This window comes from Rhizobium mongolense USDA 1844, from assembly GCF_000419765.1.
In the GTDB taxonomy this organism is placed as follows: Bacteria; Pseudomonadota; Alphaproteobacteria; order Rhizobiales; family Rhizobiaceae; genus Rhizobium; species Rhizobium mongolense.
Genome location: NZ_ATTQ01000012.1, coordinates 171,701 through 227,147, shown reverse-complemented (window position 1 = coordinate 227,147; position 55,447 = coordinate 171,701). Strand labels below are relative to the sequence as shown.

The following is a 55,447-nucleotide window of genomic DNA, read 5'->3' as shown; positions in this document are numbered from 1 at the left end:
CTCGGCGATATCGAGCGACGGCAGGACCGGCAGAACCTCGATTCGGGCCGGATCGCTGCTCATATACCGTCCACGACGTTGAAACCTTCGAATACCGGCGGCCCCTTGTACATGACCTTATGGTCACCCGCGTTGCGGTGCGCCGCGCGGAAGTTCTCGGATTTCGTCCAGTTCTGGAAATCCTCTTCGCTTTGCCAGACCGTGTGGGACGAGAACAGCGTATAGCCGTCCTCCGCATCCGTCTTACCGCGCAGCAGGCGGAACTCGACGAAGCCGGGCACCTGCGCCAAACTGGAGTCGCGGTTGCGCCAGACATTCTCGAAATCCGCCTCGGCGCCAGTTGCGACCTTGAAGCGGTTCATCGCAATGTACATCGGGAGCTCCTTACACCTACGTGCCGTCCGCGCGGGCCTGCGGGAAGGCAACGACATTATTGCCGTTTGCCGCCTCGCGGCCAAGCGCGGCATCGGTCTTTTCTCCCGGCATGCGCGCTTCCCAGACGGGAAATTCCGTCACGTTCGGATAAAGCTGCTGGCGCTCGGCGTTTTTCACCAAGAGATCGTAGAGCTCGGGCACGAGGCCGTCGCCATTCTGCTCGGCGAGCTTATGCAGGCCGATCATCATGAACCCGTCAGGGCGCTGGTCTTTCATCGGGAATTGTCTCGTTCGTTCATGGTCTGCAGCGCACGCTCGAGGCTCGATTTGCTGCCATTGCGCAGCGGAATGAAGGCCTTGCCGAACTTCTTGCAGCCGGTCTTCACCCGCAGGCAGGCATCGTGGCTGATACAGTCGATCGGGCAGAACACGCAGTCGACGGAGGGAAGAACCGTATCGATCCGCGAGACCGCCTCGCGCAGCCCGCCGTCATGATGGATCAGTTCGGCACCGAAGCTGCTCGCGATCTGGCGAAGATGCGCCACCTGGCAATCGCGGCCGCCGACATAGAGGAAACTGCGGCCATCCAGTTTCGATCCGCCGGAAGATTGCTGCGCCGTCTGCGCTGCCACATCCGCGCTGACGCGGATTTCCCGGTTAGATCGCTTCTTCGCCTTCCGAGCCATTCATCACCCGTTCGCTCGTTGATCGTCACACGATTCTAACGTGTGCGAACGGACCTTATTAAACTTGAATTTTGGAGTAAAGAATAAAGTTGACTATTATTATCATATTTTATCGCCGACCCGAGATCTGCACGTCCTGCGTGAAGGTCCAGCTCGGCTTGCCCCACTCGGAAGGCAGCGGCGGGAACGGCGAGGCGCGGCGCACGCCGGCCACAACCGCCTGATCCAACTCGGGAATTCCGGAGCTGCGCGCGACGGAAAGAGACGCCAGCGAACCGTCGCCGCCGATCGTCAGGCGCACGCGGACACTCATCGAAGCGCTCATCCGCTTATATTCCGTGGGCACCTTGAAGGCGCGGCGGATGCGCGACTGCACCTTGCCGGGATAATTCGCAACGGCTGCGCTTCCAGCTCCGCCGGAGCTCCCGGCGCTGCGCGAGTTCTGGTCGGAATTTGCCGTCTCGCTTCCATCGCTGGCCCCTCGCCTGGAATCCTGCTTGTTCTCGCCTTGGGAGCCAGCAACCTTCTTTTCCGTCTTCTTCGGCGGCTGCTTCTTTTCCACCGGCTTCGGCTTAGCCGTCGGCGTCGGCGTCTCTTGCGGCTGCACCGGCTCCGGCAGCGACGCTTCGGCGGTCTCGACCGGCTCGACAGGCTTCAATTCGTCCGGTGCCTCCGTGGCCATCGGCTGCACGACCGAGGTCTCAGCAGGAACATTCGACGTCAGCACCTCAGGCTCCGCCGCCGTCACCGTCTCGGGGGAGACGCGCGTAACCTGCTGCATTGGCGGTATGGCCTCCGCCTGCGTCGGCTGCACCGTTTCTGGTGGAACCTCCGTCGGTTGGACATCCGTCGGCTGAACAGTCTGCGGCTGCACCGTTTCGGCGACTACTTCTTCCGGCTGCGGCTCGACCTGCAGATCCGGATCGCCGGCAGAGGCCTGGTCGGCTTCGGAATCGCCAAGGATGACGACGCTCACGGCTTCGCCCGCTTCCTCCTCCGGGCCGTGCGGCGTGACGACGAAGCCGATCGCCAGGACAGTGAAGAGAATGGCGTGAAAGGCAAAGGACGTCAGGCAGGCAGCGGCGACGCGTTGCTTGTTCGGCTTCGGCTCGCTTGCCTGCTTTTCAAGGGCACCATGGTCCATCGGCGGCGCGTCTGCCGCCGCTGTCTTCTGCGCTTGGGGGTGCTCCGGGAAAGATCCGATCAACGAGAGGCGCGCATAGTGGATCACGGCTTCTGCGGCGGGCTGGCGCTGCGCACTGCGCAGCTCAGGCATTTCATGACCCGGATGGATCCCCGGCATATTGTCGTTCAAACCGTCAGCATCCTGCTCCACGATGAAATCGCGTCGCGACCTGGATTTCGCTGAAACTGCCATGTGCCCTGCCCCGGCCGGTTTGAAACTGAAGCCCGCCGGAGATCATCCCCAGCGTGAATTGCTCACCCCTCGAAGGGAACGGAAGTCTGCGAACGGGTAACGAGACCTTTCATGCATTCGCCCGCTGCCGGGCCGTCGCAGACCGGCGTATCGTTGATGAGAATGCGGGTCACGGCCTCGCACTTCACATTCGGCATGTCGAACTGCCGCACGCGCTTCTTGCCCTGCGGCAGATCGCGGAAATCAAGCACGGTGATCTTGTCGACGGTGTTCTTGTCGTTGAAGAAGGCAAGCTCGAAAGAGATCTTGTTGACGGGTGCTGCAAGCTTGTTGAGCGCCACGAAGGTCATCATGCAGCCCTTCTGCGAGGGCGTCAGCGCATTCAACTCGACTTCGAGGGCATTTGCCGGGGTGGCCGCGGCGGCGTCCTGCGCATAAGCAGAGCAAACACTTCCGGCCGCCATCAATCCGCCTGCCACAAGTGCCGCAAATCTGCCCGCCGCCATCACCGCTTCTCCATGTAATTTCTAAAACTTGAGTTGATAAGTCTTCTATTGCGTCTTTAAAAAATGGTGACTATGAAAGTCAAGATAATTGTATCAAGGCCGGAGGAAAACACCCCGGCGCTAGCGGAAATTGCCAACCGAAATGATGGTTGAGAAGCCAGACACCTTTAAGCATGCACCTGTCCCGCGGGAGGCGGCCGAAATTCGCACCATCGAAAGCGCGGACATTTTCCGCGGCGCGAACGAGATCATGATCCGGCATGACGGCGTGGTCTACCGCATGAAAATTACCCGGCAGGGCAAACTCATTCTCAATAAGTAAGGGTAGCAGATGACTGATGAGACCAGACCGGCACCGGCCGAAATTCGCGCGTTCCGCGCCGAAAATCCGCAGATGCGCGAGCGCGATATCGCAGCGCGGCTGAACATTTCCGAAGCGGCCCTCCTCGCCGCCGAAGCCGGCATTTCCGCGATCCGCATCGACGCCAGCGCGCTGAAGCTTCTGGAGCGCGTGGCCGAACTCGGCGAAGTCATGGCGCTGTCGCGCAATGAAAGTGCGGTCCACGAAAAGATCGGCGTCTTCGAAAACATCAAAATGGGCATGCAGAGCGCAATTGTGCTCGGCGAAAACATCGACCTTCGCATCTTCCCGAGCCGCTGGGCATGTGGCTTTGCCGTCACGAAGAAGAATGGCGACGAGGAACGCCTCAGCCTGCAGTATTTCGACAAGACGGGCAACGCGGTCCACAAGGTGCATCTGCGCCCGAATTCGAACGTCGAGGCCTACCGCTCGATCGTCGCTGATCTGAAGCTCGACGACCAGTCACAGGAATTCGTCGAAGCCGAAATCTCCGCTTCAGAGGATGAGAGCGGCGACGTCGGCCGCGACGAGCTGCGCGACAACTGGAGCAAGCTCACAGACACGCATGAATTCTTCGGCATGCTGAAGCGCCTGAAAATCGGCCGCCAGGCAGCGCTGCGCGCGGTCGGCGACGATTACGCCTGGAAGCTCGACACCACGGCGACGGCCGAGATGATGCACGCCTCCGTCAAAGCCGGTCTGCCGATCATGTGCTTTGTCGCAAACAACGGCATCGTGCAGATCCATTCTGGCCCGATCTTCAACGTTCAGGCGATGGGACCTTGGATCAACATCATGGATCCGACCTTCCACCTGCACCTTCGCCAGGACCACATCGCCGAGACATGGGCGGTGCGCAAGCCCACCAAGGATGGCCACGTCACTTCGCTGGAAGCCTATGACGCCAAGGGCGAAATGATCATCCAGTTCTTCGGCAAGCGGAAGGAAGGTTTCGACGAGCGTACCGATTGGCGTGAGATCATCGAAAGCCTGCCGAAGGCCGGAACGAGCATCGCAGCATAAGGAGCGCAACGATGAAAATACCTTCGAACTTGCGCCGCCTCCGGCTTTGCGAACTGGCGCTGACGGCGGCCGTCATGGCGCTGCCCTTGCTGCCCGCTGCAACGGCGGAGAATGGTTTCATTCGGGCGGCGCAGGCCGAGGAACCGAAAAAGATCGACACCTCGCGCCTCGTCGCCGTCGGCGGCGACGTGACGGAAATCGTCTATGCGCTCGGCGAAGAAAGCCGCCTCATCGCCCGCGATTCCACCAGCACCTATCCCGAAGCGGCCATGAAGCTGCCGGACGTGGGCTATATGCGGGCTCTCTCGCCGGAAGGCATCCTTGCCGTCAACCCGACCGCGATCATCGCTGTCGAAGGATCGGGTCCGCCGGAAGCGCTGACCGTCCTGAAGAATGCCAGTGTGCCGTTCGAGACGGTTCCGAATACCTACGATCGCGAAGGCATTCTGACGAAGATCGACAAGATCGGCGCACTGCTCGCCGTGCCCGACAAGGCCAGGGCGCTGGAAACCAAGGTCGGCGCCGATCTGGATGCTGCAATCGCCGATGCCGGCAAGCGGCCGGAAGCGGAGCGCAAGCGCGTGCTTTTCATCCTCAGTACGCAGGGCGGCAAGATCATGGCCTCCGGCACGGAAACGGCGGCTGATGGCATCATCAAGCTCGCGGGCGCCATCAATGCCGTCGGCAGCTTCTCTGGCTACAAGCCGGTGACCGATGAGGCGATCGTCGAGGCAAAGCCCGATGTGATCCTGATGATGAACCGTCAGGGCAGTCACGCGGCCGCCAACGATGACCTCTTCAAGCAGCCGGCGCTCGCACTGACCCCCGCGGCCCAGAAGAAGGCCGTCATCCGCATGGATGGCCTGCACCTGCTCGGCTTTGGCCCGCGCACCGCAGGCGCCGTCCGCGAATTGAACGCGGCCATCTACGGGGGCTAAGATGGCTCTGCTGAACGCCATGACGGGGCAGAAACGGTCACTTTTTTCGATAGCCGCGCTTCGCGAGCATCGCGAGGCAGGCGATCGGGGGCGGCTGGCGCTCCTCGTGATCGGTCTGCTCGTCGTGGGTTCCGTCTTCTCGCTGCTGTTTTCGGTGACGACCGGCGCCTCGGACGCCTCGATCGTCGACGTAATTGCAAACGTGGCGGGTTCTGAGGCGGCGCTCAACATGCGCGACCAGATCATCATCTTCGACATCCGGATGCCGCGGGCGATCCTCGGCTTTCTCGTCGGCGCCTCGCTCGCCGTCTCCGGCGCTGTGATGCAGGGACTGTTCCGCAATCCGCTTGCCGATCCCGGCCTCGTCGGCGTGTCGTCCGGAGCGAGCTTCGGCGCCGTCGTGATGATCGTGCTCGGCGGAACGATCGCCATGCCGTTCCTTGGGCTGCTCGGCATATATGCCCTGCCGGTTGCAGCTTTTAGCGGTGGCCTTGTTACGACGGTGCTGCTTTACCGGATCGCAACGACCAATGGCCAGACCTCGGTCGCCACGATGCTGCTGGCGGGAATCGCGCTCGCAGCGCTGACCGGTGCAATGACAGGTCTGCTGACCTATATCGCCAACGACCAGCAGCTTCGCGACCTCACTTTCTGGTCCATGGGCTCGCTCGCAGGCGCAACCTGGATGAAGATCGCCGCCGCCGGCCCGATCATTCTGGCATCCTTCGCAGTCCTGCCCTTCATGGCGCGCGGACTGAATGCCATAACCCTTGGCGAAGCGGCGGCGTTTCATATGGGAGTCCCGGTTCAGCGGCTGAAGAATATCGCGATCGTAACCGTTGCCGCCGCAACCGGCGCGTCGGTCGCCGTCAGCGGTGGTATCGGTTTTGTCGGCATTGTCGTACCGCATCTGTTGCGCATGATCATCGGCCCCGACCATCGCTATTTGCTGCCAGCCTCCGCTCTCCTCGGCGGCTCGCTCTTGATCTTCGCCGACGTTCTGGCGCGCACCATCGTCGCGCCCGCCGAATTGCCGATCGGCATCATCACGGCTGCAGTCGGCGGACCCTTCTTCCTCTGGATATTGTTGCGGCAGCGCTCGCTGCTTGCGCTCTAAAAGTGAATTCCGATGATCGAACTTTCCTGCATCTCGGTCCGCCTGTCGGGCAAGACAATCGTGCATGACGTCAGCTTTACGGCGATGGCCGGCCAGTTGACGGCGATCGCCGGACCGAACGGCTCCGGCAAGACGACCACAATGAAGGCGATCTCCGGTGAGCTTTCCTGCGACGGCTCCGTGCGCATCAACGGCGAAGAGGTCAAGACAATGCAACCCTGGCAGCTCGCCGCCATTCGCGGCGTACTTCCGCAGGCAAGCGCCATCTCCTTTCCGTTCACAGTGCGCGAGGTCGTGCGCATGGGACTGACGACAGGGCTGAACCTGCACTCCGAACAGGCGGAGCAGATCGCGGCACGGGCGCTCGCCGCCGTTGACCTCGGAGGCTTCGAAGGCCGTTTTTACCAGGAGCTTTCGGGCGGCGAGCAGCAGCGCGTCCAGCTCGCGCGCGTACTGTGCCAGATCTGCGAGCCCGTCGTGGACGGAAAACCCTGCTGGCTGTTGCTCGATGAGCCGGTCTCCAGCCTCGACATAAGCCATCAGCTGACGATCATGAGCCTTGCGCGGAAATTCTGCGACGCAGGCGGCGGCGTGATCGCGGTCATGCACGATCTCAACCTGACCGCTCTTTTCGCGGACCAGATCGTACTCATGAAAGGTGGGGGACTGGCCGCTGCCGGCAGCGTCAGCGACGTGCTCACCGACGAGCGCATGCAATCTGTATTCGGATGTCGGCTGCGCATCAATCAGGTTCCGAAGGACGGAACACCCTTTGTCCTGGCTCACAGCGCGCTTGCCGGCCGCTAAAGGCCGGAACTTTTGATTGGCCAGCGCGTTGACGTGTCGATGATTTGGATCAATGCCGGGCGATACTATTTATTGCAATGATCGGTGCTGACCTCGTTTGAAACCGGCCCGCGACTTTGCGCGCGCCCATGCCAAGGAGAGCATCATGGCTTCCATCCTCCCGTCCATTCGCGGCCGGCGCCATGGCAACGGTACGCTTCACGACATCGAGTCCACGATCGAGGATCAGATTGAGAGCCTGCGCGACGAAATCGGGACCCTGACGAAGCTGGTTGCCAAGAATTCGCGACGGCGCGGTGAAAAGCTCCGCTATCAGGCGGCTGCCGGTTATGACGAACTTCTTGGCCGCAGCGAAGACCTCCTGCACGATCTGCAGGAGAGCTATCTGCGCGGCGCAAATGAAGTTCGCCATACGGTACGCAGGCATCCGATCGCAACGATCGGTGCGGCTGCCGCCCTCGGCCTCGTGCTCGCGCTCCTCGCACGCCGCTAAGGGGGATCGATGCTCTTTCCGATCCTCAGCCTTTTGATAGGAAACAGTTTTCACAGGACCGTTGCGCGAACCAAGCGCAACGGTATTTTCATTGCGCTCGCCGCAATCTTCCTTCTGACCGCCTATGTGCTTGCGGTGACAGCCGGGACAATCTGGCTCGCGGGCGTCTACGGCGCAGTGGGTGCTGCCCTCTTTCTTGCAGCATGCGCGCTGCTGATCGGCATCGTCGTGCTGATCGTCATGAAGATCATGAACGCACAGGATGCGCGTCGCGCGCAGGAGCGCCGCCTGGCGGTCGAGTCGCTGGCAGCCGTCGGCATCGGCCTTGTCCGTTCACAGCCGCTCCTGACGGCCGGCGTGCTTGCCGCGCTCGTTGCAACAAACCTGATGGGCTCCAAAAACCGCGACTAGGGATCCTGACCTCTAGCCAGTTTCGCTCGCACTTTTCCGGATGCGGTCCGGAAGTCCGTCATGGGGACCAAGTGGCCGCTTCGGCCAATCGTCCCACCAGTCGTCAATAAGCGCCTTCCTTTCCGGGTTGCGAGGATAGTGAATACGGTTCTCCGGCTTGTGCCTCTCTCCAACCACGAGCAGGCGGACCTCCTCCTCCTCACTGTTATTGATGAAATTATGGGCTATGCCGGTGCCCGCCGGGAACCCCACGCCGTCGCCTGGTGCGAGCCGATGCAGATGGCCATCGATCCACACGTCGGGATACCCTTCGATAACGAAGACGAATTCCTCCTCCGCGCTTTCGGCGTGTGGAAGCGATGTGCGCCGACCGGCCGGCAACCGCTCATGATGAATGCCGAGTTTGGATAGGCTGAACGCCCGGCCAAAAGGCGCGCCAATGCTCATGCGTTCATCGCGTTCTGAGTAATGCAGCTCATCGGGTCGCTCGATATTGCGCCAGTGGGTGATAAATGGTGGACGTTCGTTGCTGTTCATGAGTTGCTCCTCGGGTAGCCCATGCCCGCAAGCCACGCTCAAATCCGCAACGAGCACCGGTCATGAAAACAGCTAGTGACCGCACCTCGATCGTCAAGCATCCTGCGCAGCGTCGCCACCGGCATGTTTGCTGCCGAGTTTTCAGGGCTAGTTTTCATCTCTTGCCCAACAAAAAAGCCGGCGCCTTTGGCAGCCGGCCTTTTCCTCCCATTCAACGCGTGGATCAGAAGGCGAAGGCCTTCGACGTCAGCGGCGCGGACGTCGAATCCGGGCCGAAATCGGCTTCGCCGGAAATCTGCAGCAGTTCCTGGAGGCGCTGGCGCGCACGATTGACGCGGCTCTTGATGGTGCCGACGGCGCATCCGCAGATCTCAGCGGCTTCTTCGTAAGAGAAGCCCGATGCGCCGACGAGAATGATCGCCTCGCGCTGATCCGGCGGCAGTTGGTCAAGCGCCTTCTTGAAGTCCTGCAGGTCGAGCGCGCCGTATTGCGCCGGATGCATCGCCATGGATTCGGTGAAAAGGCCGTCGCTGTCCTGGATCTCCCGGCCGCTCTTACGCATCTGGCTATAGAGTTCGTTGCGCAGGATCGTGAAAAGCCAGGCTTTCATGTTGGTGCCCATCTCGAAGTGATCCTGCTTTGCCCAGGCCTTCATGATGGTGTCCTGCACCAAGTCGTCGGCGCGATCGTGCCGGCCGATCAGCGAAATCGCGAATGCACGCAGACTCGGCAATGCCGCCAACAGTTCGCGTTTGAAGCTTGGTTTAGCCTTATCCATCAGCTCGCCCTTACTCGGCCAGTTTGGCCGAAGCCATCATCTCAGCCTGGTCCAGCTTCTCGAGCAGATCGAGAAAACGATCGGGGATCGCCTCGTCCTGTGCGGCTGCATAAAGGGACCGCAGTTTGACACCGATCTGGTTGTTTGGATCAAGGATATCGCTTGCGCGCATTTCGAGCCGCCGCTCATTCTGTTCTTCTGTCTGCTGTTTTTTCATAAACTCGTCGCTTCTCGCCGTTGTCTTTGTCTGAATGGACGATACGTTTGCGCTGCGGCTTGATATGCCAACACCACCCCCCGCCGCTCTAGGCGGTTGGTGCTGAAATACTTGCCGTTTATCGAGGCTCAAAATCGCGGTACGCCCTTCATTCGTCGCCAGCATAATGCAAGGCTGTGAAAAAAGTTCCGCATATACTGGAACTTTTTTAATAGCGCGACGTTTCCACTGCATTAGAGCCAGTTATGGCCTACGGACGGGAGTTTTTAATGACACTTTCTACTCGAATCGCGCCGCATCTTCCTTATTTGCGTCGCTATTCCCGCGCGCTTACCGGCACCCAGACTTCGGGTGATGCTTACGTTGCCGCAGTTTTGGAAGCGATCATCGCCGATATATCCATTTTCCCGGATACCGAGAATGACCGTGTCGCACTCTACAAACTGTTCACGAAACTGTTTGGTTCCACTGCCATCCAGATTCCCGAGCCGGCGTCGCCTTACGCTTGGGAACAGCGTGCGACCGTAAACCTCGCCAAGGTCTCGCCGCTTGCCCGCCAGGCCTTCATCCTCGCGTCGGTCGAGAATTTCCGCGTCGGCGAAATCGCCGACATCCTCGAAACCGATGACCAGGAAGTGATGAGCCTGCTCGACAAGGCCTCGCAGGAAATCTCGCGGCAGGTGGCCACCGATATCATGATCATCGAAGACGAACCGCTGATCGCGATGGATATCGAGCAGATGGTCGAAAGCCTCGGCCACAAGGTTACCGGAATCGCACGCACGCATTCCGAAGCCGTGGCTCTTTACAACAAGACCAAGCCGAACATGGTCCTTGCGGATATCCAGCTTGCCGACGGCAGTTCCGGCATCGATGCCGTGAACGACATTTTGAAGACATCAAGCGTGCCCGTGATTTTCATCACCGCTTTTCCAGAGCGCCTTTTGACAGGTGAGCGACCGGAACCGACGTTTTTGGTCACCAAGCCCTTCAATCCAGACATGGTCAAGGCTTTGATCAGCCAGGCGCTATTCTTCAATGAATCCACCAAGGTTGCGGCATGAAGCTGAACCGTCAAAGCGACGGAACAAAGCCAATAGCGAGGCGTTCCCAGCTAGCTGGGGCGCTCCGGCAACAGCTTTAACGGTTTCTCCAACGCTTGGTCATAATATGACCAGCGGGGTTCCTGAAATGGCAACCTCTTTCCAGCTGCGCAAGAAGGATCGAAGGAAAGGCGGCCTGGTGAATACGACAGAACCATTAACCGGCAAGCCTTTCGCGCTGGAGGGCAAGTCCGCGATGATGGAGCGGGCGCTGAGCAGCGCCGGAATTTCGATTCTCTTCCAGGATTCCACACTGACACTTTCCTACGCCGAAAATCTTCCGCGCCATTTCGCCGAACTGTTTTTCGCCGGCGGCAGCGACAGCGACCTCTTCGGCGAGGCGCACGGCGATTATCTGAGGACCCTCAAGTTCAAGGTGCTCGAAACCGGGACGGCGACGAATGCCGAGATCGATATGGACGTCGATGGCGAGGTCCGGACCTACGAACTCAAAGTACAGCGCATCAATAACGGCGGCTCGCTCGGCATTCTTTCGGTCATCTCCGAAGTCACCGAGATGCGACACCGTGAAAAAGTGCTGAAATCACTGCTGCGCGAACTGTCGCACCGCTCGAAGAACCTGCTTGCGATCATTCAGGGCATCGCCACGCAAACGGCCCGCAATACGCTGTCGCTCGACAGCTTCCTTGCAAAATTCCGCGGTCGCCTTCAATCGCTTTCCAACTCGCAGGATCTGATTACGGATTCGAGCTGGCGCGGCGCCTATCTCTTCGACCTTGCTGAAAAGCAGTTCGCACCCTATTGGCCGGAAACGGCAGGCTCCATGCCGATCTTCGGCATCAATGCGCATATGACGCCGAATGCCGCCGTCCATCTCGGATTGGCGCTTCATGAGCTCATCGTCAATTCGGCCTCCTATGGCGCAATTGCCGGCGGCGCGTCGTCGATCACCCTGAACTGCAAGGAAGCGAAGCACAACGGCAAGAAGGCGATCGAGATCGCCTGGGTGGAAATCCTCCCGAACCGGACCGAGATTCACGAGTTCAGCGAAAACAGCTTCGGCAAGACCGTGCTGGAACGCGTCGTTCCCTCGTCCATGAGTGGCAAGGCGGAGCTCCGGCTCGTCCCTGGCCGTATCGAATATTACCTGCAGATCCCAGAGACCGAATTCGAAATCCTGAAGCGGCCCTGAGTTTCGCAGTATTGGGCCACAACAAGAAACAGCCAGTGCGAGGGCGGCGCACTGGCTGTTTTCACTCATCGGGAGGGGACCGTGAGTAGTCCGGATGATGGGTTGGGGGCGCGCATGTTGGGTCGATGCGATCATCATCCGGATGCCGCAATAACGACCGCGTTGACCTTTGGTTCCGCCGAATCCGAAAAAAATTGAATTTTTATGAATCTTTTTTGCAAGGTGGCGAATGCCTGGCTTCATGGATGGTGGGCGCACGGGCTCCATGCCGCGAGCTAAAATAACAAAAACAGGCACTTACACGAATATAAGTTTCAAAATTTTACCGTTTGATAAATTTTTTATCCTGAGTTACGCTTCCCTCACTAGCCGTTTACCAATAATGAGGGAACTTCAATGGAACGACTGGAAACTGGGATTCATTCCGGCCGGCTCTCGACCGCCGAGTATGAAACTAATTTTTCCGATCTGCATCCGCGCCTCGACAAGCATGAGGCGCTGGTCGCCGCCGACCGCTGCTATTTTTGCTATGACGCGCCGTGTATGACGGCCTGTCCCACCTCAATCGACATCCCGCTCTTCATCCGTCAGATCGCAACCGGGAACCCTATCGGCTCGGCCAAGACGATCTTCGACCAGAACATCCTGGGCGGCATGTGCGCTCGCGTCTGTCCCACCGAAGAGCTCTGCGAACAGGCCTGCGTGCGCAATACCGCAGAGGAGAAGCCCGTGGAGATCGGCCGCCTGCAGCGTTATGCGACTGATATCGCCATTCAGGCAGGCAAACAGTTTTATGAACGCGCTGCCTCGACCGGTAAGAAGATCGCCGTTGTCGGCGCCGGCCCGGCCGGCCTTGCCGCCGCTCACCGCCTTGCGGTGAAGGGCCACGATGTCGCCATCTACGACAGCAAGTCGAAATCCGGCGGCCTGAATGAATATGGCATCGCCACTTATAAGGCCGTCGACGACTTTGCCCAGAAGGAAGTGGATTACGTGCTTTCGATCGGCGGCATCGAAGTCCGCCACGGCCAGCAGCTTGGCCGTGATATCCAGCTTGCCGATCTGCAGTCTAGGTACGACGCCGTCTTCCTCGGCATCGGCCTTGCCGGTGTCAATGCGTTGCGCGTCGATGGTGAGAACCTGCCAGGTGTCGATGACGCGGTCGATTTCATCGCCGCTCTCCGTCAAGCGACGAACAAGGCGGACGTTGCCATCGGCCGCCGCGTCGTCGTTCTCGGCGGCGGCATGACCGCCATCGATGCGGCAGTTCAGGCAAAGCTGCTTGGCGCCGAAGAAGTGACGATTTGCTACCGCCGCGGCAAGGAGCATATGAACGCCTCGGAGTTCGAGCAGGACCTCGCGACGTCCAAGGGTGTCATCATTCGCCACTGGCTGGCGCCGAAGTCCATCCTGTCGCAGGACGGCAAGGTCGCCGCGATCGAGGTGGAATATACCAAGCTCGCCAACGGCCGTCTCGTCACGACCGGCGAAACCGGGGTCATCGCCGCCGATCAGATTTTCAAGGCGATCGGCCAGACCCTTGAAACATCCGGTCTCGGTTCGCTGCGTATGGAATCCGGCCGGATCGCTGTCGACGGCGAAGGCCGCACCTCGCTCGACGGCGTCTGGGCAGGCGGCGACTGCGTCTTCGGCGGCGATGACCTGACCGTATCTGCCGTCGCGCAAGGCCGCGATGCTGCCGAATCCATCAACCGTACGCTTGCTGCCGGTGCGCAGCCAGCCGTCGCCGTCGCTTGAGGAGAATGAACAATGGCTGATCTCCGCAACAATTTCGTCGGCATCAAGTCGCCCAACCCGTTCTGGCTCGCCTCTGCGCCGCCGACCGACAAGGCCTATAACGTCGAGCGCGCCTTTAAAGCGGGCTGGGGCGGCGTCGTCTGGAAGACGCTCGGCGAGGAAGGTCCGCCCGTCGTCAACGTCAACGGCCCGCGCTACGGCGCGATCTGGGGCGCCGACCGCCGCCTCTTGGGTCTCAACAATATCGAGCTCATTACCGATCGCGACCTTTACACCAACCTGCGCGAAATGAAGCAGGTGAAGATGAACTGGCCGGACCGCGCGCTGATCGCCTCGATCATGGTTCCCTGCGAGGAAGAGGCCTGGAAGGCGATCCTGCCGCTCGTGGAGGAAACCGGCGCCGACGGCATCGAACTCAATTTCGGCTGTCCTCACGGCATGTCCGAGCGCGGCATGGGCTCCGCGGTCGGGCAGGTGCCGGAATATATCGAGATGGTCGTGCGCTGGTGCAAGCAGTACACGCGCATGCCGGTCATCACCAAGCTGACGCCGAACATCACCGACATCCGCAAGCCGGCACGCGCCGCCAAGGCCGGCGGTACGGACGCCGTCTCGCTGATCAACACGATCAACTCGATCACCGCGGTCAATCTCGACACGTTCTCTCCTGAACCGTCGATCGATGGCCGCGGCAGCCATGGCGGTTATTGCGGCCCTGCGGTGAAGCCGATCGCGCTCAACATGGTGGCCGAGATCGCCCGCGATCCGGAAACCTACGGCCTGCCGATCTCCGGTATCGGCGGCGTGACCACCTGGCGCGATGCTGCCGAGTTCCTTGCGCTCGGCGCTGGCAACGTGCAGGTCTGCACCGCGGCCATGACCTACGGCTTCAAGATCGTGCAGGAGATGATCACCGGGCTCTCCGACTGGATGGACGCCAGGGGCCACAGGTCGCTCGACGATATCACCGGCCGCGCCGTTCCGAACGTCTCCGACTGGCAGTATCTGAACCTCAACTATGTCGCCAAGGCGAAAATTGACCAAGACGCCTGCATCAAATGCGGCCGCTGTCACATCGCCTGCGAGGACACCTCGCATCAGGCGATCACGCAGTTCGTCAACGGCATGCGCCATTTCGAGGTGATGGAAGAGGAATGCGTCGGCTGCAATCTTTGCGTTAACGTCTGCCCGGTCGAAAACTGCATCACCCTGGAAGCCCTGCCCGCCGGCGCGCTTGACAAGCGCACGGGCCGCCCCGTCGACCCGAACTACGCCAACTGGACGACCCACCCGAACAATCCGATGGCAAGACAGGCGGCAGAGTAGAAGACGGTCGCGACCCCGCAAACTGCGGCGATGCCCTCATGCGGCTGACGCCACCTTCTCCCCGCAGGCGGGGAGAAGGAACTATGCCGCGCCGTTTGGGCTCGACCTTGAGCATGGTACGTTCCCTCTCCCCGCATGCGAGGGTGAGGGGCAGCAACATGGCGGCGCGCCCCGCAACTATACCCCGAACGACTTCCTGTAGGCACTCGGGCTTGTCGCGAGCCGCTTACGGAAATGATGCCGCATCGTCGCCAGTGTGCCGAAGCCGCTGGCGGCGGCGATGTCGTCAAGCGATGCGGCGAGTTCCCTTTCCAGGAGATCGCGGGCGTGGCGAAGCCGCTCTTTGAGCAGCCATTCGCCGACGCTGAGGCCCGTCGTCTTTTCGAAGCGGCGCTGGAAGGTGCGCAGGCTCATGCCCGCCTTTTGCGCCAGCAGGCTGATCGACTGCTCCTCGTCCAGCCGCTCCCGCATCCATTCGAGCAGCGGCCCGAGCCGCATTCCCTCCCGCTCTTCGAGCACGGGCGCGCTGATGAATTGCGCCTGCCCGCCTTCGCGATGCGGCGGAAGCACCAGACGGCGCGCGACACTGTTTGCGGCTTCTGCGCCAAAATCACCGCGCACGACGTGCAAAGAGAGATCAATGCCGGCCGCACTGCCCGCGGCTGTCAGGATACTGCCTTCGTCCATGTAAAGAACGGTCGCATCGAAGGCGATCTCCGGATAGCGCGCTGCGAGCGCCGCAACATAGCGCCAATGCGTGGTCGCACGCCGGCCGCTCAAAAGACCGGACGCGGCAAGCACGGCAACGCCGGAGCAGAGCGACATTATACGGGCACCGCGCTCATGAGCCTGACGCAGCGCATCGATCAACGGCTCCGGCACCGGCGCATCGATCGACCGCCAGCCCGGCACGACGATGAGATCGGCTTCGGCCAGAGCCTCCAGGCCGCGATCGACTGAGACACTCAATCCGCCCGCAGCACGCAGCGGCCCCGGTTCGACGCCGCAGACCGAATAATGATACCAGCCCTCGCCCATTTCCGGGCGCGGAAGACCGAAGACTTCGTAAGCAATACCGAATTCGAAAGTGCATAGCCCGTCATAGGCAAGCACGACGACATGCGGGCGTCTGAGCGAATTTGGCATGATATTTACGCTAACCGTCATTAAAGCCAATTTCGCCATGCCATAACATCAGCGATGGTCGGCGGCAACTCGAACCGTGAAAGGAAAACCGATGCCGAGCCCCGTCAGCGAAACACCCGCCGCCGCTCCGGAGGAAACCGCCGCCTACTACGCCCGCAAGCTCGCCTTCGAGACGGACTGCTGGGACGTCCAGGCCTCCATTTCCTCGGGCAAGGCTGACTTCGTCCTTATCGACGTTCGATCCCCGGCGCTCTTTTCCCACTCGCATGTGCCGGGCGCGATCAACCTTCCGCATGGCAAGATGACCGCCCACCGCATGTCGGAGTGGCCGGCCGATACGCTCTTCGTCGTCTATTGCGCCGGGCCCCATTGCAACGGCACCGACAAGGCGGCGCTGCGCCTGGCGCGGCTCGGCCTCTCCGTCAAGGTCATGATCGGCGGCATGACCGGCTGGGCTGACGAGGGCTTCGCCTTTACGAACGGTGAAGCCCCAATGGCCGCGCAGTGACTGACCTCCTCCAACGCTATTGCGGATGCGTATTCCGAAAAATGGGGCTATGGTTCTCTTCGTTTGAGCATCATCGGCCGCGGACGCCTCAGCGGGAGGAATAGACGGTTTTGGAACGAACCAAAAATCTGAACAGCACTTCCGCTCGCGCCGAAACCGGCGCGGTTGCGCCGGCATCGTCACCCCCTGCTCGTCCGGGGGTCGTGGCAGCTGCCGTCTACCAGCAGGGACAGCGCATCCGCGATATCCGGATAGAAGAGGCCAGCGAATGGCGAACGCACGAGAATGCAGTCGTCTGGATCGGCTTGCACGAGCCGGACGAGATGCTGCTGCACCAGGTACAGGCCGAGTTCAATCTCCACCCGCTGGCGATCGAGGATGCTGCCCAGCCGCATCAGCGCCCGAAGCTGGAGATTTATGGCGACGCCATGTTCATTGTTGCCCGTACCGCCCACATGAAGGACGGCGAAATCGTCTTCGGCGAAACCCATCTTTTCGTCGGCCGGGGCTATGTCGTTTCCGTGCGCCATGGCGCATCGTCATCGTACCTGGCGGTGCGGCAGCGGTGCGAGGCGACGCCGGCGGCGCTCGCCCATGGGGAGAACTACATTCTCTATTCCATCCTCGATTTCATCGTCGACAACTACATGCCGGTGATCGAAGTCGTGCAGGAAGAAGTCGAGACGCTCGAAGATCTGATGCTGCGCGAACAGCTTACAAAGGTCGACATCGAGCGCCTCTACCTGCTGCGGCGCAAGCTGCTGCGGCTGCGCAATGCCGTCGTGCCGCTCGTGGACGTCTGTCGCCGCTATGAGCATATCGACCTTCCGGGGATGGACTTGACGCTTCAATCGCTGTTTCGCGACGTCACAGACCATGTGCGCCGGGTCCAGGAAGATATCGACGCGCTGCGTGAAGTCCTCGCCTTCGCCTTCGAAGCCAGCGTGATGATCGGCCAGACCGAACAGACGGCGATTGCCCGCAAGCTCGCCTCATGGGCGGCGATCCTTGCTGTTCCGACGGCGATCGCCGGTATCTACGGGATGAATTTCAACGATATGCCGGAACTGAAATTCCAGTACGGCTATTTCGTGGTGCTGGGCGTGATCGCAACCCTGTGCGTAACGCTCTTCGCCTTGTTCCGCCGGGCGAAGTGGCTGTAGCCGGGGCTCCCGCCAGAATGCTCTGACGGGAGCGGAGAACCCGGCTCAAAACTCGATGACGATCTTTCCGAAGGGGCCGCGATCGAGGTGCTGAAGCGCCATTGGCAGTTCGTCGAAGGCGTAGCGCTTGTCGATCACCGGCTTCAGGCCGGTGCGATCGACGGCGCGGACCAGGTCCTCCAGCGCGCGGCGGTGTCCCACACTAAGGCCCTGTACCGTCGGCGACTTCAATAGCAGCGATTGCACCGGCGCAGACAGATCGATGCCATCCATGACGCCGATCACGGAAATCCGGCCGTTGACCGCCACGGCCTTTAGGGACTCGCCGAAATTGGCGCCGGCTGCGATTTCGAAGATATGGTCGGCGCCGTAATCTTCCGTCAGCTCGAGGACGCTTTCGGCCCAATTCTCCCTGCCGATCCCATGATCGGCGCCGAGGGCACGGGCACGCTCGAGCTTCTCGGCATTTGCCGAGGTGATGATGACTTCGGCACCGTGCATCTTGGCAAGTTGAAGACCGAAGAGCGCAACCCCTCCGGTTCCCTGAATGACTACCTTGTCGCCCGCCTTCAGCCTGCCGAGTTCGATGAGCGCGAACCACGCCGTCAGACCTGCGCACGGCAGCGTGCTCGCCTCAACGGCATCGAGCGTCTTGGGCGCGTGAACGAACCAGTCCTCGGAAAACGTCACATATTCGGAAAGCACGCCCGGATAATATCCGCCGAGCGTCTTGTAGGGCGGGTGGCGGGCATCGCCGAGGCCTGGCCCGTTGATGCGCCCGGGAAGAAAGGTCGTGATGACGCGGTCGCCCGGCTTGAAGCGCGTGACGCCGGGGCCGACAGCTTCGACCACGCCGGCAAGGTCCGATGCCGGAACGAACGGAAACTGTAGCGGCAGACCCATGCCGGTTTCCAGCACCAGCTTGTCGCGATAGTTCAGCGATACCGCCTCGGCACGGACCAGCACCTTGTTGCCGCTCGCCTCTTCGACCGCCGCCTCACGCACCATCAGATTCGTCGGTCCAATATTGTCGATCGACCATTGCTTTGCCAACATTCTTCTCACTCCATTCGGTTGACGGAGCCGAAGCATATCGTTGAAATTTGATCGACAGTTGCGTTATTAATTCCACAAAATGTTTCCCTAAAGGATACAATGATGGAACAGCTCAAAGGCATATCGGTGTTTGTCGAGGTCGCGGAAGCAGGCGGCTTTTCCGCAGCCGCCGAGCGCCTTCATTTGACGCGCTCAGCCGTCGGAAAGACGATCGCACGCCTGGAACAAAGGCTTGGCGTGCGTCTTTTTCACCGCACGACCAGAGCGCAAAGCCTGACGGAGGAAGGCCAGTTCTTTTACGAGCACTGCCTGCGCGCGGTCGAGGAGATCACGCGTGGCGAAGCGCTTCTCGAAAGCGGCAAGCAGGAGGTGCGCGGGCGCCTGCGGGTCACAATGCCGGTTCTTTTCGGCCGTCAGTGTGCAGCACCGATACTCATCAAGCTGCTCGACGAACATCCGCATCTCGAACTTGATCTTTCCTTCAACGACCGGATCGTCGATCTAGTCGACGACGGCTTCGATATTGCCGTGCGCAACGGCCCTCTCGGGGACTATCCCGGCCTGATGGTGCGCGTCATCGCCCAGCAGCGCATGACGGTTTGCGCCTCTCCGGGCTACCTCGAACGCCGCGGCATTCCAGCCAAGCTCGAAGACCTCGAAATGCATGACGGCATCGTCTATGGGAGGCGGGATCGAAACCGCACCTGGATATTCCCGACAAACGCCGAACCCTTCCGGCAGGTGTTGCCGCGATCGCGGCTGCGGCTCGACGATCTTGCAACCATCGCCGACGCCGCGGCACAAGGCGTCGGCCTTGCCTGGCTACCGTGCTGGCTCGTGCGGGACCGCGTTGCATCCGGCGAGCTTCGCCGGGTCTTGACGGATATTCCGGCTGTCGCCTTTGACGCCAACGTCGTCTGGGTAAAGTCGCCTGCAATGCAGCCGAAGGTTCGGCTCGTGATCGACACCTTGGCTGCGAAGCTCCCGGCTCTCATGAGTTAGCGAAGAGAATCTCGGAACCCACTGAATTTTTTGGTGTATTCACTGGAAATACTGCATTTCCGCCGTATATCTCTTTCCTTGTTACGCCGAAATGGGGTAACTGAAACGGAACCGGAGTCTCCTGTCTCGTGAGCAAAGCCTGCAATGGTGCGGACCTGACGAATTGCGACGGGGGAGCTACCCTTCAGCGCGCCGCCATCCAGCCCTTCGGCTTCCTGCTTGCGGCTTCCCCCGACTGGAGAATCGTGCGCGCGTCGGCCAATCTCGAAGAGTTTCTGGGCGTCGGCTGCGAACACGTGCTTCGGCAGCCACTCTCCGGCATCATCATGTCCAGGACGCTGCACACGATCCGCAACCGGCTGACCGTCATCCGAGGTCCGGTCATGATCGAGCGGCTGTCCGGCATCGCCTTTGCGGAGGGCGGCCCCATTTTCGACGTGGCTCTGCACTGCAGCGAGGGTGAGATCGTCATCGAGGCCGAACCGTCGCAGCGCGAGGGCCAAGGTGGCTCGACGCTGTCGATGCCCGCCATGATGGCGCGCATCGACCAGGCGCAGACCCTGGAAGCGTTTTTCCGCGAGAGCGCCCGGCAAGCGCGCGGCATTACCGGCTTCGACCGCGTGATGGTCTACCGCTTTGATGACGAAGGGTCCGGCGAAATCGTGGCGGAAGCCGCAAGATCCGGCATAGGATCCTTGCTTGGCCTTCACTTTCCGGCCGCCGACATTGCGGCCGAGGAACGCGCCTTGTATGCCCGCAGTCTCTTCCGCATCATCGCCGATGTCGATGCCGCGCCGGTTCCGGTCGTGCCGGAACTCGACGAGCACGGCCGGGCGATCGATCTCTCCCTGTCGAGCCTGCATGCGACCACGTCGGGCCATATCGACTATCTGAAGGACATGGGCGTCGCTGCCTCGTTTTCGATTCCGATCGTCGTGGATGGCAGGCTCTGGGGCCTGTTTGCCTGCCATCATTATGCTGCCCGCCTGCTCCCCGTCGAACGGCGCTTGACGGCGGAACACTTCGCCCAGATGGTCGCCTCGCGGCTCGAAACCCGGGAGTGCCGGCTGGCGCTGGAATTCGAAACCGGGGCACGAAAGATCGTCGAGCGGCTGTTGACCGCCGTTGCGGACAATACTGGCCTGCCCGATGATCCGGCCTGGCTGGCCGAAGTGCTCGCCGGCGCTATTCCCGCAGACGGCATCGGCGTCTGGATCGGTGGCCGCACGGCGCTGACAGGGCTCGCTCCCTCCCAGCAGCAATTCTCTGCGCTGATCGATAGGCTGAACGGCATGATAGCCGGGCATGTGTTCGCGACCGATCGTGTTGCCGAACTCTGGCCCGAGGCGGAATTGAATGGCGACGTCGCCGGACTGATGGCCATTCCGACCTCGCAGCCGGCGCGCGATTACATCGTATTCTTCCGCCAGGAAATCCTAGGAACGGTGCATTGGGCTGGCGCTTCGTCAAGGCCAGCAGAACACGACGCCGGCAGCCATGCCCTCACCTTCCACAAGAGCTTCCGGGCCTGGTCTGAACTGATGCGCGGACGATCGCTGCCGTTTTCCGGGGCGCAACGCCATGTCGCGGAGACGATTCGCGTGACACTTGGAGCCGTTCGCCGCCTGAACGGGTGAGGCAGCACCACTGAGGAGGGCGGTCAGGCCGGGCGAACCATCAGCCCGCCGATGAAGAGCTGCTCGAGGAAGCGCGCCGCATCCTCGAAGCGCCCTGCCCCGGCATGCTCCTGTCCGAGCACGGCGCGCACCTGGACGTCGAAGTCGGCATAATGCTGCGTTGTCGACCAGATCGAAAAGATCAGATGGTAGGGATCGCATTTGGCGATCTTGCCGGCCTTCGCCCAGGCGCGGATAACCTCGGCCTTCTCATCGACGAGTTGCTTCAGCGGCCCCTTCAGCTCGTCTTCGATATGCGGCGCTCCCTGCAGCACCTCGTTTGCAAAGAGCCGGCTTTCGCGGGGAAAGTCGCGCGCCAATTCCAGCTTGCGGCGAATGTAGCTGCGGATTTCGTTCTCCGGATTGCCCTCGGCATCGAAGGCGCGAAGCGGCTCAAGCCACGTATAAAGCACACGGTCGATCAGCGCCCGGTGCATCGCCTCCTTGGTACGGAAGTAATAGAGCAGGTTCGGCTTCGACATGCCGGCCACCTCTGCGATCTGGTCGATCGTAGAGCCGCGAAAACCCCTGGCGGAAAACACATCGAGCGCAGCTTCCAGAATCTGCTCTTCCTTCTCCTCCTGGATCCGCGTGCGCCGCTGGGTCTTCGCTGCTCTCGGAATTGCCATCTGGCTCTCGTTTCCCTTGAAATTCAACTGCTTCAGACGAACGGCTCGCCCTGCCGTCCTTTTGAGCAACTCCCTGCAATTTTGTCTGAATTTTTCCTGATTTTCGTCTTGAGCCCGGCGCGGGAAGCTGTAATGTTTACCAATCGGTCAAATTATCTGTCAGATGCCAAACAAAGGCAACTGGCGATTTTCCGGCGTAACAAAACAAACAAGCGCGCCGACAATTGACGATGGGAACAGACGGCGCATGTTCTTTGCATGACCGTAAAAAACAGGTGAGGATTTCAGACATGGTGGCAGCACCAGGCGAGAATATGCGCGTCAACGGAGACCGTCTCTGGGACAGTCTCATGGACATGGCAAAGATCGGCCCCGGAATTGCCGGCGGCAATAACCGCCAGACGCTGACGGACTCCGATGCCGAAGGCCGCAGCCTCTTCCGCACATGGTGCGAAGCCGCAGGCCTGACCGTCGGCGTCGACAAGATGGGCACGATGTTCGCAACCCGTCCTGGCACGGATCCCGATGCGCTCCCCGTTTATGTCGGATCGCATCTCGACACCCAGCCGACCGGCGGCAAATATGATGGCGTGCTCGGCGTGCTCGGTGCGCTCGAAGTCGTCCGTACGATGAACGACCTCGGCATCAGGACGAAGCACCCGATCGTCGTCACCAACTGGACCAATGAGGAAGGCGCCCGTTTTGCCCCGGCCATGCTTGCCTCCGGCGTTTTCGCCGGCGTTCACACGCTGGACTATGCCTATGGCCGCAAGGATCCCGAGGGCAAGACGTTTGGCGACGAGCTGAAGCGCATTGGCTGGCTCGGCGACGAAGAAGTCGGCGCCCGCAAGATGCACGCCTATTTCGAGTATCACATCGAGCAGGGTCCGATCCTCGAAGCCGAGGAGAAGCAGATCGGCGTCGTCACCCACTGTCAGGGCCTCTGGTGGCTCGAATTCACGCTGACCGGCAGGGAGGCACATACCGGCTCGACGCCGATGAACATGCGCGTCAATGCCGGGCTTGCCATGGCGCGCATCTTCGAGATGGTCCAAGAGGTCGCCATGAGCGAGCAGCCGGGTGCTGTCGGCGGCGTCGGCCAGGTGTTCTTCTCGCCGAACTCCCGCAACGTGCTGCCCGGCAAGGTGATCTTTACCGTCGACATCCGCTCGCCTGACAAGGAAAAGCTCGACCGCATGCGCGCCAAGATCGAAGCCGAAGCGCCGAAGATCACCGATGCACTGGGCGTCGGCTGTTCGATCGAGGCGATCGGCCATTTCGAACCGGTGACCTTCGATCCGAAGCTCGTCAAATCCGTGCGCGATGCCGCCGAAAGGCTCGGCTACAGCCACATGAACCTCATCTCCGGCGCCGGCCACGACGCATGCTGGGCTGCCAAGGTCGCGCCGACGACGATGATCATGTGCCCCTGCGTCGGCGGCCTGTCGCACAACGAGGCGGAGGAAATTTCCAAGGAATGGGCGAGCGCCGGTGCGGACGTGCTGTTTCATGCCGTGGCCGAGACGGCGGAGATCGTCAGATGACGGGCGATGCGGATGCCGATCTGAATACCATGACGCGTGCGCAATTGCTTTCCACAGCCCGCGCCATGCGCCATGCGATCCGCACCCACCGGGATACGTCCATGCACGAGCTCTGTTGGCATCACCCCGGCATGTGGGCGCTTCTGCCGGATTCACCGACGGGCGGCCAGATCGTGCCGGATTGGCCCCAGTTCATGCGCGGCTGCATCCGCTACCGCCAGTCATTGGATAAACAGCTTGCGCAGGCACCGCGCAGCGCCAGGGAGTTCGGAGAATGAGCACAGTCATCAAGGGCGGAACCATCGTCACGGCCGACCTCACCTACACGGCCGATGTGAAGATCGAAGGCGGCAAGATCGTCGAGATCGGGCCGAACCTTTCGGGCAATGAGACGCTGGATGCGTCCGGTTGCTACGTCATGCCGGGCGGCATCGACCCTCATACGCATCTCGAAATGCCGTTCATGGGCACCTACTCCTCCGACGATTTCGAGAGCGGCACGCGCGCGGCCCTTTCCGGCGGCACGACGATGGTGGTCGATTTCGCCCTGCCCTCGCCCGGCCAGTCGTTACTCGAAGCGCTGACGATGTGGGATAACAAATCGACCCGCGCCAACTGCGACTATTCCTTCCATATGGCGATCACCTGGTGGAGTGAGCAGGTCTTCAATGAGATGAAGACCGTCGTCCAGGATAAGGGCATCAACACCTTCAAGCATTTCATGGCCTACAAGGGTGCGCTGATGGTGGACGACGACGAGATGTATTCCTCCTTCCGGCGCTGCGCCGAACTCGGCGCGCTGCCGCTGGTCCACGCCGAAAACGGCGACGTCGTCGCGCAATTGCAGGCAAAGCTCATGGCCGAAGGCAACAACGGCCCGGAAGCGCACGCCTATTCCCGGCCGCCGGAAGTGGAAGGCGAGGCGACCAACCGCGCGATCATGATTGCCGACATGGCCGGCTGCCCCGTCTATATCGTCCACACGTCCTGCGAACAGGCGCACGAAGCGATCCGCCGCGCCCGCCAGAAAGGCATCCGCGCCTATGGCGAGCCGCTCATCCAGCACCTGACGCTCGACGAGACGGAGTATTTCAACAAGGACTGGGATCACGCCGCCCGCCGCGTCATGTCACCGCCCTTCCGCAACAAGCAGCATCAAGATAGCCTCTGGGCCGGCCTTGCCTCCGGCTCGCTGCAGGTCGTCGCGACCGACCATTGCGCTTTCACCACTGAGCAGAAGCGTTTCGGCGTCGGCGATTTCACCAAGATCCCGAACGGCACCGGCGGTCTTGAAGACCGCATGCCGATGCTCTGGACTTATGGCATCAATACCGGCCGCCTGACGATGAACGAATTCGTCGCCGTGACCTCGACGAACATCGCGAAGATCCTCAATATCTATCCGAAGAAGGGCGCGATCCTCGTCGGTGCCGATGCAGATCTCGTCGTCTGGGACCCGAAGCGCGCAAAGATCATCACCTCGAAAAACCAGCAGTCGGCCATCGACTACAACGTCTTCGAAGGCAAGCAGGTCACCGGCCTGCCGCGCTACACGCTGACGCGCGGCGTCGTCGCCATTGAAGAGGACACGATCAAGACCCGCGAGGGCCATGGCGAATTCGTCAAGCGCGAACCGGTCACCGCCGTCAGCAAGGCGCTGTCGACCTGGAAGGAAGTCACCGCGCCGCGCAAGGTCGAGCGCACTGGCATTCCGGCAAGCGGCGTGTGATCGGAAGGGATGTCGAGCGTGCGGGATACCCCCCTCTGCCCCTTCGTGACATCTCCCCCACAAAAAGGGAGAGCGGGAACATGCGGCTACCACATCACCGTAGTTGAACGGCACAATACGCCTGGCGCCTTCATGGGGATCGACGAGCATCCTCCATCCGTTCCCCCTTGCGTGGGGGATGCCCGGACGGGCCGAGGTTGGTATTTTTCAACCCTCCACCAACCCATCCAGTTCCGGCAGCAGCACGACACTTTCCTGCTCGTTGGGATCTGTCCGCGCGATGATCGCGGTGCACGGCGTGCTGCTGAGGTTCGCCGGCAGGTGCGGGACACCCGCCGGAATGTAAAACAGCTCGCCGGCATGAACGACGACATGATGCTCCAGCTCGTCGCCGTACCAGGTGTGCGCTTCGCCCGAGAGCATGTAAATCGCCGTTTCATGCGCCTCGTGCAGATGCGCCTTGGCGCGCACGCCCGGTGGGATCGTCAGAAGATGCATGCAGATGCCCTTCGCGCCAACCGTTTCCGCGGCGATGCCTTCGAAGTAGCTCAGCCCCTGCTTGCCGCTATAGGCGTGGCTGGGGCGAATGATGTGGCAGGTGGGCTTTGACTTCGCGTCCATCGTCATTCTCCATGAATTTTGCCGCGGCAAAGAAAACCGGCGGTCATCATAGCACGCAAACCGCGGCGACGCGGGGAAAACAGGACTGGTAAAGCATCGATGCAAGCATCCGTCGTATCCGCAAAGGATCTCTGTCTCACCTACCAGACGAATGACGGGCCGGTGCATGCGCTGAGCGATGTCAATCTCGATGTCCGCAAGGGCGATTTCGTTTCCTTCATCGGTCCATCCGGCTGTGGCAAGACGACATTCCTGCGCGTCATCGCCGATCTGGAGAAGAAGACCTCAGGCGAGATCACCGTCAACGGCATGACGCCGGACGACGCCCGCAAGGCGCGCGCCTATGGCTACGTCTTCCAGGCGCCGGCGCTCTATCCTTGGCGGACGATCGAGAAGAACATCGCGCTGCCCCTGGAAATCATGAGTTATGCCGCCGACGACCAGAAAAAGCGCATCGCCGAGGCATTGGATCTCGTCAACCTCTCCGGCTTCGAGAAGAAATTTCCCTGGCAGCTTTCCGGCGGCATGCAGCAGCGTGCCTCGATCGCCCGCGCACTCGCTTTCGACGCCGACCTGCTGTTGATGGACGAACCTTTCGGCGCACTCGACGAAATCGTCCGCGACCACCTGAACGAAGAGCTTCTGAAGCTTTGGGCGCGCACCAACAAGACGATCTGCTTCGTCACCCACTCGATCCCCGAAGCCGTCTACCTCTCCACGAAGATCGTCGTCATGTCCCCGCGCCCCGGTCGCGTCACCGACGTCATCGACTCCACGCTCCCGGCGGAGCGCCCCCTCGGTATCCGCGAAACCCCGGAATTCCTGAAAATCGCCCACCGCGTGCGTGAGGGGCTAAGGGCGGGGCATAGCTATGAGGAGTAGGAGGGCAGGCCCATGAAACCCGACACCCTCAAGGACAAATTCATCCCCGTCCTGACGATCCTGCTGGCGCTCATCGTCGTCTGGTATGTCGCGGCGATCTTCATGAACGCGCCCTTCCAGCGAGACATGGATCAGCGCGGCAACGTCACCTCCACCGCGATGGAATTCGTCGAAAAGACGCTCTCGCAGCCGAAGCCGATCCTGCCGGCGCCGCATCAGGTGGCGAGCAATGTCTTCGAGAACACCTTCCTCAGAAAACTCTCCAGCAATCGCAGCCTCGTCTACCACGCCGGCGTGACATTGTCCTCGACGGTTCTCGGCTTTGCGCTCGGGACCCTGCTCGGCATCGCGATCGCCGTCGGCATCGTGCATATCAAGACGCTCGACCGTAGCCTGATGCCGTGGATCATCGCATCGCAGACGGTGCCTATCCTGGCGATCGCGCCGATGGTCATCGTGGTGCTCGGAGCGATCAACATCACCGGCCTGATCCCGAAGGCGCTGATCTCGACCTATCTCTCCTTCTTTCCCGTCGCGGTCGGAATGGTGAAGGGTCTGCGCTCGCCGGAGATCATGCATCTCGACCTGATGCGCACCTATAACGCGACCGCATTGCAAACCTTCTGGAAGCTGCGCGTCCCGGCCTCGATCCCTTTCCTCTTCACGTCGATGAAGGTGGCGATTGCCGCGAGCCTCGTCGGCGCAATCGTCGGCGAACTCCCGACAGGCGCCGTCGCCGGCATCGGTTCGAAGCTGCTGGCGGGCTCCTATTACAGCCAGACGATCGATATCTGGGCGGCACTCGTGGCAGGTTCCGTGCTGGCGGCCATGCTCGTTGCGATCGTCGGCCTCGTGTCGAAGATCGTCGATCGCGCCATGGGAGGCAGGCCGGCATGAAGAAGCTGAATATCTCCTGGCAGGCCTTGATCGCCCTAATTCTGTGCGCCGCAGCGCTGCTCTCGCTGCCGCTCCTCAGCGAAGCCGCCCCCCGCCCCTTCAGCGATCAAACGGTGACACTTGTCGTCGTCATCGTCGCGGCATCCGCCCTCATTTCGGTAGCGCCTCTGCCGAGGCTCTATTGCGCGACCGTTCTGCTGATCGGCACTCATGAAGCCGCCTGGATGCTACTTTCCGGCATTGCCGGCAACGAAGGCATGGCGGCGAAATCCTTTTTCTTCCTGATCGCCGCCTGCTGGCTGCTTGCCTGGCGCTGCGTCACCGTGCTTTGCGAGATCAAGCCCGCCTCGAATTTCGAAAGCTCGTTCCTGCGCCTGCTGATCCCAGCGATCTTTGGCGCCTGGATCCTGATCCTTTGGGAAACGGCGACCCGGGGCGCGGGCATTCCCTTCGTGCTCCTACCGCCGCCAAGCGCTATCGGCGCACGTATCGCCGGCTCGCTGCCGATCCTCGGCGAAGACGTTAGGCAGACGATCTTCAAGGCCGTGCTGATCGGCTACGCCGTTGGCTGTGCCAGCGGCTTTATCGTCGCGATCCTGGCCGATCGCGTGGCGTTCCTGCGCCGCGGCCTGCTGCCGATCGGCAATATGGTCTCGGCGCTGCCGATCATCGGCGTGGCGCCGATCATGGTCATGTGGTTCGGCTTCGACTGGCCGTCGAAGGCCGCCGTCGTCATCATCATGACCTTCTTCCCGATGCTGGTGAACACCGTCGCGGGCCTGGCCGCGTCCGGCAGCATGGAGCGCGACCTGATGCGCACCTATGCCTCGAACTACTGGCAGACGCTGCTGAAGCTACGGCTTCCGGCAGCCATGCCCTTCATTTTCAATGCGCTGAAGATCAACTCGACGCTGGCGCTGATTGGTGCCATCGTTGCGGAATTCTTCGGGACGCCGATCGTCGGAATGGGCTTCCGCATCTCCACCGAGATCGGGCGCATGAATGTCGACATGGTCTGGGCCGAAATCGCCGTTGCGGCGCTGGCAGGCTCGATCTTCTACGGGGCCGTCGCCCTCGCCGAAAGGGCGGTGACTTTCTGGCATCCGTCTATCCGTGGTGGCTAGACGTCGCTTTATTCTCGCAAATGGGATTGGGCATAACTTCAGAGGGAAAAGAAAATGAAAAAACTGATGGTTGCAATGATGGCAAGCGCAATGTCGCTCGCGGCTGCCCATGCAATGGCTGCCGACAAGGTGACGCTGCAGCTGAAATGGGTCACGCAGAGCCAGTTCGCCGGCTATTACGTCGCCAAGGAGAAAGGCTATTACGAGGAAGAGGGCCTCGACGTCGACATCAAGCCGGGCGGTCCGGACATCGCACCCGAACAGGTCATTGCCGGTGGCGGCGCCGATGTGATCGTCGACTGGATGGGTGGCGCGCTGGTTGCCCGCGAAAAGGGCGTGCCGCTCGTCAACATCGCCCAGCCCTTCCAGAAGTCGGGTATGGAGCTCATCTGCCGCAAGGACGGCCCGATCAAGTCCGAAGCCGACTTCAAGGGCCGCACCCTCGGCGTCTGGTTCTTCGGCAACGAATATCCGTTCTTCGCCTGGATGAACAAGCTCGGCCTCAAGACCGACGGCGGCGCGGATGGCGTGACCGTCTTGAAGCAGAGCTTCGACGTGCAGCCGCTCCTGCAGAAGCAGGCGGACTGCATCTCGGTCATGACCTACAATGAATACTGGCAGGCGATCGATGCGGGCTTCAAGCCGGAAGAGCTGATCGTCTTCAACTATACGGAAATGGGCAACGACCTTCTCGAAGACGGTCTCTACGCGATGGAAGACAAGCTCAAGGACCCAGCCTTCAAGGAAAAGATGATCAAGTTCGTCAAGGCTTCGATGAAGGGCTGGAAATACTCGACCGAAAACCCGGATGAAGCAGCCGAGATCGTCGTCGATGCCGGCGGCCAGGACGAGAACCACCAGAAGCGCATGATGGGCGAAGTCGCCAAGCTGATCGGCGACGGCACTGGCAAGCTCGACCCGGCGCTCTACGATCGCACGGCCAAGGCTCTTCTTGACCAGAAGATCATCAACAAGGAGCCGGCCGGCGCCTGGACGCACGAGATCACGGACGCGGCTGCGAAGTAATTCCAGCCGATCCGAAAACGGAAACGCGCGGCGAAACCCGCGCGTTTTCGGTTTTAACGTCGCTTAAAAAAATCAGGGACGATGTCGCATCGGCAGGCTTTCGCACGTCATTAAGAATATACGGCTGCGATCAATCATCGGAATGACCACATAACGATGCGGTGATTGATCTGGACGTAAACGGCAACTAGTATGTTCGGATAGGGGAATTATTTTCTGCCGGTCTTGCGCATCGAGCAAATCGATACCAAGTACAAGCCGGATTTGCCGGAGGAGTGACTTCTCTGTAATGGAGACGGCAAATAATGCGGGAATGCCTCTGGGAACACAGAGACGAAATGGCCTGTTCGCGAGCTGAGGGACAACGCGCGATTTTGGCTGACTATGTCATATAATTTGGATCATGACGCATGGCACGCACGCTGACTATACTACGCGCCTCCACCCTTTTGATCGCCGCGCTCGCGCAAACTCCCGCTTTCGCGCAGGAAACCGCAACCACGAAACCGCAGCAGAACCTGCCGGCGATCGTCGTGACCACCGCCAAGATGCGCACGCTCGTTGACCGTGTCGTTGCGACCGGCACCGTGAAGCCGGTCGAGGAAGTCTATATCCAGCCGCAGGTCGAGGGCCTTTCGATCCGCGCGTTGAATGCCGATGTCGGCGACAAGGTTGCAGCAGACAGCACGCTTGCGACGCTGAACGACGACGCGCTGCTCTTGCAAAAAAGCCAGATGGTGGCAACCAAGGCGAAGGGCGAAGCAACGCTCGCGCAGTTGCGGGCACAACTGGTCGAAGCAGAGGCGAATGCCGAGCAGGCCCGCCAGCAGCAGGCCCGCGCGCAGGAAATGGGCAAGAAGGGCACGGTGTCCACTGCGACGGTGGAACAGGCAGATGCCGCTGCCGCTTCTGCCAACGCCCGTGTGAACTCCGCCGAGCAGGCGATCGAAGTTGCCCAGGCGGACCTCAAGGTCGTCGACAGCCAGATCGCCGACACGGATTTGAGGCTTGCCCGCACCGATGTGAGGACGCCAGTCGCAGGCACGGTTTCGGCAAAGAACGCCAAGGTCGGCGCGATCGCCCTGGGTTCGGGCGAACCACTCTTCACCGTCATCCGCGACAACGATATCGAACTGGTCGCCGAAGTCGGCGAGAGCGATATCATCAAGATCGAGCCGGGCCAGAAGGCGACGATCTCGCTTGCCGGCAGCCGCGACAAGCTAACGGGTTCGGTGCGCCTGGTTTCGCCGACGGTCGACCCGACGACGCGCCTCGGCTTCGTCCATATCCTGATCGATGATGACAGCAAGGCGCGTTCGGGCATGTACGGCAGCGCCGAGATCATCATGAAGACGGCCCAGAACGTGGCTTTGCCGCTTTCGGCTGTCCTGACGAGCAGTGAAGGCTCGTCCGCCCGCAAGGTCGAAGACGGAGTCGTGAAATTCGCTGAAGTGGAAACCGGTATCCAGGACGGCGCCTATATTGAGATTGTCAAGGGCCTGAAGGACGGCGAGGAAGTCGTTGCCAAGGCCGGTGCTTATGTCCGCGACGGCGACCGCATTACGCCGGTTCGCGAAAAGCCCGCTGCTTCCAACTGAGAGACGGCCCGATGAACTTTTCAGCCTGGTCCATCCGAAATCCCGTAGCGCCGCTGCTGCTTTTCGCGCTGTTGCTTTTTGTCGGCATTCAGTCCTTCAACAAGCTGCCGATCACGCGCTTCCCGAACATCGACGTGCCGCTCGTCTCGATCACCGTGACGCAGAGCGGCGCTTCGCCTGCCGAACTCGAAATGCAGGTGACCAAGGAGATCGAAGACGCCGTCGCCTCGATCAACGGCATCGACGAAATCCAGTCCACGGTCACCGACGGTCAGTCGCAAACCAACGTGATGTTCCGCATGGAAGTGCCGACGGAGCAGGCGGTTCAGGACACCAAAGACGCGATCGACCGCATCCGCAGCGATCTTCCGGCCAATGTCGAGGAACCGATCGTCGCCAAGGTCGATGTCGAAGGCCAGGCGATCCAGACCTTTGCCGTCTCCTCGCCGGACATGACGCTCGAGGAACTCTCCTGGTTCGTCGACGATACGATCAAGCGCGCCCTCCAAGGTCAGGCCGGCATCGGCCGCGTGGACCGCTATGGCGGTGCCGAACGTGAAGTACGCATCGAGCTCAACCCCGACAAGCTGAACGCCTACGGCATCACTGCCGCCAGCGTGAACAAGCAGCTGCACGGAACCAACGTCGACCTCGGCTCCGGACGCGGCCAGGTCGCGGGCAGCGAGCAGGCGATCCGCGTTCTCGGCGACGCCCGTAACGTGGCGGAACTCGCCAATACGACGATCGCCCTGCCGAACGGCCGTTTCGTCAAGCTCGCCGAACTCGGCGCCATCAAAGACACCTATCAGGAACCGAAATCCTTCTCGCGTTTCGACGATACGCCCGTCGTTACCTTCGGCGTCTTCCGCTCCAAGGGCGCCAGCGAAGTCAGCGTCGCCGAAACGGTGGCGCAAAGCCTCGACAAGGTGCGTGCGGAAAATCCAAATGTCGGCATCGAGCTGATCAACGACTCCGTCTACTTCACCTACGGCAACTATGAAGCTGCTCTCCACACCTTGATGGAGGGCGCGCTGCTGGCGGTCGTTGTCGTGTTCCTGTTCCTGCGGAACTGGCGCGCAACGCTGATTTCGGCGATCGCCCTCCCCCTGTCCGCGATCCCGACCTTCTGGATCATGGACCTGATGGGCTTCTCGCTGAACCTCGTCAGCTTCCTCGCGCTCACGCTCGCGACAGGTATCCTCGTCGACGATGCGATCGTGGAAATCGAAAACATCGCCCGGCACATCAAGATGGGCAAAACCCCCTATCGGGCGGCGATCGAAGCGGCGGACGAAATCGGTCTCGCCGTCATCGCCACGACGTTCACGATCATTGCTGTCTTCGTACCGGTCTCGTTCATGCCGGGCATTCCCGGCCAGTACTTCATCCAGTTCGGCCTGACGGTCGCCTTTTCGGTGTTCTTCTCGCTCGTCGTGGCGCGTCTCATCACTCCGATGATGGCCGCCTACCTGATGCGGGCGCAGGATGGCCAGGATGACCATCATGACAATGACGGCCTCTTCTTCCGCGGCTATACGCGTCTCGTGCGCGCCACGACCGCACGCTGGTGGACGCGCTATGCGACGCTCTTTGCGGCGATCGCCTTCCTGATCGGTTCGGTGGCACTGCTTGCCCAGGTTCCGGGCAGCTTCCTACCGCCGGAAGATGCGTCCCGCATTGTGCTTTCCGTCGAGCTGCCGCCAAACGCGACGCTCGAAGACACCGAACAGACGTCCAACGCGATCTACAACAAGGTCAAGGACATCAACGGCGTCGAAAGCGTCTTCGTTCTCGGCGGCGCATCCCCCAAGGGCGACCTTGAACTGCGCCGTGCGACGATCACGCTTTCGCTCTTCAAGCTGGACCACTCGCTGGTGAAGAGGGTTATCAACGATGTCTTTGGCTCCATCCCGGTCATCGGCCCGCATCTGCCGAAGGTCGAGGTTCATGGCCGCGAACGTCCGCAATGGGATATCGAAAAGGAAGTCTTCGCCAGGGTGAAGGATATTCCGGACGTTCGAATCTTGAAGCTCAACGACCGCGGCGAGCGTGACCTGTCGTTCAACTTCCTATCCAAGAACGAGAAGGACCTGAACGAAGCCGTCGGCCTTCTGGAATCGAAGCTGCGTGCAGAACCGCTGCTGGCAAACGTCAGTGCCGAAGGCGCCCTGCCGCGTCCGGAACTGCAGGTTCGTCCGCGCAAGGACCAGGCCGCCCGCCTCGGCATCACGCCGGAGCAGATTTCCGATACGATCCGTGTCGCCACGATCGGCGACGTCGATGCGGCGCTTGCCAAGATCAACCTCGACGACCGCCAGATCCCGATCCGCGTTCAGACCGCAATCGATATGCGGCGCGATCTTGCGGCCATCCGTGCGCTGAAGATCCAGACGGCGAGCGGCGGGATCGTGCCGCTCTCGACCGTGGCTGACATCGACTATGCGGAAGGCGCGAGCTCGATCAAGCGCAACAACCGAAATCGCGTCGTCGCGATCGGCTCCGACCTGCCACAGGGCGTGGCGCTCGATACGGCATCGGCTCGCTTCCTGCAGATCGTCAAGGACACCCATATCCCATCGACCGTGCAGCTTGTCGAAAGTGGCGACACGAAGGTCCAGAAAGAAATGCAGCAGAGCTTCGTCAACGCGATGCTGATGGGCCTGATGCTGGTTCTGGCCGTCCTGATCCTGCTGTTCAAGGATGTGATCCAGCCGTTCACCATCCTGTTCTCGCTGCCGCTGGCAATCGGCGGTGTGGCGGTTGCTCTGATCATCACCAACAATCCGCTCTCGATGCCGGTTCTGATCGGCAACCTCATGCTGATGGGCATCGTGACGAAGAACGCCATCTTGCTCGTCGACTTTGCAATCGAAATGCGCCGTCACGGCATGACTCGCGTCGAAGCTATGGTGGAGGCCGGCCGCAAACGCGCCCAGCCGATCATCATGACCTCGATCGCCATGTCCGCCGGCATGCTGCCCTCGGCACTCGGCGTCGGCGAAGGCGGTTCGTTCCGTGCGCCGATGGCGATCGCCGTGATCGGCGGCATCATCGTCTCGACGGTGCTTTCACTCGTCGTCGTGCCGTCCTTCTTCCTGATCATGGACGATCTCTCGCTCCTGCTCGGCTGGCTCTTCGGCCGCCTCGTCGGCAAGAAGGATCAGGAGGAACTGGCGATGTCCCGAGAGGAACTGACGGAAGCCGTCGGCGCTCTCAGCGAACGGGTGGAGGCGATCGAGAACCCGGAAGGCAAGCGCAAGAGCGCCAATGCCAACGACAAGAACGTGCTCCGCCTGCCGCCTTTCGCAGCGGAGTAAGCTTGCACTGAAAAATGAAAGGCCGGCGAACCCGGCCTTTCATTTATGTGGAACTGGAATCGCGAAACTGCTTGCAGCGGCCGTTGTGAGCAGGTTTCTTGTCAAAGATATTTTAGCGGCGAGTCTTCCAGATTTCGATTGTCGCAGAGAACCTGGGGGCCGTTTCGGCAGGACAACAGAACGGCCTGGCGGAGCATTGCGGTTGTGCTCGCCGTCCATATCGCCTTGCATTCCTTCCGGCCGGGCGCCGGCAGCTTTCGCCGTTGGAAGAGAGCATGACCGTCGAGCTTCTGACGTCTCCACCGGCCGATGTGGAAACGAAGCCGTCTCTTGCCGAAGCATGTAGCACGCCGCCCATTGCCTCTCAACTGGAGCAGCCCGCAAAGGAAGCGGCACCGCCGCTCCCGGCGCCCGCGGTACAATATCAAATTCAAATGCGAGACCGCGCCGGATATCGAGACGATCGTCGCGTTCGAGTTTTCAGTTGGCGAAGAAATTCCGGAAAGCGAGTGGGAAACGCATTTCCTGCCCAAGGACGAGGACGAGGACGAGGCTGACTAACGCTATCGCCAATGTGGAGACACAGGAACCAGAAACGCGTCCGTTCTTAGAGCCCGCCCTGCTCCTTCAGGAAGCTGACGATCGGGCCGATGCCCTCGCCACGCTTCATGTCAGAGAAGACGAAAGGACGCTTCGCGCGCATGCGCGCCGCATCACGGTCCATGACGTCGAGATCGGCGCCGACAAAGGGTGCGAGGTCCTTCTTGTTGATCACCAGAAGGTCCGACCTGGTGATGCCAGGCCCGCCCTTGCGGGGGATTTCCTCGCCCTGGCAGACGGAGATCACATAGATGGTGATATCGGCCAGATCGGGCGAAAATGTCGCTGCCAGATTGTCGCCGCCGGACTCTATGAAGACGACATCGAGGTCCGGAATCCGCGCATTCAGGCCAGCGATCGCCTGGAGATTGATCGTCGCATCTTCGCGGATTGCCGTATGCGGGCAGCCGCCGGTCTCCACGCCGACGATGCGGTCAGACGGCAGCGCCTGCATGCGCATCAGCGCTTCGGCATCCTCGGTCGTGTAGATGTCATTGGTGACGACGGCGATGGAATAGTCGTCACGCATCGCCTTGCAGAGCTTCTCCGTCAGCGCCGTCTTTCCAGAGCCGACAGGCCCGCCGATGCCCACACGAAGAGGTCCGTTTCTTGATTTCATATGTCACACTCCAATTCGGCCGATGATAGCGTCCGAATAAGGGCGCTGCCACCGGCAAATAGCGCAGATGCTCCGATCACGAGCGGAAGAGCCTCGTCGTCTGCGTCTCGTGCCGCAGCGAGGCGATATCCGCCTGAACCGCCGCCGAACCCAGATCGTCGAGCGTCGAGCCGGACGCACGATGAGCGGCCGCGGCAATCGCCTCTTCCAGCCGCGCCAGGATAGCGACGCCGTCCTTCTGCCCGGCAACGCCGAGCCGGATGCCCGCCGAGACCGATTGCGAGACATAGGCATGCAGGAAGGCTGCGAGCGCCTTTTGCAGTTCGATGCCATGCGCGCCGGCGACTGCGCCGACGGCAACGGGATAGGCAACGGCCTGCGGCAGTCGATCAACGACGGTATCGGGCCAGGCGCGCGCCGCCGCCAGAAAGGCATCGCCGAGCAGCGTGGTCTCCTGATGGCGCTCCCGCGAGCCGGCAAGGGCCTCCGCCAGCGCGGCAAGCTCCGCAAGCTCTCCTGCATCCGATTGCCCCCGCCAACTCGCTGCAAAGAGCACGGCATCATTCCAGATGCTCCCATGGGAAAGTAGCGTTTCGATCCATCCGTCCAGCGAGGCTGCATCCGTAACAAGCCTGTCATGGACGGCGCGCTCCAGCCCCCCGGAATAGGCAAACGAGCCGACCGGAAAGGCCGGCGAGAGCCATGCCATGAGACGCAGCAAGGCCTGCAGGTCGCCGCTCTCACTCATTGCAGTTCAATCATGCGCGTGGTGGCCGTGGTCGTGCCCATGTGAGTGACCGCCGTGTGAATGGTAGGCGCCGCGGGCGGGCTGGAAAGGCTCGGTGACCTCGCTGACCGTCGCTCCGAGCCCTTCAAGCATCGACCGGATCACGTGGTCGCGCAGGATCAGGATGCGCTCCTCTTCGATCTGCGCGCCGAGGTGGCGGTTGCCGAGGTGCCAGGCAAGCTCGATGAGATGCAGCCGGTCCCGGCCCCTGATCTCGAAAAGCTTCTCGTCCGCAGCCTGGATTTCGATGAGTTCGCCGTCCTCGAGCACCAGCATGTCGCCGCTTGCAAACAGCACCGGCTCCTTCAGGTCGAGCATGACCATGTCGCCGTTTTCGAGATGCAGGAGCTTACGGCGCAGATGCCTCAGATCATGCGGCAGGACGACTTTGCCGATAGGATTGGAAGACGGGGTTCCGGCCGGAAGATAGGAGGTGACGCGCTGCATGACATGTCCGTTTCTGTGAGATCAAGACCATGCAAAATAGCGCCCGGCAGCGCAAGCGCCAATGCTTTCGCGCGCCCGTTATATGCCATAGGCGCGCTGCGTACCGTCGCGATCTGGCACTGCACCCTGGACGCCAAGGCCGCCCTCGCCCAGATGGTGATGCCACGTGTGGTCCAGCGCGTTCCGTTCATGAACGACGCGGTTGCGGCCAAGCGCTTTTGCCAGATAAAGCGCCTTGTCGGCGGACGCATAAACGGCCTCCTTGCTGCGCCCGGGCAGAAGATCGGCGATACCGGCCGAAATGGTGATCGATATGTCGCAGCCGTCGGCAGCGATCGACCGTCGGGCAATCTGCGTCTTTACCGCTTCGATCTTCTGCAGCCGTTCTTCGACGTCACCGCCTGAAACGATAACGCCGAACTCTTCGCCTCCGAGACGCGCGACGACCGAAGAACCGTCGAATGCCGAGGCGAGAATTGCGGAAACGGCTATGATGACGGCATCGCCGCAGGCATGGCCGAAACGGTCGTTTATCGCCTTGAAACGGTCGACATCGAAAATCACCAGCGAGGCGCCGTCATCGATGCTGTCGAGCGCTTCCGCAAACGCACGGCGGTTCAACAGGCCGGACAGCGTATCGATCCGGCTGAGCTTTTCGAACTCCGCGCGCGATACCGTCAGCTGATGCATTGCATGGCCGACGACCAGCGAAAGAATGCCGCAGACAATGCCACTGAGAAGCCAGGACAGCGCGATACTGTAGCTGATGGTAAGAGCGAGCGTGAACGGCAGCACGCCGAGGAAGGCAAGCGGCGGCATCACTGCGAGGATCAATAGTGCCGACAGGATAACGGCGGCAAAACTCATCTTCAGCGCAAAGCTGAAAATCGTACCGCGATGGTGAAAATTGCCAAGTTCAGCCTGGAGAAAAATCCAGCTCCTCATGAGAATCGACCTCCAGCTCGGCGTCCCCGGAGATATCTGATTAGAGCTCAACTCCTGCCGGCTTCTTAAGCGGACCGTTAAAATTGGAACGAGTTTATACGATTTAATGTTGTATTGTTTTCGCGCGCGGTTTGCATGCTGCAGCAAGCAAAATCGATAGCCTCCAATGTAAATCCAAGCAATTGAAATGTAAAAGGTTATTACAAATCGCACGGATGTCGACATCTCAAACTGAAGCGGCTGTTGCTCGCGACAAATTTTCATCGCTTTATACAACCCTGTGATGAGCAATTTGGATATTGCGCTTAAAAGCGCCGGCGGACGAAGCCGGCGCTCCTGGTGCCCTAAAAGAGGAAGTAGCGCTGCGCCATCGGCAGCACGGTTGCTGGTTCGCAGGTGAGCAGTTCGCCGTCGGCGCGCACCTCGTAGGTTTCCGGATCCACCTCGATATGCGGCGTCAGGCTGTTGTGGATCATCGATGCCTTGGAGATGCCGCCGCGGGTGTTTTTGACCGCAACGAGGTCCTTGGCGACACCCAGCCTTCCCTTCAGCCCGGCATCGAGCGACGCCTGGGAAACGAAGGTGACGGAGGAATTGGTGAGGCTCTTGCCGTAAGAGGCAAACATCGGCCGGTAATGCACCGGCTGCGGCGTCGGGATGGAGGCGTTCGGATCGCCCATAGGTGCAGCGGCAATCGAGCCGCCAAGCAGCACCATGTCCGGCTTCACGCCGAAGAAGGCGGGATTCCAGATGACCAGATCGGCGCGCTTGCCGACTTCAATCGAGCCGATTTCATGGGAAAGGCCATGCGCAATCGCCGGATTGATCGTGTATTTGGCGATGTAACGGCGGACACGGAAATTGTCGTTGTCGCCCTTTTCTTCTTTCAGACGGCCGCGCTGGCGCTTCATCTTGTCGGCCGTCTGCCACGTGCGGATAGCCACCTCGCCAACACGGCCCATGGCCTGGCTGTCCGACGAGATGATCGAGAAGGCGCCGATATCGTGCAGAATGTCTTCTGCTGCGATCGTTTCCTTGCGGATGCGGCTTTCAGCAAAGGCGATGTCTTCCGGGATCGACGGCGACAGGTGATGGCAGACCATCAGCATGTCGAGATGTTCAGCGATCGTATTGACCGTGTAGGGCCGCGTGGGATTGGTGGAAGACGGGATGACGTTCGATTGGCCGCAGATCTTGATGATGTCCGGCGCGTGGCCGCCGCCTGCCCCTTCCGTGTGAAAGGCATGGATCGTGCGGCCCTTGATGGCGCCGATCGTGTCTTCGACAAAGCCGCTTTCGTTTAGCGTGTCGGTATGGATCATCACCTGCACGTCGTATTGGTCGGCAACCGTCAGGCAGCAGTCGATCGCGCCGGGCGTCGTGCCCCAATCTTCGTGCAGCTTCAGCGAGGTGGCGCCCGCAAGCACCATTTCCTCGAGCGCGCCGGGCAGCGATGCATTGCCCTTGCCGGCGAAGGCGAGGTTCATCGGGAAGGCGTCGGCCGCTTCGATCATCCGGGCGAGGTGCCACGGGCCGGGCGTGCAGGTCGTCGCCAATGTGCCATGCGCTGGGCCGGTGCCGCCGCCGAGCATGCAGGTGAGACCGCTCATCAGCGCCTCTTCGATCTGCTGCGGGCAGATGAAGTGGATGTGGCTGTCCATCCCGCCGGCGGTCACGATCTTGCCTTCGCCCGCGATCGCCTCGGTGCCTGGTCCGACGATGATGTTGACGCCCGGCTGCGTGTCCGGGTTACCGGCCTTGCCGATCGCGACGATCCGTCCGTCCTTGAGGCCGATATCCGCCTTCACGATACCGGTATGATCGACGATCACCGCATTGGTGATGACGGTATCGACCGCACCGTTGGCGCGCGTCACCTGGCTCTGCCCCATGCCGTCGCGGATCACCTTGCCGCCGCCAAACTTCACCTCTTCGCCATAGGTCGTGAAATCTTTTTCGACCTCGATGAAGAGCTCGGTATCGGCAAGGCGTACCTTGTCGCCAACGGTCGGGCCGAACATGCTGGCATAGGCGGCGCGGGAAATCTTGTGGGGCATATGTCAGGCTCCTTGGGAGGAAGAAAGAGACGTATCGGCAGGATGGCGCGTCAGCCGGCCATTGGCGATGTAGCTGTCGACAAGCTGCCTTTCGGCGGCGAAAGGATGCCACTCCCAGCCGGAATGACTGAAGCCGGCAAGGCCGATCTCGACCTCCGGAAACCTGCGGAAGGTCGCGGCAATCGCAATCATGCCGCTGCTCGGAACGACATAAAGCGCGGGATCAAAGGTCGCCAGGGCGTCGTCGACTGCTTCATGAATCACTTTCTCAACGACTATATGTTCCTTGCCAGCGTCCTTACAGAAGGCGTTGAAGTGACTCGTATAATCGTCGCAAAAGTCGTCGAGCTCCGGATGCGAAACGGCGAGCGGCACACGCAAGACGGCGAATTTTTCGGGATCGCGGACACTCCAGATTTCCTTGGCTTCCATGACGGCCGGGTGCGTCCGCCACGTATCCGAACTCAACATCGCCTTGGCCGGGCGCCCGGTGTTGCAGACGGCTACGACGTCGGTGCGGCCGGGGCTTGCGGCATAGGAGCGACATTCGTTGAAACGGACGACGAAGTCCGCAGCCGCGATTGCCGCTGCTCCCTCCTCGCCGATTTCCCCATTGCCGACGATCATGATCTTGCGGCTCACCTCAGTCCCACCGCGTCGGAAAGCTCTTTGAGCTGCTTGGTGCGTTCATCGCTCAGATTGGCAAGGCAACCTGCGACCAGCATAGGCTCCATCGTGCCGCCACGCGCCTGGAAGCCGTAAGCCTCGCACTGGGCGTCCCGATAGGAAATCCAGGCGCGCTGCGCGGTGAGCAGCGCTTTTTCGGCTCCGCGATCCTTCTCGTCCAGATCCTTGTCGGTCGCCGCGAGCGCTGCACGCGTCTTCTTCCACTGCTCGTTGAGCGCCGTATCGGCCGCCTCGTATCGGGACTGCTCGCAGAAAGTCATGTCGGCCTGCGTCGTCGGGTTCTTGCAATCCGGCTCCTGGGCCTGCGCGGCACCAGCCACGATCATCCCCGCCGCAGCGCCGGTCAGGTACAAATTCAACCGCATCGATTTCCTCCCGCCTTTTTCTTCTCAGAGCTTACCCATCACGAGCTGGCGGAAGCCATAGACCTCACGCTTGCCGGAGAGCGGGATCAGCGTCACAGAACGCGTCTGACCCGGCTCGAAACGCACGGCCGTGCCTGCCGGGATGTCGAGGCGCATGCCCTGCACCTTGTCGCGATCGAAGGAGAGACCGGCATTGGTTTCGGCAAAATGGTAATGGCTGCCGACCTGCACCGGGCGGTCGCCGGTGTTCGACACTTCAATGGTGACGGTCGGTGCACCGGCGTTTAATTCGATGTCGCCGCTTGCGGCAATGATTTCGCCTGGGATCATCTTATTGTCCTCACGCAGCCTTCACGGGCACGCAGCCCTCGGCCTTCAAGATACGTTTCGCCGATGCCGGATATTTGGCGAGCATGGCGGCCGGACGCACCGGGCGGCAAGTGAACTCACCGCCGCAATTGGGGCATTGGCCCTGGAGCACATCGCTCGCACAATCGGCGCAGAAGGTGCACTCGAAAGTGCAGATCATCGCCTCGCGGCTTTCCGGCGGCAGATCCTTGTCGCAGCATTCGCAGTTCGGACGAAGTTCGAGCATTGCGACCTCCTCAGCGGATCGGTTCGTGGACGGTGACGAGCTTGGTGCCGTCCGGGAAGGTCGCTTCCACCTGCACATCATGGATCATCTCGGGAACGCCCTCCATCACCTGATGCCGGCCGATGACATGAGCGCCCGCTTCCATCAGTTCGGCGACCGGGCGGCCGTCACGCGCGCCTTCCACGACAAAGTCGGTGATCAGCGCGATCGCTTCGGGATGATTGAGCTTCACGCCGCGTTCCAGCCGGCGCCGCGCCACCATCGCCGCCATGGAGATCAGCAGCTTGTCTTTTTCTCTCGGAGTGAGGTTCATCGTCGATCCATCTGCTTTGAAACTAGAGATTCCAGACTTTCGGCACAGGCGCACCGTTGCGCAAGGCGGAAATGACCGGGATCAGGATTTTTCTGAGGGCAAAGCCGTCAGCGGCTGCAGCCCGCACGACGAGCTTGCCGTTCCAAGCGCTGGCGCCTGCCGCATGTCCGCCGAGTAGCGGGCGCACTCTCGCGAGATAGGCTTCTGCAAGAGGCCCGGCATAGAGCAACGTTGCAAAAGCCACCTGTCCGCTGAGGACGGGCTGGCGAGCAGTCAGCGCGCCGATGGCGCCATCAAGCCGCAACTCCTCGGCATGGATCAGCTTACCAGCGCGGCGAATCCGCCAGCGATCACGGAAAAGGCCGGTCTCCATCTTCTCGCCCATTGCTTTGCGGCCGAGCAGGATCGCCTCGACGGCTAGGAACTCCGCCGTCTCGTCGAGATCGACGTCGAGGCGGCGGAACAGCGAGGCGCGATCGAACAGGATCGTCTCCTGCGGCAGCCAGTCGACCCGTGCATTCGCGCCAGCCTCGATCGTTGTCGTGACTTCGGCCGTTCCAGCGGATGCCTTGTAGATCTTCTCGCACGCCTGCGTCGTCACATCGATACGCGTGATTGGACCTGCAACGACGCTCCAGTTCATCTGGTCGCCACCGGTCAACCCACCCGCCGTATTGATGATTACCGCCTCCATGGAAGCATCGAAAGTCTCCGGGAGGCGTATTTTGGCGGCACCTTCCTGATAGAGTTCGCGGATGCGCGCCCGCCCGTCCAGCAGCTTCGCGGCCAGGTGCCCGCGCCCCTGTGCCCTTTGTGGTCTGGTGATTGCCGCCGCGATCGTCATTCCATCCCCTTGGGCCTTCGCCGTTTGCCCGGCCGTTCTCATTCAATGCCGCAAATAATTGAAAGCAAGCAATTTTTATGCCGCCTGCCGATCATGAAGGAACGGCGGCGGACACGGTTGCCAGAACATGGAAGCTGCCTTGGAAAGCGGCATATGCCGCTTAGACGGTCAGGTGGCGCCTGGCCTCGGGCGTATCGAGCGTATCCGCCAAACCCTCGTGGACGATCTCACCGCGGTCCATGATGTAGACGTAGTCGGCAAGCTCGCGGCAGAAGTCGAGATATTGCTCCACGAGCAGGATCGCCATGCCGGTCGAGTCGCGTAGATAGCGGATTGCGCGGCCGATATCCTTGATGATCGACGGCTGGATGCCTTCCGTCGGCTCGTCCAGCACAAGGATCTTCGGCCGCGTCACCATGGCCCGACCAATCGCCAATTGCTGCTGCTGCCCGCCGGAAAGATCGCCGCCGCGACGGGACAACATCGACTTCAGCACCGGGAAGAGGCTGAAGATATCGTCGGGGATGTTGCGGTCGCGGCGGCCAAGCGGAGCAAAGCCGGTCTCGAGGTTTTCCTTGACGGTGAGCAGCGGGAAAATCTCGCGCCCTTGCGGCACATAGCCGATACCCTGCTTGGCGCGCGCATAAGGCGCCAGGCCGTTCAACGCCACGTCATTGAAGCTCACCGTTCCGGCCGACAGCAGATGCTGGCCGGTGACGGCGCGGAGAAGAGAACTCTTCCCCACGCCGTTCCGCCCCAGCACGCAAGTGATCTTACCCATCTCCGCCTTGATCGAGATGCCGCGCAACGCTTGTGCGGCGCCGTAGTGCAGGTTTGCGTTTTCGACTGTCAGCATGAGGCCGCCTCCTGGCGCGTTGCGGGTTCAAAGACCCCTCCCCAACCCCCTCCCACAAGGGGCAGTGGCTGACTTGGAGCGACCGTCTTGCTTTCCATCAACCCATGCAAAAACGGGTAATCATGGCAATGAGGGAATGACCCGGTTAAACCCCTCCCCTTGGTGAAGAGAGGTTGGGGAAGGGTCAGAGCCCTGCCAACGACAAACAGATCAATCATCCCTCACCGCCCCAAATAATTCTCGATCACCTTCGCATCGGAACTCACGAAATCGATCGACCCTTCGGCAAGCACGGAGCCTTCCGCCAGGCAGGTCACCTTCACGCCGAGGTCTCGGATGAAGCCCATGTCGTGCTCGACGACGACGACGGAGCGAGTCTTGGCGATTTCCCGGAGCAGGATCGCCGTCTCCACGGTTTCGGCATCGGTCATACCGGCAACCGGCTCGTCGACCAGCAACAGCTTCGGCTCCTGTGCGAGCAGCATGCCGATCTCCAGCCATTGCTTCTGCCCGTGAGACAGACTGGCTGCCAGCTCGTCGCTACGATGCGTCAGCCGCACGGTCACAAGGATTTCCTCGATGCGAGCCTTGTCGTCGGAAGAGAGGCGATGAAAGAGCGTCGGGAAAACGCCGCGCTTGCGATTCAGCGCAAGCTCCAGATTGTCCCAGACCGTATGGCTTTCGAAGACCGTCGGCTTCTGGAATTTGCGGCCTATGCCGAGCTGGGCGATATCGGCTTCGTCTTTCTTCGTGAGGTCGATATCGCCGTTGAAATAAACCTCGCCCTCATCCGGCCGCGTCTTGCCGGTGATGATGTCCATCATCGTCGTCTTGCCGGCGCCGTTGGGGCCGATGATGGCGCGAAGCTCGCCGGGCTCGATGACGATCGAAAGCGAGTTCAGCGCTTTGAAGCCGTCGAAGGAAACCGAGACGTTGTTGAGGTAGAGCACGCTGTTGGGTTTGATATCCGGGATCATAGCCGCTCACTCCGCTGCCTGAATTTTTGCATCGACGCCCTCTTCCTGAAAGGCAGGCGGCGCGGTTTCCGTCCTCGGCTTCTTCTTGCCGAGGTACAGGGCGATCGTGCCGACGATACCTTTCGGCAGGAACAGCGTGACGGCAACGAAGAGACCGCCGAGCGCAAAGAGCCAGAACTCAGGAAAAAGGCCGGTGAAGATGGTTTTGCCGCCATTGACCAGAATCGCACCGATGATCGGCCCGATCAGCGTCGAGCGGCCGCCGACGGCCGTCCAGATGACGACCTCGATGGAGTTTGCCGGTGCGAATTCTCCGGGATTGATGATGCCGACCTGCGGCACGTAGAGCGCGCCCGCAATGCCTGCCATCATCGCCGAGACGACAAAGGTGAAGAGTTTGAAGTGTTCGACGCGGTAGCCGAGGAAGCGCGTTCTGCTTTCCGCATCGCGCACACCGACCAGCACCTTGCCGAATTTCGAACGTACGATGGCCGAAGCAATCAACAGCGACAGCGCCAGGAGGATTGCGGTCGCGGCGAAGAGTGCTGCGCGCGTTCCGTCGGCCTGCACGTTGAAGCCGAGGATGTCCTTGAAGTCGGTCATGCCGTTATTGCCGCCGAAGCCCATGTCGTTGCGGAAGAAGGCAAGCAGCAGCGCATAGGTCATCGCCTGGGTGATGATCGAGAGATAGACACCGTTGACCCTGCTACGGAAGGCGAACCAGCCGAAGACGAAGGCGAGCAGCCCAGGTACCAGCAGCACCATCAGCGCTGCAAACCAGAACTGGTCGAAGCCGTACCAGAACCAGGGCAATTCTTTCCAGTTCAGGAACACCATGAAGTCGGGCAGGATCGGGTCGCCATAGACGCCGCGCGACCCGATCTGACGCATCAGATACATGCCCATCGCGTAACCGCCGAGCGCGAAGAAGGCGCCGTGACCGAGCGAGAGGATGCCGCAGAAGCCCCACACGAGATCGAGGGCCAGGGCCAGCAGCGCATAGGTCAGGTATTTGCCAAACAGCGCCATGATGTAGGTCGGGATATGCAACGGGTTCTCCGGACCTGTCATGAGGTTCAGAACCGGCACCAGCACGGCGACCATGAGCAGGATGGCGATGGCAATGGAAATCTTGCGATCGAGAGACCGGAGAAGGAAGGCCGTAATCATGCTTCCACCGCCCTTCCTTTGAGTGCGAAGAGCCCGCGCGGACGCTTCTGGATGAAGAGGATGATGAGGACGAGCACGAGGATCTTGCCGAGCACTGCGCCGGCGAAGGGCTCGAGGAACTTGTTGACGACGCCGAGCGACAACGCACCTACCAGCGTGCCCCAAAGATTGCCGACGCCGCCGAAGACCACGACCATGAAGCTGTCGATGATGTAGCTCTGTCCAAGGTTCGGCGAGACGTTGTCGATCTGCGAAAGCGCCACACCCGCCATGCCGGCGATGCCGGAGCCGAGCGCGAAGGTGAAGGCATCGACCCAGCCGGTGCGGATGCCCATGGACGACGCCATGCGGCGGTTCTGCGTGACTGCGCGCATCTGCAGGCCGAAGGCGGAGCGCTTCAGGAGCAGCAGTAAAGTCACGAAGACGATCATTGAAAAGACGATGATCCACATGCGGTTCCAGGTGATCGACAGACCGCCGAGTTCGAAGGCGCCGGACATCCAGCTTGGATTGCGCACTTCGCGATTCGTCGGGCCGAAGATCGTGCGAACCGCCTGCTGCAGGATGAGGGACACGCCCCATGTCGCCAGCAGTGTTTCGAGCGGGCGGCCGTAGAGATAGCGGATGACCATGCGCTCTATGACGAGGCCGACAAAGCCGGTGAAGAGGAAGGCCGCCGGAATCGCAATCACCAGCGAATAGGTTGCGAGCTCGGGAAAGTTCGATGCGATATGTTCCTGCACGACATAGGTCGTGTAAGCGCCGATCATCACCATTTCGCCATGCGCCATGTTGATGACGCCCATGACACCGAAGGTGATGGCAAGCCCGATTGCCGCGAGCAGCAGCACCGAGCCGAGCGACAGGCCGTACCAGACGTTCTGCACGATATCCCAGAGCGCTAGATTGCGCTTGATACCGGCGATATTGGCCTCGATGTTGGCCTTCAGGTCGTCGGGTGCAGTCTCCATCGCGGTGGTCAGGATGGTGAGCGCATTGCGGTCGCCGCGCGCCGCGATTGTGTCGATCGCCGCCTTCTTGTCTTCGGCGCTGACATCGCTCTTGAGCATCATGACGGCGCGGGCCGCTTCCATCGTGTTCTTGATTTCGGCATCCTTTTCATCGGCGAGCACCGAGTTCAGAAGCTCGAGATTGGAAGGGTCGGAATCTTTCAGCAGCCCTTGAGCGGCGGAAAGCCGTGCGGAACGGTCCGGGCTCAGCAGCGTCAGCGTGCTCATGGCGCTGGCGATCACGCCGCGCAGGGAATTGTTGATCTTGACCTTGGACATGTAGTCCGGATCGATATCGGCGACAGCTTTGCCGGTGATCGGGTCGGAATAGGTCGGCTCGTCGTCGGTGCCACCCTGCAGGAGGACGGGGCCGCCTTCTTCGGAATTCACATAAAGCTGGCCGTCACTCAGCTGCTGCAGGATCTGGCCGACATGCGGATCTCCTGAAGCCACAAGAGCCTTGATGGCGGCTTCGCGCTGCGGAAAGCCGCCGGCGCCGAGTGCATCGACAAGGGCGTGGATATCGTCCTGCGCCTCGAGCGCCGTGGCGAACGCCGGCAGGGCAAGGCAGATCGTCAAAAGGAAAATCTTGATGGCGCGAAACATGGGGCTCTCTCGCCTGGCTTGTCGTTGGCCTTGTGGGCAGCAATCGCTCGGGACGGAGCTTCCGCCCGGACAAGGGATCCGGACGGAAGGCTTCAGGCAGTCAACGGATCGGGTTCGTACTCAGGAGCCCTTGCCGCCGCACTTGCCCGTTGCAACGTTGAAGTTGCCGCAGTTCATGGGCTTGCGCCAATCGGAGATCAGGTCCTTGGAGTCCGGCAGGAAGTCGGACCATTCGTCGCCGACGACGGCTGACGTTTCCTGGACGATTTCGAACTGGCCGTCAGCCTGGATTTCGCCGATCAGCACCGGCTTGGTGATGTGGTGGTTCGGCATGACAGTGGCATAGCCGCCGGAGAGGTTCGGAACCGTGGTGCCGATGATGCTGTCGAGAACCTTGTCGGTATCGGTCGTTCCGGCAGCCTGAACAGCCTTAACCCAGGCATTGAAGCCGATATAGGCGGCTTCCATCGGGTCGTTGGTCACGCGCTTGTCGTTCTTGGTGAAGGCGTGCCATTCCTTGATGAACTTCTTGTTGGCCGGGCTTTCGACCGACTCAAAGTAGTTCCAGGCTGCGAGGTGACCGACGAGCGGCTTGGTGTCGAGACCGGCAAGCTCTTCTTCGCCGACCGAGAAGGCGACAACCGGGATGTCGGTTGCCTTGATGCCCTGGTTGCCGAGTTCCTTGTAGAAGGGAACGTTGGCGTCGCCGTTGATGGTGGAGACGACGGCGGTCTTCTTACCGGACGAGCCGAATTCCTTGATCTTGGAGACTTCCGTCTGCCAGTCGGAGAAGCCGAACGGCGTGTAGTTGACGATAATGTCTTCCTTCGGAATGCCCTTGGATACGAGGTAGGCTTCCAGGATCTTGTTGGTGGTGCGCGGATAGACGTAGTCGGTGCCTTCAAGCACGAAGCGCTTTACGCCTTCCTTTTCCATCAGGTAGTCGACGGCCGGGATCGCCTGCTGGTTCGGTGCAGCGCCCGTGTAAAAGATATTGCGCGAAGACTCTTCGCCTTCATACTGAACCGGGTAGAAGAGCAACGAGTTCAGCTCTTCGAAAACCGGCAGGACCGATTTGCGCGAAGACGAGGTCCAGCAACCGAAGACGGCCGCAACCTTGTCCTTTTCGATCAACTCGCGTGCCTTTTCGGCAAACAGCGGCCAATCGGAGGCTGGATCGACGACAACCGCTTCGAGCTTCTTGCCGAGAAGGCCGCCCTTCTTGTTCTGCTCATCGATGAGCATCAGCATGGCGTCTTTCAGCGTCGTTTCGGAGATGGCCATGGTACCGGAGAGCGAATGCAGAACGCCGACCTTGATCGTGTCGTCGGCGGCAGCGGCTCCGTGGAAGGCGGCTGACGCCGCCATGACGAGGCCAAGCGCGGCGCCCGTTACATAGGACTTGAGATTCATTTGGTTGAACTCCCCTCTTCTTGTTCCGCAACAGGCCGGAAACGGAAATTAACTGTTGCTTGAAGAACTATCGGGGGCTGCAGCGCAAAACCGTATACGCAATATGACGTAGAGGTGGGGGCGAAATGGGCAGGTCGGCGCGAGGCGAGGCGGAAATTTGGCCCCTCCCCATAAGAGGAAGGTCTTCAGCGTCACCGCTGCCATGCAGCCATTGAGGAGCAGGTTAAAAGCGGATGGGCCGGTGTTTAGCCTAGCTGTCACCCTCGATGGTCAGCGTCACCCCGGTCGGGCCGTAGGCAACGCTTGTCTTATGGCCCTCGACGCTGACCTTGCCGAAGGTCCCGGTGACGGAACCCGCCTTTAAGAACTCGATCTTCGTTCCCGGCGCCGGCGCATAGCCCTCGGCAAGCGTCACGCGAAGCTCGCCGGAAAGCGCCGCCTTGCCCTTGACGATGAGCCCGCCCTTGCCGTCTTCTCCAAGCGTCGGCTCCATCGCGGCGTTGGCGCGCTGGCGGTAGTCGCCGCCAATGGTCACGGGCCCTTCGGCAGCCAGAATGAGCGAACCGCCATCGACCACCAGATCGCCCTTGCCGAATGCTGCCGGTGACAGGGCCGCCAAAGCCCCCTCCTCCAACACCGTGCCGCCTGCATAGCTGTTGGCGCCGGAAAGCCCGAGGTTGCCGCTGCCGCGCTTGACGAGCCGGCCCTTGCCACCGATGTCGTTCTTCCAGGTATCCAGCTCGTTGAAGCCGCCTTTGGCTGCGTCCATCGTCACCGTCACGTCATCCGCTAAGGTGCCGTAGCCGTCGGCAGCGGCAAAAAAGTTGAGGCGGCCGTAGCCTTCTGCGTCGTCGAGCAGCCGATAGCCCGAAGCAATCTCTGTTGTCTTCAGTACATCGCGGCGCTGCTCGGCGTCGAGATAGGGCAGACGCGTTTCGATAAGCACTTCGGCGCCTTCGGCACGCGCGGCGGCTGGTCGGTCGCGTCGATCGGCGCGAAACCGTAGGACAGGCGTTCAAGCACGTAGGCGCTGTTCGCGCTGCGGTCCGCGAAGCGGTCGTTGGCAAGCGGCGCCGCATGCGCCAGGGCGTCAAGGCCGGCCTCGCCCGTCGCGCCGCTCTTGGCGGCGAGCCAGGACTGCGCCTGGCGGTAAGCATCACGCTTTCAGTGCTGCGTTCTTGGGCGTGTTGAGGTTGTAGACAACCGTTGCGGTGGCCAGCAAGCGGCCGTCCATGACGCCGAGCGGCGAATGCATGCCGGCCAGGATGCGGCTCTCGCCCATTTCGCTGGCGCGCGTCAGCATTTCCTGAAAGCGTTGCGGCACAAGATAGGCCATGGCGAGTGCATCGCGCCAGGCTTCCGCCGCATGCCCGCTCGGGAAACCACCGTCTTCGGCCGGATTGGCGCTCTTGGCCGGCTCCAGCGTCGGGAGGACCACCACGTCCCGGGTCCAGCGTTAGGGACGCGCATTTTTGAAATTGCGTTTGGTAGGCTCCGTTGAGCCGTCGCCGCTCGCCGCGTTGATGAGGTCTACCGCAAGGCCCAGATCCGGATTCGCCGCCATCTTGGGGTTCTCGTCCGCTTTGCTGCCGAGTCCGCGATTGTTGCCCTTGTCGTCGTACTTCACTGTCGTCGCGTCGGCGGCAACCTCCGTGATCGTCGTCGTCTGCTTTGACCCGGCCTTCCAGGCATCCGTCAACGGCCCGAGACCACCGACAATGCTGGCATTCTTGCCGCGCCGATCGTCAAGATAGGTGGTGATGGCCTGCTGCGCAGTGTGCGCACGGGTCACCTTGACCACATAGGCGATATTTGCGTGGTGACCCGCCTGGTCGACGATATGGCCGTCGGTCGGGCTGAAGGGAATGCCGTCCCAATCGGTCTTGGCAACGGCCGGGCAATTATCCTTGGCCGGTGCCTCGACACCAGCATCGACGAACGGCAATGCGCGGCGTCCAGATCTTCAAAAAGCCGGAGAGAAGCTGCACGGCGGCATTGCTGTTAGCCGTCGAAAGGCAGGCATCGCCGCGCTTGTTGGCGACGCCGGCATCGACATAGGCCGGCGCCGACTGGGCACTCGCAAGCGACGGCACGACCGTCAGGAGAACGAGGAGCGCGGTGGTCAACCGGCGATAGCGCAAGACAGACATAGTGGATTTCCGAATTATTAGGAAGGAATGCCGGCGTGGTAGGATTTGGCTGTGACAGACGCGTTTCAAAAATATGCCTGTTCTGTGAACTTGCGGGTGCACCTCTTGCGTTTTCCGTCATTCCTGCCAAAGCTGCCTATTCAATGATCATTTTATCGAGAGTGCTAGAAAATAGGCATGGCAGCGCGCCAACGCATCATTCCGGTGAGACGCGAATATAATCGCTGGGTCGCGAACCAGACGCTGGAAGACTATGCGCTGCGCTTCACCGCCAAGGGCGCCCGGCAATTTTCCTCGCAGCGCATCTCGCAGACGGCGATCGGTGCGATTTCCTTTCTCGCGCTCGAAGCCATCGGCGGTGCCATCACACTCTCCTATGGCACGACCAACGCATTCTTCGCGATCGTCGTCGCCTCGATCGCCATGCTCGCGATCGGCCTGCCGATCAGCCGCTATGCAATCAGGCACGGTGTTGACATCGATCTCCTGACGCGCGGCGCAAGCTTCGGCTATATCGGCTCGACGATCACCTCGCTGATCTATGCCAGCTTCACCTTCATGCTCTTTGCGATCGAAGCTTCGATCATGTCCGGCGCGCTGGAACTGACGCTCGGCATCCCGCTCTGGATCGGCTACATCGTCAGCGCCGTCATGGTGATCCCGCTGGTGACCTACGGCGTCAAGCTGATCAGCAGGTTCCAGCTCGTCACCCAGCCCTTCTGGATCGTGCTCAATATCCTTCCCTTCATCTTCATCGCGCTCCTGGACTGGGAAAAATTCGATCTCTGGCGCGCCTTCGCCGGCATTCGCCACGCTTCAGGCCCGCCGGGTACAATCGCGGATTTCAACCTGATGGAGTTCGGCGCCGCTTCGGCCGTGATCCTTGCCCTCATGTCCCAGATCGGCGAACAGGCGGACTTTCTCCGCTTCCTGCCGCCGGACGGGCAGCGCAAATTGCGTCATCGGCTCGCGGTCTTTCTGGCCGGCCCCGGCTGGGTGATCATCGGCGCACCGAAGTTGCTTGCCGGCTCCTTTCTCGTCGTGCTGACGTTAAGTGCCGGCGTTCCCGTCGACCGCGCCGCCGATCCGGCGCAGATGTATCTGACCGCTTTCGGCTACATGATCCCCTGGCATATCGGAGCATTGCTGCTGATGGCGGCCTTCGTCGTCGTTTCGCAGTTGAAGATCAACGTGATGAACGCCTATGCCGGCTCGCTCGCGTGGTCGAACTTTTTCTCGCGCCTGACACATAGCCACCCCGGCCGCGTCATCTGGCTGATCTTCAACGTGGCGATCGCCTTGCTTCTCATGGAACTCGGCATCTACCGGCTGCTTGAGGAAACGCTCGGGATATTCTCGATCATCGCCATGGCCTGGCTCTGCACGATTTCGGCTGATCTCTTCATCAACAAGCCGCTCGGTCTTGCGCCGCCCGGCATCGAGTTCAAGCGCGCACATCTCTACGACATCAACCCGGTCGGCCTCGGCGCCATGGGTCTTTCCGCGACGATGGCGCTGATTGCGCATTTCGGCGCCTTCGGCGCAATCGCCGCTTCGCTTGCACCTTACATCACCCTGGTGATCGCGCTCACAGCCTCGCCGCTGATCGCCTGGGCGACGAAGGGCAAGTTCTATCTGGCGCGCAAACCGCGTCACAGCTGGAAGAACCTGACGAACATCACCTGCTCCGTCTGCGAACATCCGTTCGAGCCGGAGGACATGGCCTGGTGCCCGGCCTATGCAGCGCCGATTTGCTCGCTCTGCTGCTCGCTCGACAGCCGCTGCCATGACATGTGCAAGCCGAAGGCGCGTTTCAACACGCAGGTGGGCACCGTCGCCAAGGCCTTGCTGCCGGAGACGGTGATCGAGAAATTGTCGACCCGCCTCGGACGTTACGGCATCGCCGTGGTTCTGGCCCTGACAGCGGTCGGCGCAATCCTTGCGATGATTGCCCATCAGGTCGCCTCGGCCTCTCCGGAAACGGCGGAGGTCGTCAACGGCACGATCCTCATCGTCTTCTTCGTCTTCTCCGTCATCGCCGGCGTCGTCTGCTGGTTCTACGTGCTGGCGCATGACAGCCGCGTCGTCGCCGAAGAGGAATCTTCGCGTCAAAATACTCTGCTGCTGAGGGAAATCGCCGCGCATAAAAAGACCGACGCAGCGCTTCAGAATGCCAAGGAGGCGGCAGAAGCCGCGAACAGGGCGAAAAGCCGCTATGTCGTGGGCTTGAGCCATGAGCTGCGTACGCCGCTCAACGCAGTGCTCGGCTACGCCCAGATTCTGGAGCGAGACGAGACCATCCCTGCGCCGCGCCAGTCATCCATCAAGGTCATCCGCCGCAGCGCCGAGCATCTTTCCGGCCTGATCGACGGTTTGCTGGACATTTCCAAGATCGAGGCGGGCCGCCTGCAGGTCTATTCGAATGAAATCAACATCCACGATTTCCTCGACCAGATCGTCGACATGTTCCGCCCGCAGGCGCAGGCGAAGGGTCTTGCTTTCAGGCATGACCGCTCTCAGTCTCTGCCGCAGTTCGTCCGCACCGACGAGAAACGCTTGCGCCAAATCCTCGTCAATCTGCTTTCGAACGCCATCAAGTTTACCGACGAGGGGAGCGTGACCTTCGATGTCGGCTATCGCAGCCAGGTCGCGACCTTCACCGTTTCCGACACCGGTCGCGGCATTGCCGAAAAGGACCTAAGCCGCATCTACGAGCCGTTCCAGCGGGGTGAGGCCGATAGCATCCGCCCCATGCCGGGGCTTGGATTAGGCCTGACGATTACGCAACTCCTCACCAACACGCTCGGCGGCGAAATCGCCGTCAGCAGCGAGAAGGACAAGGGTTCGACCTTCCGCGTTCGCCTGATGCTATTTGCCGTGATGCGCGAAATGATCGCGCCGCCCCAGGAAAAGAAGATCGTCGGCTATGACGGCCCGCGTCGGACGATCGTCGTCGTCGACGACAACGAAGATCATCGCGAGATGATGCGGGAAATCCTGGTGCCGCTCGATTTCGTCATGCTGACGGCGGGCAACGGCCCCGACTGCCTCACCCTGATCGAAGGCATCCAGCCGGATCTCTTCCTCGTCGATATTTCGATGCCCGGCATGAACGGCTGGCAACTCGTATCGCGTCTGCGCGAAACCGGCCAGACCTCCCCGATCGTCATGCTCTCCGCCAATATCGGAGACGCCGCAGCCGCCGCCGACAGCGACGGCAGCCACAGCGATGCAATCGGCAAGCCGGTCGATATCAAGCAGCTTCGCGACAAGCTGGCGCTGCATCTTGGCCTGAAGTGGATTTATGCCGACGCCGCCCAGGCAACCGTTCCCGTGGCTCAGCCGCCGATGAAAAGCCCCGGTTCCGCGCATATCGAGGAATTGCTCCGCCTCGGCGAGATCGGCTACATCCGCGGGATCGAAGCCAAGCTCGCAGATCTTGCCAAGGTGGAGGCAAATCAGCCATTTACGGATGAACTCCGCACTTATGTCGCCGCCTTCGATCTCGCCGGCTTCATGACTTTCCTGCACGGCTTCGACGAAAAGGTAGAAACCATTGGCTGAACCGGCCCTCCCCCGCGATATTGTTCTGCTGGTCGACGACTCCCCCGAGGCGCTGGGCTTCTTGACCGATGCGTTGGAGCAGTCCGGTTTTTCCGTGCTGATCGCAACCTCGGGCTCCGCGGCCTTGAACATCGTCGAGCGCATCACGCCGGATCTGATCCTGCTCGATGCGGTCATGCCTTCGATGGATGGCTTCGAGACCTGCCGCAAGCTGAAGGCCAATGCGGCCGTCAGCCAGGTGCCGGTGATCTTCATGACCGGTCTCACCGAAACCGAACACGTCGTCCACGCGCTGGAATCCGGCGGCGTCGACTATCTGACCAAGCCGATCAATATCGATGAGCTTCGCGCCCGCATTCGGGTGCATCTACGCAACGCGCGTTCGGCGCAAAGCGCCCGCGTGGCCCTTGACGCTGCTGGACGTCACCTGCTTGCCGTCAAAGGCGACGGTGCCGTTCACTGGTCGACGCCGCAGGCAACTCGCCTCGTCAATGCAGCGATGGGCAGTGACGACGGTATGGACATCGTCACCAATCACATTGCCGAGTGGATGAAAA

General features: G+C 61.0%; 55 protein-coding genes and 2 pseudogenes (2 of these 57 cut by a window edge). 27 read left to right on the top strand and 30 right to left on the bottom strand.

The genetic code is table 11. The annotated features are described in order from the left end of the window. From A3C3_RS48225 to A3C3_RS0123410, 6 genes and pseudogenes are all read right to left on the bottom strand, one after another. Window positions 1-63: pseudogene (locus A3C3_RS48225) on the bottom strand (VOC family protein) (its annotated part extends 177 nt beyond the left edge of the window); the annotation flags it as partial. Continuing rightward, window positions 60-374: a heme-degrading protein HmuQ gene (gene hmuQ / locus A3C3_RS0123430; RefSeq protein ID WP_022717020.1), complete on the bottom strand. Its 315-nt coding sequence runs from the start codon at window positions 372-374 to the stop codon at window positions 60-62. The gene hmuQ and the pseudogene A3C3_RS48225, both read right to left, overlap by 4 nt. A gap of 16 nt (window positions 375-390) precedes the next feature. After that, window positions 391-651 (bottom strand): hypothetical protein, encoded by a 261-nt coding sequence (locus A3C3_RS0123425; RefSeq protein ID WP_022717019.1) that lies wholly within the window; start codon window positions 649-651, stop codon window positions 391-393. Then, entirely contained in the window at window positions 648-1,061 is a 414-nt protein-coding gene (locus tag A3C3_RS0123420) for a DUF2325 domain-containing protein (protein WP_022717018.1), read from the bottom strand. Before A3C3_RS0123420 ends, A3C3_RS0123425 begins: the two co-directional genes overlap by 4 nt. Before the next feature lie 109 nt (window positions 1,062-1,170). Further along, on the bottom strand, window positions 1,171-2,439 hold the full coding sequence (locus tag A3C3_RS0123415; protein ID WP_022717017.1) for an energy transducer TonB family protein: 1,269 nt from the start codon (window positions 2,437-2,439) through the stop codon (window positions 1,171-1,173). A 62-nt stretch (window positions 2,440-2,501) separates the two neighbouring features. Beyond that, window positions 2,502-2,945 carry a hypothetical protein gene (locus A3C3_RS0123410; protein ID WP_022717016.1) on the bottom strand — a complete coding sequence of 148 codons (444 nt, stop codon included), beginning with the start codon at window positions 2,943-2,945 and terminating at the stop codon, window positions 2,502-2,504. Window positions 2,946-3,087: 142 nt separating this feature from the next. On the opposite strand from A3C3_RS0123410, the gene hemP reads away from it, so the two are divergent. The 7 genes from hemP to A3C3_RS0123375 all read left to right on the top strand — a co-directional run bounded on the left by hemP (window position 3,088) and on the right by A3C3_RS0123375 (window position 8,095). Continuing rightward, window positions 3,088-3,267, top strand: coding sequence for a hemin uptake protein HemP (hemP, locus tag A3C3_RS0123405; RefSeq protein ID WP_028739934.1), 180 nt, complete (start codon window positions 3,088-3,090; stop codon window positions 3,265-3,267). A 9-nt stretch (window positions 3,268-3,276) separates the two neighbouring features. Continuing rightward, complete coding sequence (locus A3C3_RS0123400; RefSeq protein ID WP_022717015.1) at window positions 3,277-4,329, top strand: hemin-degrading factor; 1,053 nt, start codon at window positions 3,277-3,279, stop codon at window positions 4,327-4,329. Window positions 4,330-4,340: 11 nt separating this feature from the next. Continuing rightward, complete coding sequence (locus A3C3_RS0123395; protein ID WP_022717014.1) at window positions 4,341-5,267, top strand: heme/hemin ABC transporter substrate-binding protein; 927 nt, start codon at window positions 4,341-4,343, stop codon at window positions 5,265-5,267. A 1-nt stretch (window position 5,268) separates the two neighbouring features. Further along, complete coding sequence (locus tag A3C3_RS0123390; RefSeq protein ID WP_022717013.1) at window positions 5,269-6,384, top strand: FecCD family ABC transporter permease; 1,116 nt, start codon at window positions 5,269-5,271, stop codon at window positions 6,382-6,384. A gap of 12 nt (window positions 6,385-6,396) precedes the next feature. Then, a complete protein-coding gene (locus A3C3_RS0123385; RefSeq protein WP_022717012.1) occupies window positions 6,397-7,191 on the top strand; it encodes a heme ABC transporter ATP-binding protein in 795 nt (264 codons plus the stop codon). 145 nt (window positions 7,192-7,336) lie between these two features. After that, window positions 7,337-7,684: a DUF883 family protein gene (locus A3C3_RS0123380; RefSeq protein ID WP_033419784.1), complete on the top strand. Its 348-nt coding sequence runs from the start codon at window positions 7,337-7,339 to the stop codon at window positions 7,682-7,684. A 9-nt stretch (window positions 7,685-7,693) separates the two neighbouring features. After that, window positions 7,694-8,095: a hypothetical protein gene (locus A3C3_RS0123375; RefSeq protein ID WP_022717010.1), complete on the top strand. Its 402-nt coding sequence runs from the start codon at window positions 7,694-7,696 to the stop codon at window positions 8,093-8,095. Window positions 8,096-8,107: 12 nt separating this feature from the next. Here A3C3_RS0123375 and A3C3_RS0123370 read toward each other — a convergent pair whose 3' ends face one another. The 3 genes from A3C3_RS0123370 to A3C3_RS0123360 all read right to left on the bottom strand — a co-directional run bounded on the left by A3C3_RS0123370 (window position 8,108) and on the right by A3C3_RS0123360 (window position 9,627). Further along, entirely contained in the window at window positions 8,108-8,632 is a 525-nt protein-coding gene (locus tag A3C3_RS0123370; protein WP_022717009.1) for a cupin domain-containing protein, read from the bottom strand. A gap of 223 nt (window positions 8,633-8,855) precedes the next feature. After that, a complete protein-coding gene (locus tag A3C3_RS0123365) occupies window positions 8,856-9,410 on the bottom strand; it encodes an RNA polymerase sigma factor (protein ID WP_022717008.1) in 555 nt (184 codons plus the stop codon). Between the two features lie 10 nt (window positions 9,411-9,420). Further along, window positions 9,421-9,627, bottom strand: coding sequence for a NepR family anti-sigma factor (locus A3C3_RS0123360; protein WP_022717007.1), 207 nt, complete (start codon window positions 9,625-9,627; stop codon window positions 9,421-9,423). Window positions 9,628-9,896: 269 nt separating this feature from the next. Here A3C3_RS0123360 and A3C3_RS0123355 point away from each other — a divergent pair, with 269 nt between their 5' ends. The 4 genes from A3C3_RS0123355 to preA all read left to right on the top strand — a co-directional run bounded on the left by A3C3_RS0123355 (window position 9,897) and on the right by preA (window position 14,967). Beyond that, window positions 9,897-10,691, top strand: coding sequence for a response regulator (locus A3C3_RS0123355; RefSeq protein ID WP_022717006.1), 795 nt, complete (start codon window positions 9,897-9,899; stop codon window positions 10,689-10,691). A gap of 238 nt (window positions 10,692-10,929) precedes the next feature. Continuing rightward, on the top strand, window positions 10,930-11,883 hold the full coding sequence (locus A3C3_RS0123350) for a sensor histidine kinase (RefSeq protein ID WP_051154512.1): 954 nt from the start codon (window positions 10,930-10,932) through the stop codon (window positions 11,881-11,883). Window positions 11,884-12,279: 396 nt separating this feature from the next. Beyond that, window positions 12,280-13,641, top strand: coding sequence for an NAD(P)-dependent oxidoreductase (locus A3C3_RS0123345; RefSeq protein ID WP_022717004.1), 1,362 nt, complete (start codon window positions 12,280-12,282; stop codon window positions 13,639-13,641). A gap of 12 nt (window positions 13,642-13,653) precedes the next feature. Beyond that, on the top strand, window positions 13,654-14,967 hold the full coding sequence (preA, locus tag A3C3_RS0123340) for an NAD-dependent dihydropyrimidine dehydrogenase subunit PreA (RefSeq protein ID WP_022717003.1): 1,314 nt from the start codon (window positions 13,654-13,656) through the stop codon (window positions 14,965-14,967). A 177-nt stretch (window positions 14,968-15,144) separates the two neighbouring features. On the opposite strand, the gene ftrA is transcribed toward preA, so the two are convergent. Continuing rightward, window positions 15,145-16,134, bottom strand: a complete 990-nt coding sequence (ftrA, locus tag A3C3_RS0123335; protein WP_022717002.1) for a transcriptional regulator FtrA — start codon at window positions 16,132-16,134, stop codon at window positions 15,145-15,147. A 70-nt stretch (window positions 16,135-16,204) separates the two neighbouring features. Here ftrA and A3C3_RS0123330 point away from each other — a divergent pair, with 70 nt between their 5' ends. Beyond that, complete coding sequence (locus A3C3_RS0123330) at window positions 16,205-16,621, top strand: rhodanese-like domain-containing protein (protein WP_022717001.1); 417 nt, start codon at window positions 16,205-16,207, stop codon at window positions 16,619-16,621. 110 nt (window positions 16,622-16,731) lie between these two features. Next, on the top strand, window positions 16,732-17,784 hold the full coding sequence (locus tag A3C3_RS0123325; protein ID WP_022717000.1) for a magnesium and cobalt transport protein CorA: 1,053 nt from the start codon (window positions 16,732-16,734) through the stop codon (window positions 17,782-17,784). A 45-nt stretch (window positions 17,785-17,829) separates the two neighbouring features. Here A3C3_RS0123325 and A3C3_RS0123320 read toward each other — a convergent pair whose 3' ends face one another. Continuing rightward, entirely contained in the window at window positions 17,830-18,840 is a 1,011-nt protein-coding gene (locus A3C3_RS0123320; protein WP_022716999.1) for a zinc-dependent alcohol dehydrogenase family protein, read from the bottom strand. Between the two features lie 102 nt (window positions 18,841-18,942). Here A3C3_RS0123320 and A3C3_RS0123315 point away from each other — a divergent pair, with 102 nt between their 5' ends. Then, window positions 18,943-19,842 (top strand): LysR family transcriptional regulator, encoded by a 900-nt coding sequence (locus tag A3C3_RS0123315; RefSeq protein ID WP_022716998.1) that lies wholly within the window; start codon window positions 18,943-18,945, stop codon window positions 19,840-19,842. A gap of 128 nt (window positions 19,843-19,970) precedes the next feature. Beyond that, entirely contained in the window at window positions 19,971-21,479 is a 1,509-nt protein-coding gene (locus A3C3_RS39015; protein WP_022716997.1) for a GAF domain-containing protein, read from the top strand. A gap of 23 nt (window positions 21,480-21,502) precedes the next feature. On the opposite strand, the gene A3C3_RS0123305 is transcribed toward A3C3_RS39015, so the two are convergent. Then, window positions 21,503-22,147: a TetR family transcriptional regulator C-terminal domain-containing protein gene (locus A3C3_RS0123305; RefSeq protein ID WP_033419782.1), complete on the bottom strand. Its 645-nt coding sequence runs from the start codon at window positions 22,145-22,147 to the stop codon at window positions 21,503-21,505. A gap of 290 nt (window positions 22,148-22,437) precedes the next feature. On the opposite strand from A3C3_RS0123305, the gene A3C3_RS0123300 reads away from it, so the two are divergent. From A3C3_RS0123300 to hydA, 3 genes are read left to right on the top strand one after another with little or no spacing between them, the layout of a single operon-like run. Continuing rightward, window positions 22,438-23,691: a Zn-dependent hydrolase gene (locus A3C3_RS0123300; protein ID WP_022716995.1), complete on the top strand. Its 1,254-nt coding sequence runs from the start codon at window positions 22,438-22,440 to the stop codon at window positions 23,689-23,691. Then, entirely contained in the window at window positions 23,688-23,969 is a 282-nt protein-coding gene (locus tag A3C3_RS0123295) for a hypothetical protein (RefSeq protein ID WP_022716994.1), read from the top strand. The genes A3C3_RS0123300 and A3C3_RS0123295 overlap by 4 nt, the downstream gene beginning before the upstream one ends. Further along, on the top strand, window positions 23,966-25,420 hold the full coding sequence (gene hydA / locus A3C3_RS0123290; protein ID WP_022716993.1) for a dihydropyrimidinase: 1,455 nt from the start codon (window positions 23,966-23,968) through the stop codon (window positions 25,418-25,420). Before A3C3_RS0123295 ends, hydA begins: the two co-directional genes overlap by 4 nt. 207 nt (window positions 25,421-25,627) lie before the next feature. Here hydA and A3C3_RS0123285 read toward each other — a convergent pair whose 3' ends face one another. Then, window positions 25,628-26,041, bottom strand: a complete 414-nt coding sequence (locus tag A3C3_RS0123285) for a cupin domain-containing protein (RefSeq protein ID WP_022716992.1) — start codon at window positions 26,039-26,041, stop codon at window positions 25,628-25,630. A gap of 99 nt (window positions 26,042-26,140) precedes the next feature. On the opposite strand from A3C3_RS0123285, the gene A3C3_RS0123280 reads away from it, so the two are divergent. From A3C3_RS0123280 to A3C3_RS0123250, 7 genes are all read left to right on the top strand, one after another. Then, window positions 26,141-26,923: an ABC transporter ATP-binding protein gene (locus A3C3_RS0123280; RefSeq protein WP_022716991.1), complete on the top strand. Its 783-nt coding sequence runs from the start codon at window positions 26,141-26,143 to the stop codon at window positions 26,921-26,923. 12 nt (window positions 26,924-26,935) lie between these two features. Continuing rightward, complete coding sequence (locus tag A3C3_RS0123275) at window positions 26,936-27,820, top strand: ABC transporter permease (RefSeq protein WP_022716990.1); 885 nt, start codon at window positions 26,936-26,938, stop codon at window positions 27,818-27,820. Then, on the top strand, window positions 27,817-28,944 hold the full coding sequence (locus tag A3C3_RS0123270) for an ABC transporter permease (RefSeq protein ID WP_022716989.1): 1,128 nt from the start codon (window positions 27,817-27,819) through the stop codon (window positions 28,942-28,944). The genes A3C3_RS0123275 and A3C3_RS0123270 overlap by 4 nt, the downstream gene beginning before the upstream one ends. Before the next feature lie 54 nt (window positions 28,945-28,998). After that, window positions 28,999-29,970 (top strand): ABC transporter substrate-binding protein, encoded by a 972-nt coding sequence (locus A3C3_RS0123265; RefSeq protein ID WP_022716988.1) that lies wholly within the window; start codon window positions 28,999-29,001, stop codon window positions 29,968-29,970. A 410-nt stretch (window positions 29,971-30,380) separates the two neighbouring features. Continuing rightward, complete coding sequence (locus tag A3C3_RS0123260) at window positions 30,381-31,568, top strand: efflux RND transporter periplasmic adaptor subunit (protein ID WP_022716987.1); 1,188 nt, start codon at window positions 30,381-30,383, stop codon at window positions 31,566-31,568. A gap of 11 nt (window positions 31,569-31,579) precedes the next feature. Further along, window positions 31,580-34,885, top strand: coding sequence for an efflux RND transporter permease subunit (locus tag A3C3_RS0123255; protein WP_022716986.1), 3,306 nt, complete (start codon window positions 31,580-31,582; stop codon window positions 34,883-34,885). Between the two features lie 330 nt (window positions 34,886-35,215). Further along, window positions 35,216-35,446: a DUF930 domain-containing protein gene (locus tag A3C3_RS0123250; protein WP_022716985.1), complete on the top strand. Its 231-nt coding sequence runs from the start codon at window positions 35,216-35,218 to the stop codon at window positions 35,444-35,446. Window positions 35,447-35,492: 46 nt separating this feature from the next. Here the strand turns inward: A3C3_RS0123250 and ureG are convergent, their stop codons facing one another. The 17 genes and pseudogenes from ureG to A3C3_RS41700 form a co-directional block, all read right to left on the bottom strand. Continuing rightward, on the bottom strand, window positions 35,493-36,104 hold the full coding sequence (ureG, locus tag A3C3_RS0123245; RefSeq protein WP_022716984.1) for an urease accessory protein UreG: 612 nt from the start codon (window positions 36,102-36,104) through the stop codon (window positions 35,493-35,495). Between the two features lie 76 nt (window positions 36,105-36,180). Beyond that, entirely contained in the window at window positions 36,181-36,852 is a 672-nt protein-coding gene (locus A3C3_RS0123240; RefSeq protein WP_022716983.1) for an urease accessory protein UreF, read from the bottom strand. 6 nt (window positions 36,853-36,858) lie between these two features. Beyond that, window positions 36,859-37,338, bottom strand: a complete 480-nt coding sequence (gene ureE, locus A3C3_RS0123235; protein ID WP_022716982.1) for an urease accessory protein UreE — start codon at window positions 37,336-37,338, stop codon at window positions 36,859-36,861. Window positions 37,339-37,416: 78 nt separating this feature from the next. Further along, window positions 37,417-38,283 carry a GGDEF domain-containing protein gene (locus A3C3_RS0123230; RefSeq protein WP_022716981.1) on the bottom strand — a complete coding sequence of 289 codons (867 nt, stop codon included), beginning with the start codon at window positions 38,281-38,283 and terminating at the stop codon, window positions 37,417-37,419. A 344-nt stretch (window positions 38,284-38,627) separates the two neighbouring features. Continuing rightward, on the bottom strand, window positions 38,628-40,340 hold the full coding sequence (ureC, locus tag A3C3_RS0123225) for an urease subunit alpha (protein ID WP_022716980.1): 1,713 nt from the start codon (window positions 40,338-40,340) through the stop codon (window positions 38,628-38,630). 3 nt (window positions 40,341-40,343) lie between these two features. Next, window positions 40,344-40,967, bottom strand: a complete 624-nt coding sequence (locus A3C3_RS0123220; protein ID WP_028739928.1) for a Urease operon accessory protein — start codon at window positions 40,965-40,967, stop codon at window positions 40,344-40,346. Between the two features lie 11 nt (window positions 40,968-40,978). Next, entirely contained in the window at window positions 40,979-41,392 is a 414-nt protein-coding gene (locus A3C3_RS0123215) for a lysozyme inhibitor LprI family protein (protein WP_022716978.1), read from the bottom strand. 24 nt (window positions 41,393-41,416) lie between these two features. Beyond that, window positions 41,417-41,722, bottom strand: a complete 306-nt coding sequence (locus tag A3C3_RS0123210) for an urease subunit beta (RefSeq protein WP_022716977.1) — start codon at window positions 41,720-41,722, stop codon at window positions 41,417-41,419. A 10-nt stretch (window positions 41,723-41,732) separates the two neighbouring features. Continuing rightward, on the bottom strand, window positions 41,733-41,987 hold the full coding sequence (locus A3C3_RS0123205; RefSeq protein WP_022716976.1) for a DUF1272 domain-containing protein: 255 nt from the start codon (window positions 41,985-41,987) through the stop codon (window positions 41,733-41,735). A gap of 10 nt (window positions 41,988-41,997) precedes the next feature. Then, window positions 41,998-42,300, bottom strand: a complete 303-nt coding sequence (locus tag A3C3_RS0123200; RefSeq protein ID WP_022716975.1) for an urease subunit gamma — start codon at window positions 42,298-42,300, stop codon at window positions 41,998-42,000. Between the two features lie 22 nt (window positions 42,301-42,322). Beyond that, window positions 42,323-43,144 carry an urease accessory protein UreD gene (locus tag A3C3_RS0123195; protein ID WP_022716974.1) on the bottom strand — a complete coding sequence of 274 codons (822 nt, stop codon included), beginning with the start codon at window positions 43,142-43,144 and terminating at the stop codon, window positions 42,323-42,325. A gap of 160 nt (window positions 43,145-43,304) precedes the next feature. Further along, the gene (gene urtE, locus A3C3_RS0123190; protein WP_022716973.1) at window positions 43,305-44,000 is read right to left on the bottom strand and encodes an urea ABC transporter ATP-binding subunit UrtE; all 696 of its coding nucleotides are present in this window, start codon (window positions 43,998-44,000) and stop codon (window positions 43,305-43,307) included. Window positions 44,001-44,221: 221 nt separating this feature from the next. Further along, on the bottom strand, window positions 44,222-44,977 hold the full coding sequence (gene urtD, locus A3C3_RS0123185; RefSeq protein WP_022716972.1) for an urea ABC transporter ATP-binding protein UrtD: 756 nt from the start codon (window positions 44,975-44,977) through the stop codon (window positions 44,222-44,224). Between the two features lie 6 nt (window positions 44,978-44,983). Continuing rightward, the gene (gene urtC, locus A3C3_RS0123180; RefSeq protein ID WP_022716971.1) at window positions 44,984-46,147 is read right to left on the bottom strand and encodes an urea ABC transporter permease subunit UrtC; all 1,164 of its coding nucleotides are present in this window, start codon (window positions 46,145-46,147) and stop codon (window positions 44,984-44,986) included. After that, on the bottom strand, window positions 46,144-47,763 hold the full coding sequence (gene urtB, locus A3C3_RS0123175) for an urea ABC transporter permease subunit UrtB (protein ID WP_022716970.1): 1,620 nt from the start codon (window positions 47,761-47,763) through the stop codon (window positions 46,144-46,146). Before urtB ends, urtC begins: the two co-directional genes overlap by 4 nt. A 120-nt stretch (window positions 47,764-47,883) precedes the next feature. After that, complete coding sequence (urtA, locus tag A3C3_RS0123170; protein ID WP_022716969.1) at window positions 47,884-49,176, bottom strand: urea ABC transporter substrate-binding protein; 1,293 nt, start codon at window positions 49,174-49,176, stop codon at window positions 47,884-47,886. Window positions 49,177-49,426: 250 nt separating this feature from the next. After that, a pseudogene (locus A3C3_RS41700) lies at window positions 49,427-51,326 on the bottom strand (acid phosphatase). A gap of 177 nt (window positions 51,327-51,503) precedes the next feature. On the opposite strand from A3C3_RS41700, the gene A3C3_RS0123160 reads away from it, so the two are divergent. Together A3C3_RS0123160 and A3C3_RS0123155 are read left to right on the top strand one after the other, a co-directional pair. Then, on the top strand, window positions 51,504-54,890 hold the full coding sequence (locus tag A3C3_RS0123160) for a hybrid sensor histidine kinase/response regulator (RefSeq protein ID WP_022716968.1): 3,387 nt from the start codon (window positions 51,504-51,506) through the stop codon (window positions 54,888-54,890). Beyond that, window positions 54,883-55,447: the 5' portion of a response regulator transcription factor gene (locus A3C3_RS0123155; RefSeq protein WP_022716967.1), read on the top strand. The gene runs 353 nt beyond the window's last position; only the first 565 of its 918 coding nucleotides appear in the window; it begins with the start codon at window positions 54,883-54,885; its stop codon lies beyond the right edge, outside the window. Before A3C3_RS0123160 ends, A3C3_RS0123155 begins: the two co-directional genes overlap by 8 nt.

Excerpts from the sequence above, each read along its gene's own strand:
- hemP (WP_028739934.1), top strand. The coding sequence starts at position 3,088 with ATGATGGTTGAGAAGCCAGACACCTTTAAGCATGCACCTGTCCCGCGG.
- A3C3_RS0123330 (WP_022717001.1), top strand. The coding sequence starts at position 16,205 with ATGCCGAGCCCCGTCAGCGAAACACCCGCCGCCGCTCCGGAGGAAACC.
- urtC (WP_022716971.1), bottom strand. The coding sequence starts at position 46,147 with ATGATTACGGCCTTCCTTCTCCGGTCTCTCGATCGCAAGATTTCCATT.
- A3C3_RS0123220 (WP_028739928.1), bottom strand. The coding sequence starts at position 40,967 with ATGATCGTCGGCAATGGGGAAATCGGCGAGGAGGGAGCAGCGGCAATC.
- A3C3_RS0123215 (WP_022716978.1), bottom strand. The coding sequence starts at position 41,392 with ATGCGGTTGAATTTGTACCTGACCGGCGCTGCGGCGGGGATGATCGTG.
- preA (WP_022717003.1), top strand. The coding sequence starts at position 13,654 with ATGGCTGATCTCCGCAACAATTTCGTCGGCATCAAGTCGCCCAACCCG.
- A3C3_RS0123210 (WP_022716977.1), bottom strand. The coding sequence starts at position 41,722 with ATGATCCCAGGCGAAATCATTGCCGCAAGCGGCGACATCGAATTAAAC.
- A3C3_RS0123420 (WP_022717018.1), bottom strand. The coding sequence starts at position 1,061 with ATGGCTCGGAAGGCGAAGAAGCGATCTAACCGGGAAATCCGCGTCAGC.
- A3C3_RS0123205 (WP_022716976.1), bottom strand. The coding sequence starts at position 41,987 with ATGCTCGAACTTCGTCCGAACTGCGAATGCTGCGACAAGGATCTGCCG.
- A3C3_RS0123270 (WP_022716989.1), top strand. The coding sequence starts at position 27,817 with ATGAAGAAGCTGAATATCTCCTGGCAGGCCTTGATCGCCCTAATTCTG.
- A3C3_RS0123320 (WP_022716999.1), bottom strand. The coding sequence starts at position 18,840 with ATGTTGGCAAAGCAATGGTCGATCGACAATATTGGACCGACGAATCTG.
- urtE (WP_022716973.1), bottom strand. The coding sequence starts at position 44,000 with ATGCTGACAGTCGAAAACGCAAACCTGCACTACGGCGCCGCACAAGCG.
- hmuQ (WP_022717020.1), bottom strand. The coding sequence starts at position 374 with ATGTACATTGCGATGAACCGCTTCAAGGTCGCAACTGGCGCCGAGGCG.
- A3C3_RS0123375 (WP_022717010.1), top strand. The coding sequence starts at position 7,694 with ATGCTCTTTCCGATCCTCAGCCTTTTGATAGGAAACAGTTTTCACAGG.
- A3C3_RS0123295 (WP_022716994.1), top strand. The coding sequence starts at position 23,688 with ATGACGGGCGATGCGGATGCCGATCTGAATACCATGACGCGTGCGCAA.
- A3C3_RS0123370 (WP_022717009.1), bottom strand. The coding sequence starts at position 8,632 with ATGAACAGCAACGAACGTCCACCATTTATCACCCACTGGCGCAATATC.
- A3C3_RS0123345 (WP_022717004.1), top strand. The coding sequence starts at position 12,280 with ATGGAACGACTGGAAACTGGGATTCATTCCGGCCGGCTCTCGACCGCC.
- A3C3_RS0123285 (WP_022716992.1), bottom strand. The coding sequence starts at position 26,041 with ATGGACGCGAAGTCAAAGCCCACCTGCCACATCATTCGCCCCAGCCAC.
- A3C3_RS0123425 (WP_022717019.1), bottom strand. The coding sequence starts at position 651 with ATGAAAGACCAGCGCCCTGACGGGTTCATGATGATCGGCCTGCATAAG.
- A3C3_RS0123195 (WP_022716974.1), bottom strand. The coding sequence starts at position 43,144 with ATGACGATCGCGGCGGCAATCACCAGACCACAAAGGGCACAGGGGCGC.
- A3C3_RS0123360 (WP_022717007.1), bottom strand. The coding sequence starts at position 9,627 with ATGAAAAAACAGCAGACAGAAGAACAGAATGAGCGGCGGCTCGAAATG.
- A3C3_RS0123315 (WP_022716998.1), top strand. The coding sequence starts at position 18,943 with ATGGAACAGCTCAAAGGCATATCGGTGTTTGTCGAGGTCGCGGAAGCA.
- A3C3_RS0123395 (WP_022717014.1), top strand. The coding sequence starts at position 4,341 with ATGAAAATACCTTCGAACTTGCGCCGCCTCCGGCTTTGCGAACTGGCG.
- A3C3_RS0123265 (WP_022716988.1), top strand. The coding sequence starts at position 28,999 with ATGAAAAAACTGATGGTTGCAATGATGGCAAGCGCAATGTCGCTCGCG.
- A3C3_RS0123415 (WP_022717017.1), bottom strand. The coding sequence starts at position 2,439 with ATGGCAGTTTCAGCGAAATCCAGGTCGCGACGCGATTTCATCGTGGAG.
- ureE (WP_022716982.1), bottom strand. The coding sequence starts at position 37,338 with ATGCAGCGCGTCACCTCCTATCTTCCGGCCGGAACCCCGTCTTCCAAT.
- A3C3_RS0123240 (WP_022716983.1), bottom strand. The coding sequence starts at position 36,852 with ATGAGTGAGAGCGGCGACCTGCAGGCCTTGCTGCGTCTCATGGCATGG.
- urtB (WP_022716970.1), bottom strand. The coding sequence starts at position 47,763 with ATGTTTCGCGCCATCAAGATTTTCCTTTTGACGATCTGCCTTGCCCTG.
- ureC (WP_022716980.1), bottom strand. The coding sequence starts at position 40,340 with ATGCCCCACAAGATTTCCCGCGCCGCCTATGCCAGCATGTTCGGCCCG.
- hydA (WP_022716993.1), top strand. The coding sequence starts at position 23,966 with ATGAGCACAGTCATCAAGGGCGGAACCATCGTCACGGCCGACCTCACC.
- A3C3_RS0123410 (WP_022717016.1), bottom strand. The coding sequence starts at position 2,945 with ATGGCGGCGGGCAGATTTGCGGCACTTGTGGCAGGCGGATTGATGGCG.
- A3C3_RS0123160 (WP_022716968.1), top strand. The coding sequence starts at position 51,504 with ATGGCAGCGCGCCAACGCATCATTCCGGTGAGACGCGAATATAATCGC.
- A3C3_RS0123390 (WP_022717013.1), top strand. The coding sequence starts at position 5,269 with ATGGCTCTGCTGAACGCCATGACGGGGCAGAAACGGTCACTTTTTTCG.
- A3C3_RS0123260 (WP_022716987.1), top strand. The coding sequence starts at position 30,381 with ATGGCACGCACGCTGACTATACTACGCGCCTCCACCCTTTTGATCGCC.
- urtA (WP_022716969.1), bottom strand. The coding sequence starts at position 49,176 with ATGAATCTCAAGTCCTATGTAACGGGCGCCGCGCTTGGCCTCGTCATG.
- A3C3_RS0123300 (WP_022716995.1), top strand. The coding sequence starts at position 22,438 with ATGGTGGCAGCACCAGGCGAGAATATGCGCGTCAACGGAGACCGTCTC.
- A3C3_RS0123280 (WP_022716991.1), top strand. The coding sequence starts at position 26,141 with ATGCAAGCATCCGTCGTATCCGCAAAGGATCTCTGTCTCACCTACCAG.
- A3C3_RS0123355 (WP_022717006.1), top strand. The coding sequence starts at position 9,897 with ATGACACTTTCTACTCGAATCGCGCCGCATCTTCCTTATTTGCGTCGC.
- A3C3_RS0123385 (WP_022717012.1), top strand. The coding sequence starts at position 6,397 with ATGATCGAACTTTCCTGCATCTCGGTCCGCCTGTCGGGCAAGACAATC.
- A3C3_RS0123200 (WP_022716975.1), bottom strand. The coding sequence starts at position 42,300 with ATGAACCTCACTCCGAGAGAAAAAGACAAGCTGCTGATCTCCATGGCG.
- A3C3_RS0123255 (WP_022716986.1), top strand. The coding sequence starts at position 31,580 with ATGAACTTTTCAGCCTGGTCCATCCGAAATCCCGTAGCGCCGCTGCTG.
- A3C3_RS0123350 (WP_051154512.1), top strand. The coding sequence starts at position 10,930 with ATGGAGCGGGCGCTGAGCAGCGCCGGAATTTCGATTCTCTTCCAGGAT.
- ureG (WP_022716984.1), bottom strand. The coding sequence starts at position 36,104 with ATGAAATCAAGAAACGGACCTCTTCGTGTGGGCATCGGCGGGCCTGTC.
- A3C3_RS0123230 (WP_022716981.1), bottom strand. The coding sequence starts at position 38,283 with ATGAGGAGCTGGATTTTTCTCCAGGCTGAACTTGGCAATTTTCACCAT.
- A3C3_RS0123305 (WP_033419782.1), bottom strand. The coding sequence starts at position 22,147 with ATGGCAATTCCGAGAGCAGCGAAGACCCAGCGGCGCACGCGGATCCAG.
- ftrA (WP_022717002.1), bottom strand. The coding sequence starts at position 16,134 with ATGACGGTTAGCGTAAATATCATGCCAAATTCGCTCAGACGCCCGCAT.
- A3C3_RS0123400 (WP_022717015.1), top strand. The coding sequence starts at position 3,277 with ATGACTGATGAGACCAGACCGGCACCGGCCGAAATTCGCGCGTTCCGC.
- A3C3_RS0123365 (WP_022717008.1), bottom strand. The coding sequence starts at position 9,410 with ATGGATAAGGCTAAACCAAGCTTCAAACGCGAACTGTTGGCGGCATTG.
- A3C3_RS0123275 (WP_022716990.1), top strand. The coding sequence starts at position 26,936 with ATGAAACCCGACACCCTCAAGGACAAATTCATCCCCGTCCTGACGATC.
- A3C3_RS0123380 (WP_033419784.1), top strand. The coding sequence starts at position 7,337 with ATGGCTTCCATCCTCCCGTCCATTCGCGGCCGGCGCCATGGCAACGGT.
- urtD (WP_022716972.1), bottom strand. The coding sequence starts at position 44,977 with ATGATCCCGGATATCAAACCCAACAGCGTGCTCTACCTCAACAACGTC.